Here is a 56,339-nt window from a genome sequence, read left to right on the forward strand (position 1 = left end):
GCTCAATTCTTGATGGGAGAGAGTGTCGATGGCTAAAGAAAAATTTGAACGTAACAAACCGCACGTCAACGTCGGCACCATCGGCCACGTCGACCATGGTAAGACAACGCTGACTGCAGCACTGACCAAGGTTTGCTCTGAAACTTGGGGTGGTTCTGCTCGTAACTTCGACCAGATCGATAACGCTCCGGAAGAAAAAGCGCGCGGTATTACCATTAACACTTCCCACGTTGAGTACGATTCGGCCACTCGCCATTACGCTCACGTTGACTGCCCTGGCCACGCTGACTATGTGAAGAACATGATCACCGGTGCTGCGCAGATGGACGGTGCGATCCTGGTTTGCTCGGCAGCTGACGGCCCCATGCCGCAGACTCGTGAGCACATCCTGCTGTCCCGTCAGGTAGGCGTTCCTTACATTGTCGTGTTCCTGAACAAGGCCGACATGGTTGACGACGCTGAGCTGCTCGAGCTGGTAGAAATGGAAGTTCGCGATCTGCTGAACACCTATGACTTCCCAGGTGACGACACTCCGATCGTTGTAGGTTCCGCGCTGATGGCGCTGGAAGGCAAAGACGACAACGAAATCGGTGTTTCTGCTGTGCGTAAGCTGGTTGAAACTCTGGATGCCTACATCCCTGAGCCGGTTCGTGCAATCGACCAGCCGTTCCTGATGCCGATCGAAGACGTATTCTCCATCTCTGGTCGCGGTACTGTAGTAACGGGCCGTGTTGAGCGTGGTATCGTCAAGGTGGGTGAGGAAGTTGAAATCGTAGGTATCAAAGCTACGACCAAAACTACCTGCACCGGCGTTGAAATGTTCCGTAAGCTGCTAGACGAAGGTCGTGCAGGTGAGAACGTTGGCGCCCTGCTGCGTGGTACCAAGCGTGAAGACGTTGAGCGTGGTCAGGTTCTGGCCAAGCCGGGCACCATCAAGCCGCACACCAAGTTCGAGTGCGAAGTGTACGTTCTGTCCAAGGAAGAAGGTGGTCGTCATACTCCGTTCTTCAAGGGCTACCGTCCTCAGTTCTACTTCCGTACTACTGATGTGACTGGTAACTGCGAACTGCCGGAAGGCGTTGAGATGGTAATGCCGGGCGACAACATCAAGATGGTTGTTACCCTGATCGCTCCGATCGCCATGGAAGAAGGTCTGCGTTTCGCTATTCGCGAAGGCGGCCGTACCGTAGGCGCCGGCGTGGTTGCCAAGATCGTCGAATAAGTTCTTGATCTTGGGTTGTTAGGCCGGCATAATAGCCGGCCTGATTTAAGTTACAGGCCAGTAGCTCAATTGGCAGAGCGGCGGTCTCCAAAACCGCAGGTTGGGGGTTCGATTCCCTCCTGGCCTGCCAGATTTAATCTGGCATTTCCTGACAGGATTTCAATTGATGAGCGTCAAGGCGGAAGCCAAAGAGTCACGCTTCGATGCGATGAAGTGGCTTGTGGTCGTCTTGCTGGTAGCAGTAGGTGTTGTTGCTAACCACTACTACTCAGCCCAGCCGATCCTGTATCGCGTTATCGGTTTGCTGGTTCTGGGTGCTGTAGCTGCTTTCGTTGCATTACAGACTGTCAAAGGGCAAGCGTTTTTCACGCTGCTCAAAGAGGCGCGCACCGAGATTCGTAAGGTTGTCTGGCCTAGTAGGCAAGAGACAACTCAGACCACATTGATTGTGGTTGCAGTAGTGCTGGTCATGGCGCTGCTGCTATGGGGATTAGATTCCCTGCTCGGATGGCTTGTTTCCATGATCGTAGGTTAAGGGTTCGCCGTGGCTAAGCGTTGGTACGTAGTGCATGCATACTCGGGTTACGAGAAGCATGTCATGCGCTCTTTGATTGAGCGCGTCAAGCTTGCCGGAATGGAAGATGAGTTCGGCGATATTCTGGTTCCCACTGAAGAAGTAGTGGAAATGCGTAATGGCCAGAAGCGCAAAAGCGAACGTAAATTCTTTCCAGGTTATGTGCTCGTTCAGATGGAAATGAACGAAGGTACTTGGCACCTCGTTAAAGATACCCCGCGGGTTATGGGTTTTATTGGTGGGACGGCTGATAAGCCAGCACCGATTACTGATCGTGAGGCAGAGGCGATTCTTCGTCGTGTTTCCGATAGTAGTGATAAGCCCAAGCCGAAAACACTGTTTGAGCCAGGTGAGACTGTTCGTGTTATCGATGGTCCGTTTGCTGACTTCAATGGTGTTGTCGAAGAAGTGAATTACGAAAAAAGCCGGATTCAAGTGGCTGTCCTGATTTTTGGACGTTCTACGCCGGTTGAGCTGGAATTCAGTCAGGTCGAAAAAGTCGTCTAACTGATGCCTGGTCCCATACCCCGCAGTTTAGGCTGCGGGGTTTTGTCGTCAGTGGGATAAGGTGAATCAAACCGGGGAGCCTTAAGGCGTTAGACCCGTCATTGGAGTAGCAAATGGCTAAGAAAATCCAAGCTTATATCAAGCTGCAAGTTAAAGCGGCCCAAGCTAACCCAAGCCCGCCAGTAGGTCCGGCGCTGGGTCAGCATGGCGTGAACATCATGGAATTCTGTAAGGCATTCAACGCCCGTACCCAAGGTATGGAACCAGGTCTGCCTACTCCGGTAATTATTACCGTTTACAGTGACCGTAGCTTCACGTTTGAGACCAAGAGTACTCCTGCTTCCGTTCTTCTGAAGAAGGCTGCGGGCATTCAGAGCGGTTCTAGCCGTCCTAACTCTCAGAAAGTAGGCACCGTAACGCGTGCTCAGCTTGAAGAGATTGCTAAGACCAAGAATGCTGATCTGACTGCTGCTGATATGGATGCAGCTGTACGTACTATCGCTGGCTCTGCGCGTAGCATGGGCCTCAATGTGGAGGGCGTGTAATGGCCAAGCTCACTAAGCGTCAAAAGGCTATTGCTGCCAAGATTGAAGCAGGCAAGCAGTACAGCTTTGAAGAGGCTGCTGCGCTTCTGTCTCAGTTGTCCACTGTCAAGTTCAAAGAGTCGGTAGACGTTTCAGTTAATCTGGGCGTTGATCCTCGTAAATCTGACCAGGTTGTTCGTGGTGCTACCGTTCTGCCAAACGGTACTGGCAAGAGCGTCCGTGTAGCCGTGTTTACTCAGGGCCCCAATGCTGAAGCAGCGCTGGCTGCTGGTGCAGAAAAAGTGGGTATGGACGACTTGGCTGCCGAGATGAAAGCTGGCGATCTGAGCTATGACGTCGTGATTGCTTCTCCAGATGCAATGCGCGTAGTAGGTCAGTTGGGTCAGATCCTTGGTCCTCGTGGTCTGATGCCTAACCCCAAAGTTGGCACTGTGACTCCGGACGTTGCTACTGCAGTCAAGAACGCAAAGGCCGGTCAGGTTCGTTTCCGTACCGACAAGAACGGCATCATCCATGCCTCCGTTGGCAAGGTTGATTTCGAACCCGTTAAGCTCAAGCAGAACGTTGAAGCGCTGCTGGCTGACCTGAAGAGACTCAAGCCGTCTACTTCCAAAGGTATTTATGTCAAGCGCGTGACTCTGAGCACCACTATGGGCCCAGGTCTGCAGATTGATCAGGCTTCCTTGGAAGCCTAAGTGATTCGAGCGAAGCACTGCTTCGCTCTCTTATTGGGGTCCCTGCCTGGCGGGGGCTGTCCAAGACCGTAGGTGACGAAAGTCTTAAATTAAGCCTACGCAGATGGTGCTCCCGATTCGGTTACCGAGTCAGACACCAAAACGACGTCCGGCTTAGGTTGGGCGATACGGTAACATCCAGGAGTAAAACCCGTGGCAATTAAACTCGAAGACAAGAAGGCTATCGTCGCTGAAGTCAACGAGGCTGCCCAAAGTGCCCTGTCTGCTGTCGTGGCTGATGCCCGTGGCGTGACAGTAGGTGCAATGACCGGACTCCGTAAAGAGGCCCGTGCGGCTGGTGTTTACGTGAAAGTTGTGCGTAACACACTGCTGCGTCGCGCTGTTGAAGGTACTTCGTTTGACGTACTGAACGACGCGTTCAAAGGCCCGACCCTGATTGCTTTTTCCACTGAACATCCGGGCGCTGCTGCTCGCATTTTCAAGGAATTCGCCAAGGGTCAGGACAAGTTCGAGATCAAGGCAGCCGCGTTTGAAGGCAAGCTGATCCCAGCTAACCAGATCGACGTACTGGCAACTCTGCCAACCTACGACGAAGCTGTGTCCCAGCTGATGAGCGTTATCCAGGGCGCAACCAGCAAGCTGGCTCGTACTCTGGCAGCTATTCGCGACCAGAAAGAATCTGCTGCAGCCTAAGGCTAAGCATCTACTTTCTCGCTTTTTTGTTTAATTCTAGTGGCTACGAAGCCCCTAAACGATACAGGAATTAGAGTCATGGCTCTGACCAACGAAGATATCATCAACGCCGTATCCGAAATGTCCGTCATGCAAGTGGTCGAACTGATCAAGGCGATGGAAGAGAAGTTCGGTGTAACTGCTGCTGCCGCTGTAGCTGCTGGCCCGGCTGCTGCCGCTCCTGCTGCTGAAGAGCAGACTGAATTCACTATCATGTTGACCGAGGCTGGCGACAAGAAAGTGAACGTCATTAAGGTCGTTCGTGAATTGACTGGTCTGGGCTTGAAAGAAGCCAAGGCAGTTGTTGACGGCGCTCCTGGCGTTGTTAAAGAGGGCGTTTCCAAAGAGGAAGCCGAGGCTGCCAAGAAGTCTCTGGAAGAAGCTGGCGCCAAGGTCGAGCTCAAGTAAGCTCAGACATTGCGTCTACAGCCTGAGCGTTAAAGTTCGGCTGATGGCTGGTGGCAATAGCCACCGGCCTTTTTCTGTTTCGATGCAGCCCGGTCGGGCTTGTGATCAAATAGAAATAAAGAAGGCCATCATAGGTGATGGCGCAAACGATAACGTTTGCAAGATTTTCCGGCTGCTCCCGTCGGAGAGGCCAAACAAGCAGGTGACCAAGCTGGGGAACGCTGATGGCTTACTCATACACTGAGAAAAAACGTATCCGCAAGGACTTTAGCAAGTTGCCGCACGTTATGGACGTGCCGTATCTATTGGCTATCCAGCTGGATTCGTATCGCGAATTCCTGCAGGCGGGCGCAGGCAAAGATCAGCTCCGCGATATCGGTCTGCACGCGGCCTTCAAGTCCGTTTTCCCGATTATCAGTTATTCCGGCAATGCTGCCTTGGAATATGTCGGTTATCGCCTTGGCGAGCCGGCGTTCGATGTTAAAGAATGTGTTTTGCGCGGCGTGACATTTGCTGTTCCGCTGCGGGTAAAAGTGCGCCTGATTATTTTTGATCGTGAGTCGTCCAACAAGGCGATCAAAGACATCAAGGAGCAAGAAGTTTACATGGGGGAAATTCCCCTGATGACAGAAAACGGCACCTTCATTATCAATGGTACCGAGCGTGTCATCGTTTCCCAGTTGCACCGTTCTCCTGGTGTCTTCTTCGATCACGACCGTGGTAAGACCCACAGCTCCGGTAAGCTGCTGTATTCCGCTCGTATTATTCCTTACCGTGGTTCTTGGTTAGACTTCGAGTTTGACCCCAAGGACAGCGTATTCGTTCGTATCGACCGTCGCCGCAAGCTACCTGCGACCGTTCTGCTGCGCGCGCTTGGTTACGGTACTGAAGAAGTGCTGGATATGTTCTACGATACCAACGTATTCCACATCAAGGGTGAAACCTTGAATCTGGAATTGGTGCCGCAGCGTCTGCGTGGCGAAATTGCCAGCTTTGATATTAAGGACAATGCAGGCAAGGTGATTGTAGAGCAGGGACGTCGTGTTACTGCGCGCCATATCAATCAGCTTGAAAAATCAGGTATTACCGAGCTGGAAGTGCCATTCGATTATGTTATTGGCCGTACTACTGCCAAGGCGATCGTGCATCCTGCTACTGGTGAAATTATTGCCGAGTGCAATACCGAGTTAACCCTCGATATGCTGGCAAAAATTGCAAAGGCAAATGTCGTCCGCATCGAAACGTTGTACACCAACGATATTGACTGTGGTCCCTTTGTTTCCGATACGCTGAAGATCGATTCCACAACCAATCAGCTCGAAGCATTGGTTGAAATCTATCGTATGATGCGTCCAGGCGAGCCTCCAACCAAGGAAGCTGCCGAGACACTATTTAACAACCTGTTCTTCAGCGCCGAGCGTTACGATCTATCTGCTGTTGGCCGTATGAAGTTCAACCGTCGTATCGGCCGTGACGAAATCGAAGGCCAGGGTGTACTGAGCCGCGAAGACATCGTTGACGTGCTCAGAACGCTGGTAGATATTCGGAACGGTAAAGGTATCGTCGATGATATCGATCACTTAGGTAACCGCCGTGTACGTTGCGTAGGTGAGATGGCTGAAAATCAGTTCCGTGTTGGCCTGGTGCGTGTTGAGCGCGCGGTCAAGGAACGTCTATCGATGGCCGAAAGTGAAGGACTGATGCCGCAAGACCTGATCAATGCAAAGCCGGTGGCTGCTGCGATCAAGGAGTTTTTCGGATCGAGCCAGTTGTCTCAGTTCATGGACCAGAACAACCCGCTTTCTGAGATCACGCACAAGCGTCGTGTCTCAGCACTCGGCCCGGGTGGTTTAACACGGGAGCGTGCGGGCTTTGAGGTTCGTGACGTTCACCCGACTCATTACGGTCGCGTATGTCCGATTGAGACACCAGAAGGCCCGAACATTGGTCTGATCAACTCGCTGGCAACCTATGCACGCACGAATCAGTATGGTTTTCTGGAGAGTCCTTATCGCGTAGTCAAGGATGCCGTGGCCTCTGATGAGATTGTGTTCCTGTCAGCGATCGAAGAAGCCAATCATGTCATCGCTCAGGCCTCTGCGGCTCTGGACGAAAATAACCGACTGGTCGATGAGCTTGTAGCGGTACGCCATCAGAACGAATTCACGGTTAAGAGCCCGGAAGACGTAACTCTGATGGATGTGTCACCCAAGCAGGTGGTTTCCGTTGCTGCTTCGCTGATTCCTTTCCTCGAGCACGATGATGCGAACCGTGCCCTTATGGGTTCGAACATGCAGCGTCAGGCTGTCCCGACTCTGCGCTCGGACAAGCCGCTAGTCGGAACAGGTATGGAGCGTAACGTAGCACGCGACTCTGGTGTTTGTGTTGTGGCACGTCGAGGCGGTGTGATCGACTCCGTTGACGCAAGCCGTATCGTGGTACGCGTTGCTAATGCCGAAGTTGAAACGGGCGAGGCGGGTGTAGATATCTACAACCTGACCAAATATACCCGCTCCAACCAGAACACCTGCATTAACCAGCGTCCGCTGGTAAATAAGGGTGACGTCATTGCGCGTGGCGACATTCTGGCTGATGGCCCGTCTACCGATATGGGTGAGCTGGCATTGGGTCAGAATATGCGCGTTGCATTTATGACCTGGAACGGCTTCAACTTCGAAGACTCGATCCTGTTGTCTGAGCGCGTTGTGCAGGAAGACCGCTTTACCACGATCCACATTCAGGAGCTGACCTGTGTGGCTCGTGATACAAAGCTCGGCCCAGAAGAAATCACTTCTGATATCCCGAACGTAGGTGAGGCAGCGCTTAACAAGCTTGATGAAGCCGGTATTGTTTACGTTGGTGCCGAGGTGCAGGCAGGTGACATTCTGGTCGGTAAGGTAACGCCGAAAGGCGAAACCCAGCTGACTCCAGAAGAAAAGTTGCTACGTGCCATCTTTGGTGAAAAGGCGTCCGATGTTAAGGATACTTCCCTGCGCGTACCAACGGGTACCAAGGGTACGGTCATTGATGTACAGGTCTTTACCCGTGATGGGGTAGAGCGTGACTCTCGTGCACTGGCAATCGAGAAGTCCCAGCTCGACGAGATTCGCAAGGACCTCAATGAGGAGTTCCGTATCGTTGAAGGTGCCACCTTCGAGCGTCTGCGTCAGGCACTTGTAGGTCAGGTTGCGGATGGCGGACCGAATGTCAAAAAGGGTTCTGTCATTACTGACGAGTACCTGGATGGTCTGGAGCGTGGCCAGTGGTTCAAGCTGCGTATGGCAGAAGATGCGCAAAACGAGCAGTTGGAAAAGGCTCAAGCCTATCTATCCGATCGCCGTCAGCTCTTGGACGACAAGTTCGAGGACAAGAAGCGCAAGCTGCAGCAAGGCGATGACCTGGCACCTGGCGTGCTTAAGATCGTGAAGGTTTACCTGGCAATCCGTCGCCGTATCCAGCCTGGTGACAAGATGGCAGGTCGTCACGGTAACAAGGGTGTGGTATCGGTCATCATGCCGGTTGAAGACATGCCTTACGATGAGACGGGTACTCCGGTTGACATCGTATTGAACCCGCTGGGTGTTCCGTCACGGATGAACGTTGGTCAGATTCTTGAAACGCACCTAGGCCTTGCTGCCAAGGGGTTGGGCGAGAAGATCAATCGCATGCTTGAAGAGCAACGCAAAGTAGCTGAGCTGCGTAGTTTCCTGCATGAGCTCTATAACGAGATCGGTGGCCGCCAGGAAAACCTGGATGAGCTGAGCGACGAAGAAGTGTTGCGTTTGGCTAAAAACCTGCGTGGTGGCGTGCCGATGGCTACGCCGGTCTTCGATGGTGCCAAGGAACGTGAAATCAAGGCTATGCTGAAGCTGGCTGATCTGCCCGAAAGTGGTCAGATGCGCCTGTTTGACGGCCGTACCGGTAATCAGTTCGAGCGTCCGGTTACTGTCGGCTACATGTATATGCTGAAGCTCAACCACCTGGTCGATGACAAGATGCATGCCCGTTCCACAGGATCGTATAGCCTGGTTACTCAGCAGCCGCTGGGTGGTAAGGCGCAGTTCGGTGGACAGCGTTTCGGAGAGATGGAGGTCTGGGCGCTGGAAGCTTATGGTGCCGCCTACACCCTTCAGGAAATGCTGACGGTCAAGTCGGACGATGTGAATGGCCGGACCAAGATGTACAAGAACATCGTGGACGGAGATCATCGTATGGAGGCCGGTATGCCGGAGTCCTTCAACGTACTGATCAAGGAAATTCGCTCGCTCGGTATCGATATCGAATTGGAAACCGAATAACACGCGACGCCAAGAAGGCATGGCCGTCAAGGCGGTCATGCCTGGTCCGTGAGGAGGAAAGGCCTTGAAAGACTTGCTGAATCTGTTGAAAAACCAGGGTCAACTCGAAGAGTTCGATGCCATTCGTATCGGTCTGGCCTCGCCCGAGATGATCCGTTCCTGGTCCTTTGGCGAAGTGAAGAAGCCCGAGACCATCAATTACCGTACGTTCAAGCCTGAGCGTGATGGTCTTTTCTGTGCCAAGATCTTTGGTCCAGTAAAGGACTACGAGTGCCTGTGCGGAAAGTACAAGCGCCTTAAGCACCGTGGCGTTATTTGTGAAAAGTGTGGTGTAGAAGTTGCGCTGGCTAAAGTGCGTCGTGAGCGCATGGGTCATATTGAGCTGGCGTCCCCAGTTGCACACATTTGGTTTCTAAAGTCACTGCCGTCCCGTATCGGCCTGCTGCTGGACATGACTCTGCGGGATATCGAGCGAGTGCTCTATTTCGAGAGCTACGTTGTCATCGATCCGGGCATGACCACGCTTGAAAAATATCAGCTGCTCAATGACGAGCAGTATTTTGAAGCTCTTGAAGAGTTCGGTGACGATTTTGATGCCCGCATGGGCGCTGAAGCGGTTTTCGAATTGCTGGGCGGTATTGATCTGGAGCACGAAATTGGCCGCCTGCGCGAAGAAATTCCGCAAACCAATTCTGAAACCAAGATCAAGAAGCTATCCAAGCGCTTGAAGCTGATGGAGGCCTTTCAGGGCTCCGGCAATAAGCCTGAATGGATGGTCATGACGGTGCTGCCCGTTCTGCCTCCAGATCTGCGTCCGCTAGTTCCGCTAGATGGCGGCCGTTTTGCAACGTCTGATCTAAACGATCTTTATCGTCGCGTTATCAACCGTAATAACCGACTGAAGCGCCTGCTTGATCTGTCTGCGCCCGATATTATCGTGCGTAACGAAAAGCGGATGCTGCAGGAGGCGGTTGACGCACTGCTGGATAATGGCCGTCGCGGTCGCGCAATCACGGGCTCTAACAAGCGTCCGCTGAAATCGCTGGCTGATATGATCAAGGGTAAGCAGGGCCGCTTCCGTCAAAACCTGCTGGGTAAGCGCGTGGATTATTCAGGCCGTTCGGTTATTACCGTAGGTCCGACCTTGCGTCTGCATCAGTGCGGTCTGCCCAAGAAAATGGCGTTGGAGCTATTCAAGCCATTCATCTTTGGCAAGCTGGAAGCTCGCGGTATGGCGACTACCATCAAGGCCGCCAAGAAAATGGTTGAGCGTGAGCTGCCTGAGGTCTGGGACGTTCTCGCCGAGGTCATTCGCGAACACCCTGTATTGCTGAACCGTGCTCCGACGTTGCACCGTTTGGGTATTCAGGCGTTCGAGCCTGTGCTCATTGAAGGCAAGGCGATTCAGTTGCACCCATTGGTGTGTGCGGCTTATAACGCTGACTTCGATGGTGACCAGATGGCTGTCCACGTGCCGCTGACACTGGAAGCTCAGCTGGAAGCTCGCGCATTGATGATGTCGACCAACAACATCCTGTCGCCTGCTAATGGTGAGCCGATTATCGTACCGTCGCAGGACGTGGTGCTGGGCCTCTATTACATGACGCGCGAGGCGGTGAACGCCAAGGGTGAAGGTCGTGTATTTGCTGACCTGCAGGAAGTCGATCGTGTATTCCGCGCTGGCGAAGCTGCGCTGCATGCCAAGATCAAAGTTCGTATCAATGAAAAGGTGAAGCAGAAGGACGGCTCTGTCGTTAGCAACACCCGTATCGTTGATACGACAGTAGGTCGTGCCTTGCTGTTCCAGGTCGTTCCTGCCGGTTTGCCGTTCGATGTCGTAAACCAGTCCATGAAGAAAAAGGCGATCTCCAAACTGATCAACCATTGCTATCGCGTGGTAGGTCTAAAGGATACCGTCATTTTTGCAGACCAACTCATGTACACCGGTTTCGCCTATTCGACCTTGTCGGGCGTTTCCATTGGCGTGAACGACTTCGTTATTCCTGACGAAAAGGCTCGTATCATTGATGCCGCTACGTCTGAAGTAAAAGAGATCGAAAGCCAGTATGCCTCTGGTCTGGTTACTCAGGGTGAGAAGTACAACAAGGTGATCGACCTTTGGTCGAAGGCTAACGACGAAGTATCCAAGGCGATGATGACCAATCTCTCGAAGGAGAAGGTGGTCGATCGTGAGGGTAGGGAAGTTGATCAGGAGTCATTTAACTCCATGTATATGATGGCTGACTCAGGTGCGCGGGGCTCCGCTGCACAGATTCGTCAGTTAGCCGGTATGCGTGGTTTGATGGCCAAGCCTGATGGCTCCATCATTGAGACGCCTATTACTGCGAACTTCCGTGAAGGTTTGAACGTACTCCAGTACTTCATTTCCACACACGGCGCACGTAAAGGCTTGGCGGATACCGCCTTGAAAACTGCGAACTCAGGTTACCTGACTCGCCGTCTGGTTGACGTTGCGCAAGACTTGGTTGTAACCGAAGTCGACTGTGGTACCGAGCATGGCCTGGTTATGACGCCGCACATCGAAGGTGGCGACGTGGTCGAGCCGTTGGGTGAGCGCGTCCTCGGTCGGACCATTGCACGTGATGTCTTCAAGCCCGGTGCGGATGACGAAGTCATTGTTCCTGCAGGCACTCTGGTAGATGAGCGTTGGGTTGAGTTCCTCGAGCTGAATAGCGTAGACGAGGTAGTGGTTCGCTCTCCAATTACCTGTGAAACACGTCATGGTATCTGTGCCAAGTGCTATGGCCGTGATCTGGCTCGCGGACATCAGGTCAATATCGGTGAGGCGGTTGGCGTTATTGCTGCTCAGTCGATTGGTGAGCCTGGTACACAGCTGACCATGCGTACGTTCCACATTGGTGGCGCGGCCAGCCGTACATCCGCAGCGGACAATGTTCAGGTGAAGAACGGCGGTACCATCCGTCTGCATAACCTGAAACACGTTGAACGCGCTGACGGTGCGTTGGTTGCTGTATCCCGTTCCGGTGAGCTGGCTATCGCGGATGACTTTGGTCGTGAACGTGAGCGCTATCGTCTGCCGTACGGTGCAGTAATCTCTGTCAAGGAAGGTGACAAGGTTGAGCCGGGTGCTGTGGTGGCCAAGTGGGATCCGCATACCCACCCGATCGTAACGGAGATGGACGGTACCGTAGCCTTTGTCGGCATGGAAGAAGGTATCACGATCAAGCGTCAGACCGATGAGTTGACAGGTTTGACCAATATCGAAGTATTGGATATCAAAGATCGTCCAAGCTCCGGTAAAGACATTCGTCCGGCTGTAAAGTTGATTGATGCAAATGGTCGCGACTTACTGTTGCCAGGTACTGACGTACCAGCCCAGTACTTCCTGCCGCCCAATGCATTGGTTAACCTGAACGATGGTGCCAAGGTTCATGTGGGTGACGTCATTGCACGTATCCCGCAGGAAACATCGAAGACCCGAGATATTACGGGTGGTCTGCCGCGTGTGGCTGACCTGTTCGAAGCGCGTCGTCCAAAAGAGCCGGCTATTCTTGCGGAAATCAGCGGTACGATTTCTTTTGGTAAGGAAACAAAAGGCAAGCGTCGTTTGGTAATTACGCCTACCGACGGTAGTGAGCCGTACGAAGAGCTAATTCCTAAGTGGCGTCACCTTAACGTCTTTGAGGGCGAGCAGGTGAGTCGCGGTGAGGTTATCTCCGATGGCCCAAGCAATCCGCATGACATCCTTCGGTTGTTAGGCGTAAGTGCGCTGGCGAAATACATCGTGAATGAGATTCAGGATGTATATCGTCTGCAAGGCGTGAAGATCAACGACAAGCACATTGAGACCATCCTGCGCCAGATGCTTCGCAAGGTGGAGGTGAGTGAAGTTGGTGATTCAAGCTTCATCAAGGGTGATCAGATGGAGTTGACTCAGGTGCTGGAAGAAAATGAGCGCCTGGTTGCAGAAGATAAGTTCATTTCCAAGTACGAGCGTGTGCTGCTGGGTATCACGAAGGCATCCTTGTCAACGGAATCCTTTATTTCGGCAGCTTCCTTCCAGGAGACAACGCGCGTTCTTACTGAGGCGGCGGTAACAGGTAAGCGTGACTTCCTGCGTGGCCTGAAGGAGAACGTTGTTGTGGGTCGTCTGATCCCGGCGGGTACTGGTCTGGCTTATCACAGCGAGCGCAAGCGTCAGCGGGAAATTGGCAAGCCTCAGCGTGTGAGTGCGAGCGAGGCGGAAGCTGCGCTGACCGAAGCGTTGAACTCAAGTGGTAGCTAAGCAGTAAATCAAACGAAGCCTTGGCCGAGTGGTCAGGGCTTCGTATTGACGGTACGGGAGAACCTCTTTAGACTTTCGTACCCCGAAAATTGGCAGGGCCCATGGTCCTGCCATTTCGTTTGTGTCGTAAGACAATCAGTGGAGCTATAGATGGCAACTATCAACCAGCTGGTGCGTAAGCCGCGCAAGCGTCTCGTCGAAAAGAGCGACGTGCCTGCGCTGCAGAACTGCCCGCAACGTCGTGGTGTTTGCACCCGCGTATATACAACTACCCCTAAGAAGCCTAACTCGGCACTGCGTAAAGTATGCCGTGTACGTTTGACAAACGGCTTCGAAGTGACTTCCTACATTGGTGGTGAAGGTCACAACCTGCAAGAGCACAGCGTGGTACTGATCCGTGGCGGTCGTGTAAAGGACCTTCCGGGTGTGCGCTACCACACTGTACGCGGCTCTCTGGACACCTCTGGTGTTAAAGACCGTAAGCAGGGTCGTTCTAAGTACGGCGCGAAGCGTCCGAAGTAATCTATTCTTTTTGTTCGAGTCGATAAGAGTAAGGTCAGGCGTAACCTGCTTGTTACAGTCCTGAGCTAACCTGAAGACCGTTTTGAGGGCTTATCAATGCCAAGACGTCGTGTAGCGGCCAAGCGCGAAATACTTGACGATCCAAAATACGGAAGCCAGATCCTGGCCAAGTTCATGAACCACGTAATGGAAAGCGGCAAGAAAGCCGTTGCTGAGCGTATCGTTTATGGTGCTCTGGACAAGGTCAAAGAGCGTTCCAAGAATGCCGACCCCCTGGAAGTTTTCGAAAAAGCGCTCGACGCCATCGCTCCGCTGGTCGAAGTGAAGTCCCGCCGTGTAGGCGGTGCTACCTACCAGGTGCCGGTCGAAGTTCGTCCGTCCCGTCGTAACGCTCTGGCCATGCGCTGGCTTGTGGACTCTGCGCGTAAGCGTGGTGAGAAGTCCATGGCTCTGCGCCTGGCGGGAGAGCTCATGGATGCATTCGAAGGCAAGGGCGCCGCAGTCAAGAAGCGCGAAGACGTGCATCGCATGGCAGAGGCCAACAAGGCCTTCTCGCACTACCGCTTCTAATCAAGCGAGGACCTTATCGTGGCTCGTACTACCTCAATTAATCGCTACCGTAATATCGGTATCTGCGCCCACGTGGACGCAGGTAAAACGACTACCACGGAGCGTATTCTGTTCTACACCGGCGTGAACCATAAGATGGGTGAGGTTCATGACGGCGCAGCTACCATGGACTGGATGGTTCAGGAGCAGGAGCGTGGTATTACCATTACTTCTGCTGCTACCACAGCGTTCTGGTCCGGCTCCACTAAGCAGTATGACAAGTACCGTGTAAACATCATTGATACCCCTGGTCACGTTGACTTCACTATTGAAGTTGAGCGTTCCTTGCGTGTGCTGGACGGTGCTGTTGTTGTTTTCTGCGGTACTTCGGGTGTTGAGCCTCAGTCTGAAACTGTATGGCGTCAGGCTAACAAGTACGGTGTTCCGCGTATTGTCTATGTCAACAAGATGGACCGCGCTGGTGCCAACTTCCTGCGTGTTGTTGAGCAGATCAAAAAGCGTCTAGGTCATACGCCTGTCCCGGTTCAGCTGGCTATTGGTGCTGAAGATAACTTTCAGGGTCAGATTGACCTTCTGAAGATGAAAGCGATCTTCTGGAACGATGATGACCAGGGCATGACCTATCGCGAGGAAGAAATTCCTGCAGAGCTTCAGGACTTGGCTGACGAGTGGCGCTCCAACATGGTTGAAGCAGCAGCTGAGGCTAACGAAGAGCTGATGAACAAGTACCTGGAAGAAGGTGAGCTGTCGATCGAAGAGATCAAGGCTGGCCTGCGTCAGCGTACTATCGCATGCGAAATCGTTCCGGCTGTGTGTGGTTCCTCCTTCAAGAACAAGGGCGTTCCACTGGTTCTTGATGCCGTGATTGACTTCCTGCCGGCTCCGACAGAAATTCCTGCGATCAAAGGTGTCCATCCGGATAACGAGGAGCAGGAAGATGAGCGTCATGCTAATGACGAAGAGCCCTTCTCTGCTCTAGCGTTTAAGATTGCCACCGACCCGTTTGTAGGTACGCTGACTTTTGCGCGCGTTTACTCTGGTGTTCTGAATTCCGGTGATTCGATTCTGAACTCTGTGAAGGGTAAGAAAGAGCGTGTGGGTCGTATGGTGCAGATGCACGCGAACACCCGTGAAGAGATCAAGGAAGTTCGTGCAGGTGACATTGCTGCTCTGATTGGTATGAAGGATGTTACTACGGGCGATACTCTTTGCTCGCTAGAAAAGCCGATTATCCTTGAGCGTATGGACTTCCCTGAGCCGGTAATTTCGGTTGCGGTTGAGCCGAAGACCAAGGCTGACCAGGAGAAAATGGGTATTGCATTGGGCAAGCTGGCCCAGGAAGACCCGTCTTTCCGAGTTAAGACCGACGAAGAGTCTGGTCAAACCATTATTTCCGGTATGGGTGAGCTGCACCTGGATATTCTGGTTGATCGTATGAAGCGCGAGTTTGGTGTTGAGGCTAACATCGGCAAGCCTCAGGTAGCCTACCGTGAAACTATCCGGAACAAGTGCGAAATCGAAGGTAAGTTCGTTCGCCAGTCCGGTGGTCGTGGTCAGTTCGGTCACTGCTGGATTCGTTTCGCCCCGGCTGATGAAGGTCAGGAAGGTCTCGAATTTACCAGTGAAGTAGTGGGTGGTGTGATTCCGAAAGAATACATCCCTGCTATTCAGAAGGGCATCGAAGAGCAGATGAAAAACGGTATCGTTGCCGGCTATCCGCTGCTTGGCCTGAAAGCAACTGTATTCGACGGCTCTTATCATGACGTCGACTCCAACGAAATGGCGTTCAAAATCGCTGCTTCGATGGCGACCAAGCAGTTGACCCAGAAGGGTGGTGCTGTTCTGCTTGAGCCAATCATGAAGGTCGAGGTGGTAACGCCTGAAGACTACATGGGCGACGTAATGGGTGACCTGAACCGTCGTCGCGGCCTGATCCAGGGTATGGAAGATACTGTATCCGGTAAGGTGATTCGTGCTGAAGTTCCGCTGGGCGAGATGTTTGGCTACGCTACTGATGTGCGTTCCATGTCTCAAGGTCGTGCTAGCTACTCCATGGAGTTCGCCAAGTACGCTGAAGCGCCATCGAACATCGCCGAAGCTATTATCAAGAAACAAGCTTAATAAACGCTTTCTAGTAGGGGTTTATACTCGTGGCTAAAGAAAAATTTGAACGTAACAAACCGCACGTCAACGTCGGCACCATCGGCCACGTCGACCATGGTAAGACAACGCTGACTGCAGCACTGACCAAGGTTTGCTCTGAAACTTGGGGTGGTTCTGCCCGTAACTTCGACCAGATCGATAACGCTCCGGAAGAAAAAGCGCGCGGTATTACCATTAACACTTCCCACGTTGAGTACGATTCGGCCACTCGCCACTACGCTCACGTTGACTGCCCTGGCCACGCTGACTATGTGAAGAACATGATCACCGGTGCTGCGCAGATGGACGGTGCGATCCTGGTTTGCTCGGCAGCTGACGGCCCCATGCCGCAGACTCGTGAGCACATCCTGCTGTCCCGTCAGGTAGGCGTTCCTTACATTGTCGTGTTCCTGAACAAGGCCGACATGGTTGACGACGCCGAGCTGCTCGAGCTGGTAGAAATGGAAGTTCGCGATCTGCTGAACACCTATGACTTCCCAGGTGACGACACTCCGATCGTTGTAGGTTCCGCGCTGATGGCGCTGGAAGGCAAAGACGACAACGAAATCGGTGTTTCTGCTGTGCGTAAGCTGGTTGAAACTTTGGATGCCTACATCCCTGAGCCAGTTCGTGCAATCGACCAGCCGTTCCTGATGCCGATCGAAGACGTATTCTCCATCTCTGGTCGCGGTACTGTAGTAACGGGTCGTGTTGAGCGTGGTATCGTCAAGGTGGGTGAGGAAGTTGAAATCGTAGGTATCAAAGCTACGACCAAAACTACCTGCACCGGCGTTGAAATGTTCCGTAAGCTGCTAGACGAAGGTCGTGCAGGTGAGAACGTTGGCGCCCTGCTGCGTGGTACCAAGCGTGAAGACGTTGAGCGTGGTCAGGTTCTGGCCAAGCCGGGCACCATCAAGCCGCACACCAAGTTCGAGTGCGAAGTGTACGTTCTGTCCAAGGAAGAAGGTGGTCGTCATACGCCGTTCTTCAAGGGCTACCGTCCTCAGTTCTACTTCCGTACTACGGATGTGACTGGTAACTGCGAGCTGCCGGAAGGCGTTGAGATGGTAATGCCGGGCGACAACATCAAGATGGTTGTTACCCTGATCGCTCCGATCGCCATGGAAGAAGGTCTGCGTTTCGCTATTCGCGAAGGCGGCCGTACTGTAGGCGCCGGCGTGGTTGCCAAGATCGTCGAATAATATCGACGTTCGTCGAGAGAAGGCCCTTCGGGGCCTTTTCTGCTTTGTCTATTATTGACACCCCTCTGGCGTCTCTATAGAATTGCGCCTCCTTTTATCGGGCATATTCTGCCTGAGGGGAAAGCTTGGAGTCTGAGGTCAAATGCAAAACCAACAAATCCGTATTCGGTTGAAGGCTTTTGATCATCGCCTGATTGATCAGTCCACCCAGGAAATCGTGGAAACCGCGAAACGTACTGGTGCTCAGGTGCGTGGTCCGATTCCTCTGCCTACCCGCAAGGAACGTTACACAGTGCTGATTTCTCCGCACGTCAACAAGGATGCACGTGACCAGTACGAGATTCGTACTCACAAGCGTGTGCTGGATATCGTCCAGCCAACGGATAAAACCGTTGATGCGCTGATGAAGCTCGACCTTGCTGCTGGTGTAGAAGTACAAATCAGCCTCGGCTAAAACCTTGGGGTTTTAGTCGTGTAACGCTCTGAAATGGGCGGCCATAGCGGGTGAAAGCCCCGTACACTCAAGAGGTTTATACAATGACTATTGGTGTAGTCGGTCGTAAGTGCGGCATGACCCGCGTTTTCACCGAGGAAGGTGTTTCCGTTCCGGTTACAGTCATCGAGATTGAGCCGAACCGTGTAACACAGATGAAAGTAGAAGAGACTGATGGCTATCGTGCTGTTCAAGTGACAGTGGGTGAGCGTCGTGCTTCTCGTGTTAGCAAGGCTCAGGCAGGTCACTTTGCCAAAGCGAGCGTTGCTGCTGGTCGTAGCGTTCTGGAGTTTCGTCTTGAAGAAGGCGAGTACAACGCTGGTGATCAGATCACGGTTGATATTTTCCAAGCTGGACAGCTGGTCGATGTGACTGGTCAGTCCAAAGGTAAAGGCTATGCCGGCACCATTAAGCGTTGGAACTTCCGTGGCCAAGATAATACTCACGGTAACTCCGTTTCTCACCGCGCACCTGGCTCTATCGGCCAGTGCCAGACTCCTGGTCGAGTGTTCAAGGGCAAGAAGATGTCCGGTCACCTGGGTGCTGAGCGTGTAACTGTGCAGTCCCTTGAAATTGTCCGTGTTGATGCTGAGCGCAACCTGCTTCTGGTCAAGGGTGCCATTCCTGGCGCGCCTGGCGGTGATGTGGTTGTTCGTCCTGCAGCCAAGGCTCGCGGTTAAGAGGGGAACGGAACATGCAACTAAATGTAAATGGCTCGCAGGCTATTGAGGTCTCTGAGCGCGCCTTTGGTGGCGAATTCAACGAAACGCTGGTCCATCAGGCGGTAGTCGCCTACATGGCTGGCGGTCGTCAGGGTACTCGCGCTCAAAAGACTCGCTCCGAAGTATCTGGCGGCGGCAAAAAGCCCTGGCGTCAAAAGGGTAGTGGTCGTGCTCGTGCAGGTACTATTCGTAGCCCTATCTGGCGTGGCGGTGGTACCACTTTTGCTGCTAAGCCGCAGAACCATGAGCAGAAGCTCAACAAGAAGATGTATCGCGCTGCGCTGCGCTCTATTCTGGCGGAGCTGGTACGTCTGGATCGTCTGGTCGTAGTGGACGAGTTTTCTATCGACGCCCCTAAGACTAAAGGGTTGGTAAACAAGCTTGACGGCCTTGGCCTGAAAGATGTCCTGATTGTGACTGATAACGTCGATCAGAACCTTTACTTGGCTGCCCGCAACCTGCCTTTCGTTGACGTTCGTGATGTACAGGGTTCCGACCCTGTTAGCCTGATCGCTTACGACAAGGTTTTGGTCACAGTGTCTGCCGTGAAGAAATTCGAGGAGCTGCTGGGATGAACCAGGAACGTGTATTCAAGGTACTGCTTGGTCCGCACATCTCCGAGAAGGCAACTGTGCTAGCGGAAAACCAAAAGCAGTTTATTTTCAAGGTTGCTACTGATGCAACCAAGCTGGAAATCAAGAAGGCGGTCGAGCAGTTGTTCGACGTTAAAGTGCGCAGCGTTAGCACCCTGAATGTAAAGGGTAAGACTAAGCGTACCGCACGTGGTCTGGGCAAGCGTAACGATTGGAAGAAGGCATATATTGCTCTCCAGCCGGGCCAAGACCTCGATTTCTCCAGCAATGCTGAGTAAGTAAGGGGGCATCATGGCAATCGTAAAATGCAAGCCGACCTCCGCTGGCCGCCGTTTCGTGGTCAAGGTTGTCAATGCTGATCTGCACAAGGGCGCCCCGTATGCTCCTCTTCTGGAGAAGCAGGGTAAGTCCGGTGGCCGTAATAACAACGGTCGTATCACCACTCGTCACAAGGGTGGCGGTCATAAGCAGCACTATCGTCTGGTTGATTTCCGTCGCGATAAGGATGGTATCCCGGCTGTTGTTGAGCGCGTTGAGTACGATCCAAACCGTACTGCTCACATCGCGCTGCTGAAGTACGCTGACGGCGAACGTCGTTACATCATCGCTCCGAAAGGTGTGACAGCAGGTGATCAGCTGATCTCTGGTGCTGGTGCTCCAATCAAAGCAGGTAACAGCTTGCCTCTGCGCAATATCCCGGTAGGTAGTACTGTTCACGGTATTGAGCTCAAGCCAGGCAAAGGCGCACAGATCGCCCGCTCAGCTGGTGCTTCCGCCCAGCTAGTTGCCCGTGAAGGCGCTTATGTAACGCTGCGTCTACGCTCCGGCGAGATGCGTAAGGTTCTAAGTGAATGTCGCGCAACGTTGGGTGAAGTATCCAATACCGAGCACAGTCTGCGTTCCCTGGGTAAAGCAGGTGCTAAGCGCTGGCGTGGTATTCGTCCAACCGTCCGCGGTGTGGCGATGAACCCTGTTGATCACCCGCATGGTGGTGGTGAGGGTCGTACCTCCGGTGGCCGTCATCCGGTGTCTCCATGGGGCTTCCCGACCAAGGGCGCGAAGACCCGTGCGAACAAGCGCACTGACAAGATGATCGTCCGTCGCCGCAAGTAACGAATTGAGGATACGACTGTGCCACGTTCTCTTAAGAAAGGTCCTTTTATCGATCTTCACCTACTGAAGAAGATCGAAGTTGCGGTAGAGAAGAACGATCGTAAGCCAATTAAGACTTGGTCGCGTCGTTCGATGATTCTTCCGCAGATGGTCGGCCTGACCATCGCTGTACACAACGGCCGCCAGCATGTCCCGGTGCTAGTCAACGAAGACATGGTTGGTCATAAACTCGGCGAGTTCGCTGCTACCCGCACTTATCGCGGTCATGCGGCTGACAAGAAAGCCAAGCGTTAAGGGGTAAGGAAAGATGGAAGTAGCCGCTAAGCTGTCGGGCGCTCGAATCTCCGCCCAGAAAGCCCGCTTGGTCGCCGACCAGATTCGCGGGAAGAAGGTGGGCGAGGCGCTCAACCTCCTGGCTTTCAGCAGTAAGAAAGCTGCCGAGATCATGAAAAAAGTGTTGGAGTCGGCTGTTGCCAATGCCGAGCACAACGAAGGCGCAGACGTGGATGACCTAAAAGTCTCTACGGTTTTCGTCAACGAAGGGCGTTCGCTGAAGCGCATCATGCCGCGCGCCAAAGGTCGTGCTGATCGCATCGTGAAGCGGTCTTGCCATATCACGGTCAAGGTTGCGGACAAGTAACGGAGTCGATCAGATGGGTCAGAAAGTACATCCCAATGGCATTCGCCTGGGCATCGTCAAGGAGCATACTTCCGTTTGGTATGCAGATAAGCGCACTTACGCTGATTATCTGCTCTCCGACCTGAAGGTTCGTGAGTACCTCCAAGACAAACTAAAAAGCGCGTCCGTAAGCCGTATCGATATTCATCGTCCGGCGCAAACTGCACGCATTACCATCCACACTGCTCGTCCCGGTATCGTTATCGGCAAGAAAGGTGAGGATGTAGAAAAGCTGCGTCAGGACCTGACCAAGCAAATGGGTGTGCCTGTGCACATCAACATCGAAGAGATCCGTAAGCCGGAACTCGACGGTGCGCTGGTTGCGCAAAGCGTGGCTCAGCAGCTCGAGCGTCGCGTTATGTTCCGTCGTGCGATGAAGCGCGCGGTGCAGAGTGCGATGCGTCTAGGTGCCAAAGGCATCAAGATTCAGGTGAGTGGTCGTCTTGGCGGGGCAGAAATTGCTCGTACCGAGTGGTATCGCGAAGGTCGTGTGCCGCTGCACACACTGCGTGCCGATATTGACTACGCAACTGCGGAAGCGCACACCACTTATGGTGTGATCGGTGTGAAGGTTTGGATCTTCAAGGGCGAGGTCATTGGTGGCCGCCAGGAAGAGCTTAAGCCTGTAGCTCCTGCTCCGCGTAAAAAAGCTGCTAAGTAAGGAGTACGCATCATGCTGCAACCTAAGCGTACAAAATTCCGCAAGCAGATGACTGGTCACAACCGTGGCTTGGCTCATCGCGGTAGTAAAGTAAGCTTTGGCGAATATGCGCTGAAAGCTGTTGGCCGTGGCCGTCTTACTGCTCGCCAGATCGAAGCAGCTCGTCGTGCCTTGACTCGTCACGTTAAGCGTGGCGGTAAAATCTGGATCCGTGTGTTCCCGGACAAGCCTGTTACCAAGAAGCCCCTTGAAGTGCGTATGGGTAAAGGTAAGGGTAGTGTTGAGTACTGGGTAGCCCAGATCCAGCCGGGCAAGGTCCTCTACGAGATCGAGGGTGTTTCTGAGGTTCTGGCTCGTGAAGCTTTTGCGCTCGCGGCTGCCAAGCTTCCCGTTGAAACCTCCTTTGTTAAGCGGACGGTGATGTAATGAAAGCGCAAGAATTACGTGAGAAATCCGTCGAGGAGCTGAACGAGCAGCTCCTCAGCCTGCTGCGTGACCAGTTTAATCTGCGTATGCAGAAGGCAACTGGCCAATTGGGGCAGTCTCACATGCTCTCGCAAGTGAAGCGCGACATTGCTCGTGTCAAGACTGTGCTGAACCAGCAAGCAGGTAAGTGATCATGGCTGAAGCTGAAAAGACCGTCCGTACACTGACCGGCCGAGTGGTCAGTGATAAAATGGACAAAACCATCACTGTATTGATCGAGCGTCGCGTTAAGCACCCGATCTACGGTAAATACGTCAAGCGTTCCACTAAGCTGCACGCCCACGACGAAAACAATCAGTGCCGCGCTGGTGACCTGGTCACCATTCGTGAAACCCGCCCTCTGGCAAAGACCAAGGCGTGGACGCTGGTTGATGTCGTTGAGCGCGCCGTACAAGTGTAAGGGTGAAGAGCCATGATTCAGACTCAATCCATGCTCGATGTGGCCGATAACAGCGGCGCTCGTCGTGTTATGTGCATCAAGGTGCTGGGTGGTTCGCATCGCCGCTACGCAGGTATTGGCGACATCATCAAGGTCACCGTAAAAGAAGCCATTCCTCGTGGAAAGGTGAAGAAAGGCCAGGTGATGACGGCTGTTGTGGTACGTACTAAGCACGGTGTGCGCCGTACTGACGGCTCCATCATTCGCTTCGACGGTAACGCGGCTGTTCTGTTGAACAACAAGCAGGAGCCTATCGGTACCCGTATCTTCGGGCCGGTGACACGTGAACTTCGCTCTGAGAAGTTCATGAAGATCGTCTCCCTTGCCCCCGAAGTGCTGTAAGGAGTAGCCGTCATGCAAAAGATTCGTCGTGACGATGAAGTAATCGTCATCGCAGGCAAGGACAAGGGCAAGCGCGGTAAGGTGCTCAAGGTTCTGGCTGATGACCGTTTGGTTGTTGGTGGTGTTAACCTTGTCAAGCGTCACACCAAGCCTAACCCCATGCTGGGCGCGCAAGGTGGCATTGTTGAGAAGGAAGCTCCTCTGCATGTCTCCAACGTTGCTATCTTCAACCCTGAAACTAACAAGGCTGACCGCGTAGGTTTCAAGGTAGAGGACGGTAAAAAAATTCGTATCTTTAAGTCGAACCAGAAAGCGGTTCAGGCTTAAGGTTGCTAGGTAGATCACCATGGCACGATTGAAAGAAGTTTATCGGAAGGACATCGCGCCCAAGCTGAAAGAACAGCTTCAGCTGGCTAACGTGATGGAAGTTCCGCGTATCACTAAAATCACTCTGAATATGGGTGTTGGTGAGGCGGTAGGCGATAAGAAGATTATCGACAATGCGCTGGCTGACCTTGAGAAAATTGCTGGTCAGAAGCCGGTTGTAACCTATGCGCGTAAGTCGATCGCTGGTTTTAAGATCCGTGATGGTTGGCCGATTGGCGTCAAGGTAACTCTGCGTAGCGATCGCATGTACGAGTTCCTGGATCGTCTGCTGGCTATCTCTTTGCCGCGCGTTCGTGACTTCCGTGGTCTGAATGCCAAGTCCTTTGATGGTCGCGGTAACTACAGCATGGGTGTTAAAGAGCAAATCATCTTCCCGGAAATCGATTACGATAAAATCGATGCGCTCCGCGGTATGGATATTACTCTGACTACAACTGCTCGTACGGATGAGGAAGGTCGTGCACTGCTTCGTGCATTTAACTTCCCGTTCCGTAACTGATAGGAGCTACGTATGGCTAAGCAAAGCATGAAGAACCGTGAGCTGAAGCGTCAGCAAACGGTTGCTAAGTTTGCAGCTAAGCGCGCTGAGTTAAAGGCAGCTATTGCCAATCCCAACACTTCTCCGGAAGATCGTTGGGCTGCACAGGTTGCACTTCAAAAGCAGCCTCGCGACGCTAGCGCCAGTCGTCTGCGTAATCGCTGCCGTTTGACTGGTCGTCCGCACGGTGTATACCGTAAGTTCGGTCTGTCGCGTATTATGTTGCGCGAAGCTGCAATGCGTGGTGATGTTCCTGGTCTGGTTAAAGCCAGCTGGTAATTTCATAGCAATTTGCAGTAAGTATGCGAATCAAGCCCCTTTTGGGGCTTGATTCGTTTTTGTATGCCTACTAGAATATCCGGCTCGCCCGAGTCGGCATGTTTTCGGCTGGGCAGTTTCAGAGCTATAGGCTCATTTATGCATTTAGGAGCTACAAGCCCATGAGTATGCAGGACCCGTTAGCAGATATGCTAACTCGTATCCGTAATGCCCAGATGGCTGAAAAGTCCGTCGTAAGCATGCCTTCCTCCAAGCTGAAGGTGGCGGTAGCTAAAGTCCTTAAGGACGAAGGTTACATCGCGGGTTTTCAGGTCAGCACGGAAGTTAAGCCGCTGCTGTCCATCGAGCTGAAGTACTTCGAAGGTAAGCCTGTAATCGAAGAGCTTAAGCGTTCCAGCCGTCCTGGCCTTCGCCAGTACAAATCTGTTGACCAGTTGCCGAAAGTGCGCGGCGGTTTGGGTGTATCGATCGTGTCCACCAACAAGGGTGTGATGACTGATCGTGCAGCCCGTGCTGCTGGTGTTGGCGGCGAAGTGCTCTGCACTGTTTTCTAAGGGGAAAAAGCATGTCTCGCGTTGCTAAAAACCCCGTTAAGCTTCCTGCCGGTGTTGAAATTAACCTGGCTGGTCAACAGCTTTCTATTAAGGGTTCCAAAGGCTCTCTTGAGCTTAAGGTTCATCCTTCTGTTGAAGTCTCTCAAGAGTCCGGTGAGCTTCGTTTCGCCGCTCGTAATGGTGATCAGCAGACTCGTGCCATGGCTGGTACTACCCGTGCGCTGGTCAACAATATGGTCATTGGCGTGAGCCAAGGCTTTGAGCGCAAGCTTCAGCTGGTTGGTGTTGGTTATAAAGCTCAGGCCAAGGGCCAGGTTCTTTCGCTTTCCCTGGGTTTCTCTCATCCGGTCGACTATGAATTGCCGCAAGGCATTACTGCTGAGACCCCGAGCCAGACTGATATCCTGATTAAGGGTATTGATAAGCAGCTCGTTGGACAGGTGGCAGCAGAGATTCGTGATTTCCGTCCGCCAGAGCCCTATAAGGGCAAAGGTGTACGTTATTCCGATGAAGTCGTTCGCCGTAAAGAAGCCAAGAAAAAGTAGGGCATAGCAAATGAGCGTAAAGAAAGAAACTCGACTGCGTCGCGCTCGCAAGGCACGCCTGAGAATGCGCGAGCTGGAAACTGTACGCCTGTGCGTCTACCGTTCCTCTCAGCACATCTATGCCCAGGTCATCGCGGCCGACGGCAGCAAGGTTCTGGCCAGTGCGTCTACGCTGGACAAAGACCTGCGCGAAGGCGCAACCAGCAACATCGAAGCGGCGCAAAAGGTCGGCAAGCTGGTAGCAGAGCGTGCCAAAGCGGCTGGCGTTACTCAAGTAGCGTTTGATCGTTCTGGCTTCAAGTATCATGGTCGCGTTAAGGCGCTGGCCGATGCCGCTCGTGAAGGCGGGCTGGAGTTCTAAGTCATGGCAAACAACGATCAAAAGCGCGACGAAGGTTACATCGAGAAGCTCGTTCAAGTTAACCGTGTTGCTAAAACCGTTAAAGGTGGCCGTATCTTCGCTTTCACTGCACTAACCGTGGTGGGTGATGGTAAGGGTCGTGTTGGTTTTGGCCGTGGTAAGGCGCGCGAAGTTCCTGCAGCTATTCAAAAGGCTATGGAAGCTGCGCGCCGTAACATGATTCAGGTTGATCTGAACGGCAACACACTTCAATACCCAGTGAAGTCTGCTCATGGCGCATCCAAAGTTTTCATGCAGCCTGCTTCTGAAGGTACGGGTATCATTGCCGGCGGTGCCATGCGTGCCGTTCTAGAGGTGGCTGGCGTTCAGAACGTTCTGGCTAAGTGCTATGGCTCTACTAATCCAGTAAACGTTGTCTATGCAACGTTTGAGGGTTTGAAGCACATGCAGTCGCCTGAGTCGGTCGCGGCCAAGCGTGGCAAGAGCGTCGAGGAGATTCTCTGATCATGGCTACTTCAACTGTTAAAGTTACGCTGATCAAAAGCGTGAATGGCCGTTTGGCTAATCACAAAGCCTGCGTCAAGGGTCTCGGCCTGCGTCGCATCGGTCATACCGTTGAAGTTCTGGATACTCCAGAAAACCGCGGCATGATTAATAAGGCTTACTATTTACTGCGTGTGGAGGGTTAAGTTATGAAACTTAACGATCTACGTTCCGCTCCTGGTGCACGTCGTGAAAAGCTGCGTCCAGGTCGTGGTATCGGTAGCGGTCTTGGTAAGACTGGCGGCCGTGGCCACAAGGGTGCTACTTCCCGTTCCGGCGGTAAGGTTGCTCCTGGTTTCGAGGGTGGTCAACAGCCCCTTCACCGTCGTCTGCCGAAGTTTGGTTTCGTATCGCTGAAAGCCCTTGATCGCGCTGAGGTTCGTACTTCAGAGCTGGCAAAGGTAGAAGGCGGCGTGATCACTTTGCAAGCGCTGAAAGATGCCAATGTTATCAATCGTAGCGTTGTGCGCGTTAAGGTCGTTCTCTCTGGCGAAATCGGTCACGCTATTACCTTGAAGGGCATTCCTGCCACTAAGGGCGCTCGCGCGGCTATCGAAGCAGCTGGCGGTAAGATCGAGGAATAAATGGCTAAGCAAGGTTCTCTCTCTGCGCTCAACAATGGCGGTTTGTCGGAACTGTGGGCGCGCTTGCGCTTCCTGTTTCTGGCAATCATCGTTTATCGAATTGGTGCGCATATTCCAGTTCCAGGTATAAATCCTGATCAATTGGCTGCACTGTTTCGGCAGAACGAGGGGACCATTCTTAGCCTGTTCAACATGTTCTCTGGCGGTGCGCTGGAGCGGATGAGTATATTTGCACTTGGGATCATGCCGTATATCTCGGCGTCGATCATCATGCAGCTTCTCACTGCTATTAGCCCACAGCTAGAGCAGTTGAAAAAAGAAGGCGAGTCTGGTCGCCGCAAGATCAGTCAGTACACTCGTTACGGTACGCTCGTGCTTGCGCTGGTTCAGGCTACGGGTATGTCTGTAGGACTGGCGAGTCAAGGTGTAGCCTTTTCAGCAGGGTTCAGCTTCTATTTTGTTGCTGTAACCACGTTTGTTGCAGGCGCACTTTTTATGATGTGGCTGGGTGAGCAGATAACCGAGCGAGGTGTTGGTAATGGAATTTCCATGCTGATCTTCTCGGGTATCGTTGCTGGCTTACCGCGAGCGATTGGTCAATCCTTCGAGTCTGCTCGTCAAGGCGATATTAATATCTTCGCTCTGATAGCGGTGGGCCTTGTTGCTGTTGCTATCATTGCGTTCGTGGTCTTCATCGAGCGCGGCCAGCGTCGTATCGCTGTTCATTATGCTAAGCGCCAGCAAGGCCGCAAGGTGTTTGCAGCGCAAAATAGTCATTTGCCACTGAAAGTAAATATGGCGGGTGTCATACCTGCTATCTTTGCAAGTAGCATTTTGCTATTCCCGGCCTCGCTAGGCTCGTGGTTCGGTCAGTCTCAAGGGCTCGGTTGGCTTCAGGATGTGGCTCAGGCCATTGCTCCAGGACAGCCGCTTAATATCTTGCTGTTTAGTGCAGGGATCATATTCTTCTGCTTCTTCTATACAGCCTTGATGTTTAACCCCAAAGACGTTGCCGAGAACCTAAAGAAGTCTGGTGCGTTTATTCCAGGAATCCGTCCTGGTGAGCAGTCTGCACGCTATATAGATGGTGTGTTGACGCGTTTGACCATGTTCGGCGCCCTGTATATGACGGCGGTCTGCTTGTTGCCCCAGTTTCTGGTGGTTGCAGCCAACGTGCCGTTTTACCTCGGCGGGACTTCGCTGCTGATCGTAGTTGTGGTGGTCATGGACTTTATGTCCCAGGTCCAATCGCATCTTGTATCCCACCAGTATGAGTCTCTGATGAAGAAAGCCAACCTGAAGGGCTACGGCGGCGGAATGCTCCGCTGATCAGTGCCCGTAAGGTTAAGGAGTTGGTGATGAAAGTTCGTGCATCGGTCAAGAAGCTGTGCCGTAACTGCAAAATCATCCGTCGCGACGGCGTCGTTCGGGTGATCTGCAGCGCGGAGCCGCGTCACAAGCAGCGCCAAGGCTGAGTGTGAATACACGCGTATAACCCGACAGCTAGTGTGCTGTCGGGTTGATCATTTTTTATTACAGCGTTAATATCTCGCGCCCTTTTCTTGGCTTCCAGGGCGTGGGTTGCTGTCACATGGAGTTTTTCTAGAATGGCCCGTATTGCAGGCGTTAACATTCCGGATAACAAGCATACTGTTATCTCGCTGACCTATATCTATGGTATTGGTCGCACTACTGCTCAGAATATCTGTGCGGCCACAGGCATCAGCCCGTCCGCCAAAATCAAGGATCTGAGCGACGAGCAGATCGATCAGCTGCGTAATGAAGTCGCTAAGCTCGTCACTGAAGGTGACCTGCGTCGCGAACTCAACATGAACATCAAGCGCTTGATGGACCTAGGTTGCTACCGTGGCCTTCGCCATCGTCGCGGTCTGCCGGTTCGTGGTCAGCGTACCAAGACCAACGCGCGTACCCGTAAGGGCCCGCGTAAGCCGATCCGCAAGTAATCGCATCCGCGAATCGACAGGAATTTAGTCATGGCAAAACCTGCTGCTCGTCCTCGTAAGAAAGTCAAAAAGACAGTGGTTGATGGCATCGCCCACATCCATGCGTCTTTCAATAACACCATCGTAACCATTACTGATCGTCAAGGTAATGCGTTGTCCTGGGCTACTTCTGGTGGTTCCGGTTTCCGTGGCTCCCGTAAGAGCACTCCGTTCGCTGCCCAGGTTGCAGCTGAGCGTGCCGGACAGGCAGCTCTTGAGTACGGTCTCAAGAACCTTGACGTAAACGTCAAAGGCCCAGGCCCGGGCCGTGAGTCTGCAGTGCGTGCATTGAACGCCTGTGGTTACAAGATCGCCAGCATTACCGACGTGACGCCCATCCCGCATAATGGATGCCGTCCGCCGAAGAAGCGTCGCGTGTAATAGGAGACAGTAAGAAATGGCTCGTTACATTGGTCCCAAGTGCAAACTGTCCCGCCGTGAAGGCACCGATCTCTTCCTGAAGAGCGGTGTGCGCGCGATTGAATCCAAGTGCAATATTGAAACTGCTCCTGGAGCTCACGGTCAGCGTCGTGGTCGTCTATCCGACTATGGTCTGCAGTTACGTGAGAAGCAAAAAGTTCGTCGTATCTACGGCGTCCTGGAGCGACAGTTTGCTGGTTATTACAAAGAAGCTGCTCGTCGCAAAGGTGCAACAGGCGAAAACCTGCTGCAGCTGCTAGAAACTCGTTTGGATAACGTTGTTTACCGTATGGGTTTCGGCGCTACTCGTGCAGAGTCTCGCCAGCTGGTTTCTCACAAGTCCATTACTGTTAATGGTCAGACTGTAAACATCCCGTCCTACCAAGTTAAGCCTGGTGATGTGGTAGCAGTACGCGAGAAGGCAAAGAATCAACTGCGTATCGCCCAAGCTCTCGAGCTTTGCGCCCAGCGCGGTCGTGTTGAGTGGGTAGAAGTCGACTCCGAGAAGAAGTCTGGTACGTTCAAGAGCGTTCCGGCTCGTGGCGACCTTTCCGCCGACATCAACGAAAACCTGATTGTCGAGCTCTACTCCAAGTAAGGGCTAGAAAATAGGTGCATCCATGCAGAGTTCGGTAAATGAGTTCCTGACCCCCCGGCACATTGATGTGCAGGCGGTCAGTCCAACCCGCGCCAAAATCACGCTCGAGCCTCTCGAGCGCGGTTTTGGTCATACCTTGGGCAACGCGCTTCGTCGCATCTTGTTGTCCTCCATGCCTGGCTGCGCGGTGGTCGAAGCCGAAATTGATGGCGTACTACACGAGTACAGCGCAATCGAAGGCGTGCAGGAAGACGTTATTGAAATCCTGCTTAACCTTAAAGGTCTGGCTATCAAGCTTCATGGTCGTGACGAGGTGACTCTGACCCTTTCCAAGAAAGGTCAAGGTCCCGTTCTGGCTTCCGATATTCAGCTTGAGCATGACGTTGAAATCGTCAACGGCGATCATGTCATTGCTCATCTGGCTGATAACGGTTCGCTGAACATGCGGCTTAAGATTGCTCGTGGCCGTGGCTATGAGCCGGCTGATGCTCGCCAGAGTGAAGAAGACGAGACGCGTGCCATTGGTCGCCTGCAGCTCGATTCCTCTTTTAGCCCGGTTCGCCGTGTGGCCTATGTGGTCGAAAACGCTCGTGTTGAGCAGCGTACTAACCTGGATAAGCTGGTTCTTGATCTTGAGACCAATGGTACTCTAGATCCTGAGGAAGCTATCCGTCGTGCTGCAACCATCTTGCAACAGCAATTGGCTGCTTTCGTTGATCTCAAAGGTGACAGTGAGCCTGTTGTCGTTGAGCAGGAAGACGAAATTGATCCGATTCTGCTGCGTCCGGTTGATGACCTTGAACTGACCGTCCGTTCGGCTAACTGCTTGAAAGCTGAGAATATCTACTATATCGGTGATCTGATTCAGCGTACCGAAGTAGAGCTGCTCAAGACGCCTAACCTAGGTAAGAAGTCGCTTACCGAGATTAAGGATGTCCTAGCTTCACGTGGTTTGTCGCTTGGCATGCGCCTGGACAACTGGCCCCCGGCAAGTCTTAAGAAGGACGATAAGGCTACAGCCTGATCGTTATTAGTCACCGAACGTTAGTTTGGTAAGGAATTTAACCATGCGTCATCGTAAAAGTGGTCGTCACCTGAACCGCACGAGCGCACACCGCAAGGCTATGTTCCAGAACATGGCTGTGTCGCTGTTCGAGCATGAACTGATCAAAACTACTCTTCCGAAAGCCAAGGAACTGCGTCGCGTTGCCGAGCCGCTGATCACTCTGGCCAAAGAAGATAGCGTTGCCAACCGTCGTCTGGCTTTCGACCGTACTCGTTCGAAAGCTGCTGTCGGCAAGCTGTTTAACGATCTGGGCAAGCGTTATGCAAATCGTCCAGGTGGTTACCTGCGTATTCTCAAGTGCGGCTTCCGTGCTGGTGATAACGCTCCTATGGCCTATGTTGAGCTGGTTGACCGTCCTATTGGCGGCACAGTTGAGGCTGACTCTGCTGAATAAACAGTGAGTGTTATCAAAAGCCGGGCCTAGTGTCCGGCTTTTTTATGCTTAAAGTAGTTGGGTTTTCTATCACAAGGCTAGATCTAATAAATTAGATCTACCGTCCCGCTTTTAACATACTTCTCTGCAAGACGCGCTGAAGCGCAATTCCAAGGGAGAAGTTTTTCATGAGCCAGAACAATACGCTCACTACTGCTAGCGGCATTCCAGTTGCCGACAATCAAAACTCTCGCTCTGCCGGTGAACGTGGCCCGTTGCTGTTAGATGATTTTCATCTTGTTGAAAAGCTGGCTCACTTCAACCGTGAAGTGATTCCTGAGCGTCGTGTACATGCAAAAGGTTCTGGGGCTTACGGTACTTTTACCGTTACTCAAAATATTACCCATCTATCCTCTGCTCGGCTTTTTGAAAGCGTAGGTAAGCAGACGCCGGTATTCTTGCGCTTTTCTACTGTTGGCGGTGAGCGTGGCTCGGCAGATACCGAACGTGATCCTCGTGGTTTTGCCTTGAAGTTTTACACGGAAGAGGGCAACTGGGATATCGTTGGTAACAACACGCCTGTTTTCTTCCTGCGTGATCCACTGAAGTTTCCCGATTTCATTCATACCCAGAAGCGCAACCCGCAGACTAACCTAAAGAGCCCGCAAATGATGTGGGACTTCTGGTCGCATTCTCCGGAGTCACTGCACCAGGTAACCATTCTGTTCTCTGATCGTGGTATTCCTGACGGCTATCGCTTCATGCATGGCTTTGGGAGCCACACGTTTAGCGTTATCAATGAAGCGGGTGAGCGGCGCTTCGTGAAGTGGCATTTTAAGAGCAAGCAGGGCATCAAGAACCTATCTCCGGCGGAAGCTACGAGGTTGGCCGGTACTGATCCAGATTATGCTCAGCGTGATCTGTTCGATGCAATCGAGCGGGGTGACTTTCCGAAATGGCGCGTTTGCATTCAGGTGATGGACGAAGCTGAAGCGTTTAGCCGTACAGAGAATCCGTTCGATGTCACCAAGGTATGGTCGCAAAAAGAGTTTCCGTTGATTGAGGTGGGTGACCTGGAGCTTAACCGTAATCCACTTAATTATTTTGCAGAGGTTGAACAGGCAGCTTTTGCTCCTAGTAACGTAGTGCCAGGGGTTGGTCTGTCGCCTGATCGAATGTTGCAGGGGCGCGTGTTCGCTTATGCTGATGCTCAGCGTTATCGTGTCGGAACCAACTATCAGCAGCTGCCTGTAAATGTTCCGCGTTCGCCTTACCAGAACTACCAACGTGATGGTGCCATGCGTTTTGATGGTAATGGTGGGGCAGCGCCCAACTATGAGCCAAACAGCTTTAGCAATGCACCCAAGCAGGCCCCTCAGTACCGTGAGCCTGCAATGACATTGAGTGGTGCAGCGGATCGTTATGATCATCGCCTGGACGAGGATTATTATTCTCAAGCAGGAGCGTTGTTCCGCCTGATGTCCGATGCGCAAAAGGCATTGTTGATCGATAACATCACTGGTGCTATGCGTTCTGTTACGCGTGACGTTCAATGCCGCCAGATTGCTCATTTCCTTAAGGCGGATCGCGCTTATGGTGAGGGGATCGCCAGTGGTTTGGGTGTGTCCTTAAGCGAAGTGGAATAAGTATCGTCAGTTCAGAAGGCCCCTCCTACGAGGGGCTTTTTTATTGTCTGCAAATAAATGTACAGATAGAGGAAACACCTGACGCCCGCGGTGTGTCGCAATAAAAGAACCACACTGGGATTGATCTCATGCGTATACATCATCTTAACTGCGGTTGTATGTGTCCGTGGGGCGGTGCGCTTTTTGATGGATTCAGCAAAGGCCTGACAGGACATCTTGTTTGTCATTGTCTGTTGATTGAGACAGACAACGATGGCCTTGTATTGGTTGATACAGGGTTTGGTGCCCGTGATGTTCATGCACCGCACAAGCGTCTTAGCGGATTTTTTATTGGGTTCAACAATATACAGTTTGAGATGCGTTATACCGCTATCGAGCAAATTCGGCAGGTTGGATTCCAGGCCAGCGATGTACGCCATATTGTGCTTACCCATCTGGACTTCGACCATGCGGGTGGTCTGGAGGATTTTCCAGACGCCACGGTTCATGTGCTAGAACGTGAGATAAGTATGGCCCGTTTGCCTCATGGCTATATAGGCAAGCGACGCTACCGTTTTCATCAATGGGACCAGGTAAGGCGCTGGGAACTATATGAGCCTCAAGGCGAGGCATGGTATGGCTTTTCTGCAGTTCGGGATTTGAAAGGTCTGCCTCCAGAAATTCTCATGATTCCATTGGCAGGCCATACTTGGGGGCATGCGGGGATTGCCATTCAGACACCGACAGGTTGGTTGCTTCACGCTGGCGATGCTTACTTTTATCGTGAAGAAGTCGGGCAGCCGAAGCGTTCCTGTACGCCAGGTTTGCGTTTTTATCAAACGATGATGGAAGTTAACCGAGAGCTACGTCTGCGTAATCAGCAGCGGCTGCGTGAGCTTTCGTTGACACATAAGAGTGAGGTGGAGCTTTTTTGTAGTCATGATGCAAAGGAGCTGGAGCGCTGCCAGCAAAGTAGACCGACAGAGCTCCAAGTTGTAGATGCAACGCCTACTAACCTATAAAGGTTAGTAGGGGGCATCACGCCCGGTCACGCTCCAGCAATGGTTGCAGAAACCGTCCGGTATGCGAGGCTGGATTCTCGGCTACGTCTTCTGGTGTACCTGTTGCGATGATCTGACCGCCCTTCGAGCCGCCTTCAGGTCCTAGGTCCACCAGCCAGTCTGCCGTCTTGATAACATCCAGGTTATGCTCGATCACTACGACGGTATTGCCGTGGTCACGTAGGCGGTGAAGTACGTCAAGCAATTGCTGGATATCCGCAAAGTGAAGACCGGTTGTGGGTTCGTCAAGGATATAGAGTGTCTTGCCTGTATCACGCTTGGATAGCTCCCGAGCCAGTTTGACGCGCTGTGCTTCTCCACCAGAGAGCGTGGTTGCGCTTTGGCCCAGGCGGATATAGGACAGGCCGACATCCATCAGGGTTTGAAGCTTACGCGCCAGGGCAGGCACTGCATCAAAGAACTCACGCGCTTCTTCGATGGTCATGTCCAACACCTCTGTGATGGTCTTACCCTTGTATTTGACCTCAAGTGTTTCACGGTTGTAGCGCTTACCTTTACAGACATCGCATGACACATAAATGTCGGGCAAGAAGTGCATCTCTACCTTGATAACGCCGTCACCCTGACACGCCTCACAGCGGCCACCTTTCACGTTAAAGGAGAAGCGGCCCGGCCCGTATCCTCTGGAGCGCGCCTCTGGCACACCCGCGAACAGCTCACGTATGGGTGTGAAAATGCCCGTATAAGTCGCCGGGTTTGATCGAGGAGTGCGTCCAATAGGGCTTTGGTCGATATCGACAACTTTGTCGATATGCTGCAGGCCATCGAACGAATCATAGGGTGCTACTTCCAGCGTAGTGGCGCCGTTGAGTGCGGTAGCTGTAATAGGGAACAGGGTATTATTGATGAGGGTTGACTTGCCTGAGCCTGAAACACCTGTAATGCATGTGAACAAGCCTACTGGAATACGCAGCTCAACGTTCTGTAGGTTATTGCCGCGGGCACCTTTAATGACCAGTTCTTTCTTCTTGTCACGCTTGGTGCGCTCGGCAGGCACGACGATTTTCTTTCGTCCTGAAAGATACATCCCCGTTACGGACTCTGGGTGTGCCATGACTTCTGCCGGTGTACCTTGGGCAATGATCTGGCCGCCGTGTACGCCTGCCCCTGGGCCAATATCTACAACATAATCGGCAAGGCGGATTGCATCCTCATCGTGCTCTACGACGATGACAGTATTGCCCAGGTTACGCAGGTGCGTAAGTGTTCCTAACAGGCGTTCGTTGTCCCGTTGATGCAGGCCAATAGAAGGCTCATCAAGAATGTACATGACCCCGACAAGGCCTGCGCCAATCTGGCTGGCGAGGCGAATACGCTGAGCCTCGCCCCCGGAAAGTGTGTCGGCGCTGCGGTCCAGGGTGAGGTAGTCCAGTCCTACATTGACCAGGAACTGCAAGCGCTCGCGGATTTCCTTGAGAATCTTGTCTGCGATCTGGCCTTTATGTCCGGCCAGGGTCAGGTCCGCAAAGTAGCTGGTTGCATCTCCTACCGGTAAGCGCGTCACGGCAGGTAGCGTTTTGTCCCCGACCCATACGTGACGTGACTCACGGCGCAGACGTGTACCATTACATTCCGAACACGGCTGTGTGCTCAGGTATTTGGCCAACTCGTCCCGTACGCTTTGTGATTCGGTTTCACGATAGCGTCGCTCCAGATTCGGCAGAATGCCTTCGAATGGGTGAGAGCGCTTGACAATGTCTCCGCGATCGTTGAGATAGCGAAACTCTACGCCCTCACGACCAGAGCCGTTGAGCACCGCTTTCTGATGGTTGGCGCTGAGGTTCTTAAAGGGTTCTTCAAGGCTGAAGCCGTAATGGGCTGCGAGTGAACCCAGCATTTGGAAGTAATAGACGTTGCGGCGATCCCACCCGCGTACGGCCCCTTCTGCCAGGGAAAGCTCGCTATTTACAACCCGGCGTGCATCGAAAAACTGCCTAACGCCTAGGCCGTCACAGGTAGGGCAGGCACCGGCCGGGTTGTTGAACGAGAATAGCTTGGGCTCAAGCTCGCCGATGGAAAATCCGCAAATCGGGCAGGAGAAGCGAGCTGAAAAGAGCACTTCTTCACCGTCCTCGCCCTCCAAGGGAGCGATTACAGCAATATCATCGGCCAGTTTAAGCGCTGTCTCAAACGATTCTGCCAAGCGCTGCTGGATGTCGCCGCGTACTTTAAAGCGATCGACCACGATTTCGATGGTGTGCTTTTTTTGCTTGTCTAGCTTGGGCAGGTCGTCTAATTCGTACAGGCGACCATCTACCCGGGCACGAACAAAGCCCTGCGCACGCATCTCTTCGAAGATAGCCTGATGCTCACCCTTGCGCTCACGGATGACAGGAGCCAGCAACATAAGGCGGCGACCTTCTGGCATGCTGACGACCTGATCGACCATCTGACTGACGGTCTGTGCTTCCAGAGGCACGTCGTGATCGGGACACCGTGGCGTGCCTACACGCGCGTAAAGCAGGCGCAGGTAATCGTAGATTTCGGTGATAGTCCCTACCGTTGAGCGAGGGTTGTGCGAGGTAGACTTCTGCTCAATGGAAATCGCAGGTGATAAGCCTTCTATGCTATCGACCTCAGGCTTTTCCATCATTGACAGGAATTGGCGAGCGTAAGCCGATAATGATTCGACGTAGCGGCGCTGCCCTTCGGCATAAAGCGTATCGAATGCCAGAGACGATTTGCCCGAGCCGGACAAGCCTGTAATGACGATGAGCTGATCGCGGGGTAGGGTAAGGTCGAAATTTTTTAGATTGTGGGTTCGCGCCCCACGGATAAGGATCTTATCCACGTATGTTATGGCCTCGCTTGGCGGGCATCTGAGAACCCGCAATTGTACGACGTCGGCCGGGTGCGCGTCGAAACGTCGCGCCTGTGCCGGACAGGTCAAGACTGGTAAAATTGTGAGTGCTCTTCAGCAGTAATTGCCGCGTTGCCAAATTGGCAACGGTACAGCCAAGGGACAGCATGTCTGGGGTATAAGTCGGCATGCTTGGGCTTCGTCCCGCTTTCCTATATGTGGTCATTCTTTCGCTATTTTTAAAGTTATCCGGCACGATGAATTTTGAGGTGCCGACAAGAGGAGTATTCATGCACGATAAGCTCAGCGACCGCATGAGCGCTTTAGAGCGCCGCGCGGCGGTCGGACTGGCCCTTGTGTTTGCCTTTCGCATGCTTGGTATGTTCATGGTGTTACCGGTGCTGGCCACCTATGGTCAGGAGCTGGCAGATGCGACGCCAGCCCTCATCGGTTTGGCAATCGGTGCTTATGGTTTGACCCAGGCTATACTGCAAATTCCCTTCGGTACGCTTTCTGATCGTATTGGTCGGCGGCCGGTTATCATTGCCGGCCTGCTGGTGTTTGCTGCAGGTGCTGCAGTGGCTGCTAATGCGCACAGCATATGGGGTGTTATTCTGGGTCGTGTCATTCAAGGGGGCGGAGCTATTTCTGCCGCCGTGATGGCACTGCTGTCCGATCTGACTCGCGAACAGCATCGTACGAAGGCCATGGCTACCATTGGAATGAGTATTGGCGTGTCCTTTGCGGTTGCAATGGTGTCCGGTCCTCTGCTGACGCGCTCGTTTGGTTTGTCAGGTCTCTTCTGGGCGACTTCTGCGCTGGCGCTGATTGGACTCCTGTTGATTCTTTTCCTCGTGCCCAAGGGGTCGCGCGTCATGCAACATCGCGAGTCCAGTGTTGCCAAACAGGCATTAGGCAAAACGTTGCGCAACAAGGACCTTTTGCGCCTGGACCTTGGCATTGGCGTATTGCATGCCGTGCTGATGTCCAGCTTTGTAGCGCTGCCATTGGCGCTGGCTGAGCATGCCGGGTTGCCCAAGGAGCAGCACTGGTGGGTTTATCTGACTGCCTTGGTCGTAGGGTTCTTTGCCATGGTGCCCTTTATCATCTATGGCGAAAAGAAGCGGCAGATGAAGCGGGTGCTCGTGGGCGCTATTGCGGTACTGGCTTTGTGTGAGCTGTTTTTCTTTGCCTTTGATGAAAGTCTGACGGCACTGGTAATTGGCATCGTTGTGTTCTTTGCTGCCTTTAATCTGTTGGAAGCTTCACTGCCCTCGCTAGTAAGCAAGGTGGCCCCTGCTGGAGGAAAGGGGACGGCAATGGGCATCTATTCCACCAGTCAGTTTCTAGGTTCGGCGGCCGGTGGCATTCTGGGCGGCTGGCTGTTCCAGCATGGGGGGTTGAATACCGTTTTTCTAGGGTGTGCGGCGCTTTGTGTCGTTTGGCTGCTAATAGCTGTTACGATGCGCGAACCCCCTTATGTCACCAGTCTGCGCATGCCGTTGGCACCATCCGTTGCCCAGGATGCGGCATTGACTGATAGGCTAATGGCTTTGCCCGGCGTTACCGACGCGGTAGTCGTAGCGGAAGAAGCTGCGGTCTACGTTAAAATAGATACCAAACAGGTCAATCGTGAGGCCTTGGAGCGGTTGGTAAATCCCGCGCCGGCAGCTTATTGATTGATAAAGATTTCAGGAGAAGTAAATGGCTCGTGGTGTTAATAAAGTAATCCTGGTCGGGAACGTCGGCGGCGACCCGGAAACTCGTTATATGCCCAATGGCAATGCAGTGACCAATGTCACGCTGGCAACCAGTGATAGCTGGAAAGACAAGCAGACCGGCCAGCAGCAAGAGCGTACCGAGTGGCACCGCGTGGTTTTCTTTGGCAAGTTGGCTGAAATTGCTGGGGAATACCTGCGTAAAGGCTCACAGGTCTATGTGGAAGGTAGCTTGCGCACCCGTAAGTGGCAGGGCCAGGACGGACAGGACCGCTATACCACCGAGATCGTGGTAGATATCAACGGTACCATGCAGCTCCTGGGCGGCCGTGGTGGCGCGTCTGCTGGTGGTGGCGATGAATACAATCAGACTCAACAGGCGCCTCGGGCACCTCGTCCCCAGCAAGCTGCGGCGCCTCAGCGTGAAAACCGTCCGGCACCTGCGCCACAGCAGCCGGCACCAGACTACGATAGCTTTGATGACGATATCCCGTTCTGATACGTATTGAGCTGGTTCTGAACGAAAAGCCCGACTTGAAAGAGTTGGGCTTTTTTATTTTTACCGCTCAAGACGTGTGCTTCAGTTATTCCTGTTCGAGCCGATCTTTGGAGCTGCTTGTCCTTGTATTGGTGGATTGGCCTGGAAACAATAAAAACACTTTCATCTGTAGGATGTCTTTTCCTCTTTGCCCAGCGTCTATTAGTAACAGCCTCGCTGAAGAGGCACAACGGAGCTAACGAAGCCTCACCATGACTTTATTCGGCAAACCTCTGCGTCATTTGTGGGCCCATGATAAGGCCAGCTACAGTGTTCGTGTGTTTGTCGCCCTGACAGGGGCTATGGCCGTATGCTGGTATCTAGGGGATCTACGCTCCATTTCTCCTGTCTTTCTCGGAATTATTGCCAGTGCCCTGGCCGAGACCGATGACAATTGGCTGGGACGACTGAAGTCCCTGCTGGTAACGCTGGTCTGCTTTACTATCGCTGCGTTTTCTGTGGAGATACTGTTCCCTTATCCTTGGGTCTTTGTCTGCGGGCTGGCGCTGGCTACATTCTTGTTGACGTTGCTGGGCGCGCTTGGCGAGCGGTATGGCTCAATAGCCCAAGCAACAGTGATCTTGTCCATCTATGGAATGATCGGCGTGGATCAGCGGCTTGGAGGCGAGGTGCCGATCTGGCATGAGCCCGCGCTTTTGTTGGCGGGCGCCACGTGGTACGGCTTTCTATCGGTGCTATGGTGTGCCTTGTTTGCACATCAGCCGGTGCGGCAGCACCTAGCAGCTTTGTATTATGAACTGGGTCTCTTTCTACGCTACAAGGCTGATCTGCTTGAGCCGGTGCGTCAGGTAGATCTCCATGAGCGCCGTTTGAAACTGGCGCAGCAGAATGGGCGTGTTGTCGATGCACTGAACAAGGCCAAGGCCACTATTCTGATTCGCTTTGGCCGCTCAGGTAGACCAGGCGTACGTTCGGGGTTCTATTTCAAGCTCTATTTCATGGCTCAGGATATTCACGAGCGGGCCAGCTCTTCCCATTATCCTTATAGCGCATTGACCGAGGCGTTTTTCCATAGCGATGTGCTGTTTCGTTGCCAGCGGTTATTGAGTCTGCAGGCAAAGGCTTGTGCCTTGCTAGGGGAGGCTACTCGATTGCGGCAGCCCTTTGAGTATGGCCAGCAGAGTCATCAGGCTATGGCTGACCTGCACGCATCGATCGAACACCTCAAACAGCAGAACAACCCCCGTTGGCGTGGACTGTTACGTTCTCTGGATTCGTTATCCACCAATCTGACGACTCTGGAGCGCCAGCTTTCCAATGCCAGCCAGCCTGATGTCAATATAGGAGAGTTGGATACCAGCCTGCTTGATCCAACGCCGCGCTCCCTCAAGGACATGTTGCAACGCATACGACTGCAACTTACGCCAACATCGCTTCTGTTTCGCCATGGGCTGAGAATGGCTATTGCTCTGGCTGCCGGCTATGGCATCTTGCATTTGATTCACCCGAACTACGGCTATTGGATATTGCTCACGACTGTTTTCGTATGCCGTCCAAATTATGGCGCTACGCGGGTACGTCTGGTTCAGCGAATAGTGGGTACCGTCATAGGTCTATTGTTGGGAAATGCCTTGCTACAGCTTTTTGGCAGTACCGAGGCTCAGCTGTCGTTGGCGGTTATCGCAGGTACGGTCTTTTTCGTGACCCGGACCGATCGATATACCATCGCCACAGCGGCTATCACGGTCATGGTGCTGTTCTGCTTCAACCAGGTGGGCGATGGTTTCGGACTGATCTGGCCGCGTCTGATCGATACCCTTATCGGTTGCCTAATTGCGGTATTGGCTGTCTTCTTTATCTTGCCCGACTGGCAGGGAAGACGCTTGCATCAGGTGATGGCCAACACACTGCTGACCAGCAATAACTACCTGCGTAGCGTCATCGACCAGTATCGCCACGGCAAGCGGGATGATCTGAATTACCGGGTGGCGCGGCGTAACGTACACAACGCAGACGCGACGTTATCGGCAGCACTGGCTAACATGTTGCGAGAGCCTGGGCATTTTCGCCGTAATTTAGAGGCAGGGTTTCGCTTTCTGGCGTTATCCAATACCTTGTTGGGTTATCTCTCAGCATTAGGGGCTCACCGTATACAGCTGGCTGAGCATCCCGTAGATGTCCTGATTGAAAAAGCCATGGACCGCTTGAGCGCAGGGCTGCTTGAAATAGCCCAAGCGCTCAATGAGCGGCGTTCTCTGGTGCCTACGGCAGAAGAAGAAAATGCCTTGGCTGATGAGCTGGAACAGTTTCCGGATGATCTTGACGATGGGCATCGTCTGGTACTGACCCAATTGGCCTTGATCAGCCGTCTGCTACCCAACCTCAAGAGCGCAGCGGCCTATGTGCTACGTGCGCCAAAAGAAAATACCGAAGATGAGACAACCGTTGAGGCTGTCCCATCCTGACGCGGATGACGAAAGCTTCCGCTATGCTGCACAATGATGACACTGTCGGCGTGCCTGTTTTCAGGCACGCCATTTATGATTAGATTTTGGAAGATACCCGAACTCCATGCGCATGCGCCTCATGCTGTTGGGCGGCGGTAATGCCCTGGGTCAGGCGCTGATCCGTCTGGGTGCTGAAGAAGATATTCACTTTCTTGCACCTCGTCCGCCAGCGCAGGGCTGGAACGCCAGCCACCTGACTCAGTTGCTTGATGACACCCGTCCCGATGTAATTATCAACCTGGCCTATTATTTCGACTGGTTTCAGGCCGAGCACGTCGATGATGACCAGCTCTCTCGGCAGGCCAGCGCTATCGAGCGGCTGGCTGAACTCTGCCAACATTACTCAATTGCCTTGATACAGCCCTCCAGCTACCGTGTTTTCGATGGGAGTAGAGCGAGTGCGTATAGCGAGAAAGATGAGCCCAATCCTCTTGGTGTGCGCGGACAGGCGCTATTGACTATAGAGCAAACAGTACGTGCCTTGTGCCCCCAGCATGTTCTGTTGCGATTGGGATGGCTTCTGGATGAAAGCCCGCAAGGTGAACTGGACCGTTTCCTGTCGCGGGCTGAGGTAGGGCAATTGATGCCGCTTGCTGATGACCGTCGTGGAAGCCCAACCCCTGTCGATGACGCCGGGCGGGTTATCCTAGCCGTCATCAAGCAACTGGATTGCAGTGCTCCTCTGTGGGGGACCTATCATTACGGCGGTATTGAGGCTGTTACTCAATTGACGCTGGGACAGGCGATTATTGCCGAGGCCCTGACTCTGCACGGGATGCCAGAGCCGAACCTTGAGCCAAGAGCTCATGGCGCGACTCGCGATGCTTCTGAAGAGCCGCAAAATGCAGTGTTAGCTTGCAGAAAGATTTTGAACACGTTTGGCGTCAAGCCGCGTAACTGGCGTAGCGGAATGTCCGCTTTGCTGGACCGTTATTATCGGCAAACAGGAAGTCGCCATGACTGAGCAACCTATTCTCATAACGGGCGGAGCCGGGTTCATCGGTTCTCATCTGGTTGATGTGCTACTAGCCAAAGGCAAACGTGTCCGGGTACTGGACGATTTCTCTACCGGTAAACGGGACAATCTCCCAGCAGATAATGCTTGGTTAGAAATCATTCAAGGGGACGTGGCCGATACCGATACGGTTCACCAAGCGATGACAGGTTGCTGTGCTGTTGTGCATTTGGCGGCTGTCGCCTCGGTTCAGGCGTCGGTAGACAACCCGGTTAGTACGCATCAGAGCAATTTTATAGGCACGTTGAATGTCTGCGAAGCCATGCGCAAGCATCATGTTCGCCGTGTGGTTTTTGCTTCAAGTGCTGCGGTATATGGGCCGAACGGAGAAGGGCAGGCCATTGCCGAGGAAACGCCCAAGGCGCCGCTTACGCCCTATGCAGCTGATAAGCTGGCTGGCGAGTATTACTTTGATTTCTACCGCCGTGAGCACGCTCTGGAGCCGGTCGTCTTCCGATTCTTCAATATATATGGCCCTCGGCAGGATCCGTCTTCACCATACTCGGGGGTCATCAGTATCTTTACAAATCGAGCACGTCAGGGAGAGCCAATAACCGTTTACGGCGATGGCGAGCAGACCCGCGATTTTGTATATGTGGGCGATCTGGTAGGGCTTATTGTCCAAGGTCTTGAAAGCGCTGAACCCGTGGTTGGGCCTGTCAACGTAGGACACGGCCAAGTCGTTAGCCTGAATCAATTGTTACAGGAAGTTGGCGACTTAGTAGGCGGTCTTCCCAAGATCACACATGCAGCAACACGCGCAGGTGATATCCGTCATTCAAAAGCAGATAACTCGCGTCTCAAGGCATATTTCACTTTTGATCACGTTACGTCTATGCGTGAGGGGCTGAGCCTGTTGTTAAAGACAGACAGCTAACCATGGCGGCCCATAAAAAAGCCCCGTCAACCGGGGCTTTTTTATTTGAAATAGATAATGGAATCTATTCGTTCTGTGTATCAATAGGGGCTGGCGTAGGGACTGGAGTCGACTGTGTTCTATCGATTTCCTGCTGGATCTGCTCTTCAACTGAGCCAGGTGCTGGCGGTTGATCAACCGGCTGCTGAGGTTGTTGTTGAGCGGGCTGGTCCGCTGGGCTGGAGGTCTCTGGAGCAGCGGTTTGACCGTCTGTGCCCATGATTTCCTGCTCCCGGGTAACACCCGGTTTGAAGTCGCCGGCGAGGCCTACAAGATGATCGCTGTCATCGAAAACCAGGCTCACACGCTCCTGCTGGCGCTGACCGCCACCCGGCTGCATGCTATAGAGGTAATCCCAGCGATTAGCGTGAAAAGTATCGGTAATCAGGGGGCTCCCCATGATAAACCTTACTTGTCGTCGGGTCATTCCTGGGCGAAGCTGGTCTATCATGTCCTGCGTGACAACGTTGCCCTGCTGGATATCAATTTTGTAGACCCCCGGAAAAGAACATCCGGCGAGCGTGGCGAGGCTCAGAAAGGTAAGCCCGGTCAGCGTTAGCTTGAGGTTTTGCATCGGGGGAAGACTTCCACTATCTTGCTAGGCAATGAACTCTGATCATACCTGCATTCCGAAGTGCTGCGAAGCGTTCGAAGCCGAGAAAGAACATGGTTGAAAATAACGAGCTCCGTAAAGCCGGGCTAAAAGTGACTCTTCCAAGGGTCAAGATCCTGCAAATGCTGGATTCCGCCGGTCAGCGCCATATGAGTGCTGAAGATGTATACAAGGCGTTAATGGAGGCCGGCGAGGATGTCGGGCTCGCTACTGTTTATCGTGTATTGACCCAGTTTGAAGCCGCTGGACTGGTGGATCGCCACAATTTCGATGGTGGCCATGCTGTGTTTGAGCTGGCAGATACGGGACATCACGATCACATGGTGTGTGTAGACTCAGGCGAGGTCATCGAGTTCACAGATGCCTCAATCGAAAAGCGTCAGCGTGAGATTGTTGAAGAGCACGGCTATGAGCTGGTCGATCACAATCTTGTGCTGTACGTCAAAAAAAGAAAATAAGCCTTGCTGCGCAATAAAAAACAGCGGCCTTTGCCGCTGTTTTTGTTTCGTCTTAACGCTGTTATTTCGCTGTAACCATCTTTTTGGCATGCGCAAGGGATTCGCGCGTCAGGTCGATGCCCCCTAGCATGCGGGCCACTTCCTCAATGCGGCGCTGTTTGTCGAGTATCGCAACCGCCGTCCGTGTTTCACTGACGCCACGCTCCTTGTGAACAAAGAGGTGGTGATGTCCCTGAGCCGCTACTTGTGGCAGGTGAGTAACGGTTAAAACCTGTCCATCTTCGCCGAGGCGTCGTAGTAATTGACCTACAATTTCAGCGGTAGGCCCGCCGATCCCTACATCCACTTCGTCGAATACAAGCGTAGGGACGCGTGACGTCTGGGCTGTGATGACCTGAATGGCCAAGCTGATACGAGACAGCTCGCCTCCTGACGCTACCTTGGCCAGAGTTTTCAACGGCTGACCAGGGTTTGCGCTTACGCGAAACTCCACCGTTTCTTGACCGTAAGGTTGCAGGTCGTCTGAGGGTTCAGGCTGTAGCGTAATAGAGAAACGACCACCAGGCATGCCGAGGCGCTGCATCTCTGTCTCTACGGCTGCCGCCAACTCGGGCGCACGGGTTTGTCGCCGTTCGCTCAGTTCATTGGCCTTTTCTTGATAATGACGTGCATACGCTGCCAGCTCTTCCTGGAGGCGCTCAACCGCTGCATCATCAGCATTAAGCGACTCGAGCTCACTCTGAAGCTGTGTCTGCAAGTGAACAAGTTCTTCGGGCTGTACGCGATGTTTACGCGCCATGGTGTAGATGGCATCCAGGCGCTCCTGTACTACCTGTTGGCGCTCTGGATCGGCCTCGAAGTTATCGATAAAGCGGTTGAGTTCGGACACGGCTTCTTCGATCTGTATCTGCGCCGAACCAATCAGGTTTGTCGCTTCCTCCAGCGGTTTGGGCGCATGACTGAATCCGCCCAGGCGGTGAGTGCTTGTGTTCAGGGCCGACAGGACGTTGCCGCCTTCACCCTCACTGCATAGGTCGATGACCTGACGACAGGCAACAAGAAGCTGCTCTGCGCTGGCTAGTGTCTTCTGCTCCTGTTCAAGTGCTTCGATTTCCCCTTCGCTCAAAGCGAGATTTGCCAGCTCTTCAAGCTGGTAACTCAGCAACTGATAGCGAGCTCGTTGTTCTTCACTGCTACTCGACAGTCGCTCAAGGGTTTGCTTGGTCTGGCGCCACCGCTGTGAAGCCAGCTGTACCTGGCGTGCCAGCTCTTTTGCCTCGGCAAATTCATCCAGCAAGCGGCGATGGGTATCCGTTTTCAGCAGTGACTGATGTTCATGCTGGCTATGGATGTCGATGAGCAGGCTGCCCAATGCCTTAAGGTCCCCTTGAGGGCAGGGCGACCCGTTGATGTAGGCCCGCGAGCGACCTTCGGCTGTAATAACACGGCGCAAAATACACAACCCATCATTATCAAGGTCTCGCTCGGCCAGCCAGCTTTGCGCCTCGGGGATGCGTTTCAGATCAAAGGTGGCCAGGATGTCCGCCTTGTCAGCGCCAGGGCGTACTACGCCGCTATCTGCCCTGTCGCCCATGGTAAGGCCGAGCGCATCGAGCATGATCGATTTGCCGGCGCCCGTTTCGCCGGTAATCACTGTCATGCCACGCTCAAGTTCAAGATCGAGATGTTCAACAATCGCGTAATTACGGACGGACAGATGCACCAACATGTGGGTGGGCTCCGAAATCTGTTGATCTGGTTATTTATTCAGTGGTGTTCATTTATACAGTTTTTCTTTTCGTTCTGGCAATAAGCTCAACCCTTGAAGCTTTAAATGCCGGCCCCATATAGCGGGCAGAACCGCAGGCTTTGCAGCGCTTTATATGGTGCCTCGCCTGCCAACTGATTCGACAGGAGGACGACATGGCTGACGAACAAAATCCAGATATTCAAAAGCCTGAAACCAATCAAGACGCCCAGGCTTCTCAGGGAGATGACCTGGCTGCTCGCGTAGCGTCATTGGAAGAGCAGCTAGCGGCTGCACAAGATCAGATGCTGCGTAGCGCAGCTGAGTTGCAGAACGTCCGTCGCCGCGCTGAGCAGGATGTCGAGAAAGCGCACAAGTTTGCCTTGGAAAAGTTCGCGGGCGACCTATTGGCTGTGATCGATAGCCTTGAGCGTGGTCTTGAGATGTCGGATGCCAACAACGAGGCGCTGCGCCCTATGCGTGAAGGCATGGAGCTGACGCTCAAGGTTTTCCAGGACACGCTCAAGCGTTACCAGGTAGAGGTTATTGATCCGCATGGTGCGCCCTTTAATCCAGAGCATCACCAGGCTATGGCAATGGAGGAAAGTGCCAATGTCGAGCCGGGCAGTGTGCTGAAAGTTTTCCAGAAGGGCTATTCCATCAATGGGCGCCTGTTGCGTCCGGCCATGGTGGTTGTCAGCAAGGCGCCTTCGAGTCAGCAGCCGACAATTAACGAAAAGGCTTGAAATAATCTGCTCGATCCCCATTTGGTGAAACAACCGAGCAAAAAAGATCCGCAGACGGATCGCACGGAATCAAGATTTCTGGAGAGTGAACATGGGTAAGATCATTGGTATCGACCTGGGGACGACCAACTCCTGCGTGGCCATCCTCGAAAACGGCAATGTAAAGGTGCTTGAGAACGCTGAAGGCGCTCGCACCACGCCGTCCATTATTGCCTACACCAACGATGGCGAAACACTGGTAGGTCAGCCTGCTAAGCGTCAGGCGGTGACTAACCCGCAAAACACGCTGTACGCCGTCAAGCGTCTGATCGGCCGCCGCTTCGAAGAGAATGTGGTACAGAAAGATATCCAGATGGTGCCTTACAGCATCGTCAAGGCAGACAATGGTGATGCGTGGGTAGAAGTGAAGGGCCAGAAGATGGCTCCTCCGCAGATTTCTGCCGAAGTGCTGAAGAAGATGAAGAAAACCGCCGAGGATTACCTGGGCGAGACAGTAAGCGAAGCGGTAATTACCGTTCCGGCCTACTTCAATGATAGCCAGCGTCAGGCTACCAAGGATGCCGGTCGTATCGCAGGCTTGGATGTTAAGCGAATCATCAACGAGCCGACGGCTGCTGCGCTGGCGTATGGCCTGGACAAGGCCAAGGGCGACCACACCGTTATCGTGTACGATCTGGGTGGCGGTACCTTCGACGTGTCCGTGATTGAAATCGCGGAAGTGGATGGGGAACACCAGTTCGAAGTACTGGCGACCAATGGTGATACCTTCCTGGGTGGTGAAGACTTCGATATTCGTCTGATCGACTATCTGGTAGACGAATTCAAAAAAGAAAGCGGCATCAACCTCAAGGGTGATCCGCTAGCTATGCAGCGTCTGAAAGAAGCTGCTGAGAAAGCCAAGATCGAGCTTTCTTCGGCTCAACAGACTGATGTGAACCTGCCGTACATTACCGCAGACGCAACAGGTCCCAAGCACCTGAACGTGAAGATCTCCCGTGCCAAGCTGGAGTCGCTGGTTGAGGACTTGGTCGAGCGCACCATCGAGCCCTGCCGTACGGCACTGAAGGATGCCGGTATCGATGTGTCCAGCATCGATGAGGTGATCCTGGTTGGTGGTCAGACGCGTATGCCTCTGGTTCAGAAGCGTGTAGCTGAGTTCTTTGGCAAAGAAGCACGTAAAGATGTCAATCCTGACGAAGCGGTAGCTATCGGCGCTGCGATTCAGGGTGCCGTACTGGCAGGTGACGTTAAAGATGTTCTGCTGCTGGACGTAAGTCCGCTGACGCTGGGCATCGAAACCATGGGCGGCGTGATGACTCCGCTGATCGAGAAAAACACTACGATTCCAACCAAAAAGTCGCAGGTGTTCTCGACGGCAGATGATAACCAGAGCGCTGTGACTATTCATGTGCTGCAGGGTGAGCGTAAGCAGGCTGCACAGAACAAGTCCCTGGGTAAGTTTGACCTGGCTGAGATTCCGCCAGCACCCCGTGGCGTACCGCAGATCGAGGTCACATTCGATATTGATGCCAACGGCATTCTGCATGTGTCTGCCAAGGACAAGGCCACTGGTAAGCAGCAGTCCATTGTCATCAAGGCGTCTTCTGGTCTTTCCGAAGAAGAGATCCAGCAGATGGTTCGTGATGCCGAGGCCAATGCTGATGAGGACCGTAAGTTCGAAGAGCTGGTAACTGCACGTAACCAGGGCGATGCGCTGGCGCACGGCACGCGCAAGATGCTTACCGAAGCGGGTGACAAGGCGAGCGCTGACGAAAAAGCGGCCATCGAAAAAGCGCTTGGTGAGCTTGAAGCAGCGGTGAAGGGTGATGACAAAGAGGCCATCGAGGCCAAGATGAACGCTTTGTCTCAGGCTTCTGCTCCGTTGGCTCAGAAGATGTATGCTGAGCAGCCTGCTCCAAATGCAGAAGGCGCAGCCAAGGCAGATACCAACAGCGACAAGCCTGCCGGCGATGACGTTGTGGATGCCGAGTTCGAAGAGGTCAAGGACAATAAGTAAGCCTCGCGCTTGCTTGAGCCCCGGCAGGTCACTTGACCTGCCTGATCCGCTGCGCGGGAGCCTGCCTCCCGCGTTGGCGTGTCTGGAGGGTTGAAAAATGAAGGTGCAGGAAACTTATGGCCAAGCGTGATTATTACGAGATTCTTGGTGTCGAGCGTGGCGCTAGTGATGCTGACCTGAAAAAGGCTTACAGGCGCCTTGCGATGAAATATCACCCGGACCGTAATCCGGGCGATAAGGCCGCTGAGGAAAAATTCAAAGAGGCCAATGAGGCCTATGAAGTGCTGTCTGATGCGGGTAAGCGCTCTGCATACGACCAATATGGGCATGCAGGGGTTGATCCCAGCATGGGGGCTGGTGGCTTCGGCGCCGGAGCAGCAGGCGCCAGCTTCTCCGACATATTTGGCGATGTGTTTAGTGATTTCTTTGGTAACGCTCGTGGAGGCGGACGTGGTGGTCCGCAGCGTGGCGCAGACCTGCGTTATACGCTGGATCTAGACCTTGAAGAGGCTGTACGTGGCACTAATGTCACGATCCGTGTCCCAACACTGGTCGGGTGTAAGACCTGTGATGGCAGCGGTGCAAAGTCCGGCACGTCGCCAACTACCTGTACGACCTGTGGTGGTATTGGTCAGGTTCGCATGCAGCAAGGCTTCTTTTCGGTTCAACAGACCTGTCCGCGGTGTCATGGCACTGGCAAGATCATTCCTGAGCCATGCCAGACCTGTCATGGTCAGGGGCGTATCGAAGAGCAGAAGACGCTGTCGGTCAAGGTTCCGGCAGGTGTTGATACCGGTGACCGCATCCGCCTTTCTGGCGAGGGCGAGGCGGGAACAATGGGTGGCCCGGCCGGCGATCTATACGTGGTTGTGAACGTTCGTGAGCATGCCATCTTCCAACGTGACGGTAAGCATCTCTATTGTGAAGTGCCGATCAGCTTTGCCGATGCGGCGCTGGGAGGCGAACTAGAGGTGCCAACGCTCGACGGCCGCGTGAAGCTCAAGATTCCAGAAGCCACCCAGACAGGCAAAATGTTCCGCTTGCGCGGTAAGGGTGTTGTGCCTGTGCGCGGGGGTGGTGCGGGTGATCTGATGTGCCGTGTGGTGGTCGAGACGCCTGTTAATCTGGACAAGCGCCAGCGTGAGCTGCTCGAAGAGTTCCGTAATACACTTCAAGGCAATAGCTCGCACTCGCCGCGTGCCAGTGGGTGGTTCGATGGTATGAAGCGGTTTTTCGACGATCTATAAGCTAGGCGGGCACAGGCCTGGCGGCGTGTCGGCCTGTTGCTAGCGGCATGGAGCATAACAATGCGACGTATAGCAGTAATGGGCGCCGCCGGGCGCATGGGTAAGACGCTGGTTGAAGCCGTGCAGCAAACCAGTGGCGCGGCGGGACTGACGGCAGCGGTGGATCGTCCTGACAGTACCTTGGTTGGAGCGGATGCCGGTGAGTTGGCTGGCATTGGTCGTATCGGTGTGCCTTTATCTGGCGATCTGGCGCGGGTTGCCGATGAGTTCGATGTGCTGATTGATTTTACTCATCCAACCGTAACGCTACAGAATCTGACTTATTGCCGTCAGGCAGGCAAAGCCATGGTCATTGGGACCACCGGCTTTACTGCAGAGCAGAAACTTATGCTCATGGAGGCGAGTAAACAGGTTCCGATCGTGTTTGCAGCCAATTTCAGTGTAGGCGTCAACCTGTGTTTGAAGCTTCTTGACACGGCTGCTCGTGTGCTTGGAGATGAAGTTGACATTGAAGTCATTGAGGCTCACCACCGGCATAAAGTTGATGCTCCTTCCGGTACAGCGTTGCGTATGGGCGAAGTCGTTGCGCAGGCCTTGGGCCGAGATCTGAATGAGGTGGCTGTATACGGTCGTGAAGGTCAAACCGGAGCACGTGACCGCAAGACAATTGGTTTTGCTACTGTGCGGGCGGGCGATGTGGTTGGAGACCATACGGTATTGTTTGCTGCCGAGGGCGAGCGAGTCGAGATTACCCACAAGGCGTCAAGTCGCATGACCTTTGCAAAGGGTGCGGTCCGCGCGGCGCTGTGGCTGGAGGGGAAAGAGCCTGGCCTTTACGATATGCAGGATGTTTTAGGGCTGCGTTGAGTTATCTTTTCGCTAGGCACTTATGGGATGCGCTTAGAGGTGCTTTAGATTATCTAGTTTCGTTTTGGCATCTAAGGCGATGAGCTGCATCAATAAGTATGGATTTTCTCAAGTAATTTCCGTATCATGCAGCTTTAGTGTGTCCACTAAAGCCAGCGCAGCATGATCTAATAAAAAAGCGGGATGCGGTTCATACCACATCCCGCTTTTTTACAACCTGCGTTTGCCTCTTCAGACTAGATTTTGGGAGGTCTCTTGACTAAGCCAGCCATTCTCGCACTTGCCGATGGCACGATTTTCCACGGAGAATCCATCGGTGCCGACGGTCTTACAGTCGGTGAGGTGGTGTTTAATACCGCTATGACCGGCTATCAGGAAATCCTCACCGATCCTTCCTATGCCAAGCAACTCGTAACCCTTACTTATCCTCACATTGGCAACACCGGTACGACACCTGAAGACAGTGAGGCCAATCAGGTATGGGCCTCCGGCCTGATTATTCGTGATCTTCCCCTGGTAGCCAGCAACTGGCGTAACAAGCAGTCACTTCCTGACTATCTTCGTGCCAATCAGACCGTAGCCATTGCTGGAATTGATACCCGCAAGCTGACCCGGATTCTGCGTGAAAAGGGCGCTCAAAACGGCTGCATTCTTGCAGGTGATGACATCACTGAGGCGCAGGCGCTTGAAGCAGCCCGTGCGTTCCCAGGCCTCAAGGGAATGGATCTTGCCAAAGAGGTGAGCGTCAAGCAGTCCTACGAATGGCGCCGCTCTGTTTGGGGGCTGGAGACAGATAGTGCTCCAGAGATTCCGGCTGACCAGTTGCCTTACCATGTGGTTGCGTTTGACTACGGTGTCAAATACAACATCCTCAGGATGTTGGTTGCTCGCGGCTGCCGAATTACTGTTCTGCCCGCGCAAACCCCAGCCAGCGAAGCCTTGGCGTTAAATCCTGATGGTATATTCCTAGCCAATGGTCCGGGAGATCCTGAGCCTTGTGATTATGCAATCCAGGCTATTCAGGAAGTGCTCGAAACAGACATTCCCGTTTTCGGTATCTGCTTGGGGCATCAGCTTTTAGCGTTGGCCTCTGGTGCGCGTACAGTGAAAATGCCTAACGGGCACCATGGTGCAAACCACCCGGTGCAGGACCTCGATACGGGTGTTGTGATGATCACCAGTCAAAACCACGGCTTTGCTGTAGATGAAGCGACATTGCCGGGCAACGTTCGTGCAACTCACAAGTCGCTGTTCGACGGTACCCTCCAGGGCATCGAGCGTACTGATAAGGTCGCGTTCAGCTTCCAGGGTCATCCGGAAGCAAGTCCGGGGCCGCATGATGTGGCGCCACTGTTTGATCGCTTCATCAATGCCATGGCGGGGCGGCGTTAATAAATGGCCTGGTCGGAGTTGGGTATCACTGACCTTTGGACATATATAGCGGGTGTGATTTTCGTCGTATTGCTGCCCGGTCCCAACTCCCTCTTTGTGCTGGCGTCCTCTGCAAGAAGAGGCGTGGCAGCCGGTTATCGTGCTGCCTTTGGCGTCTTCTTTGGGGATGCGTTGCTTATGACGCTATCCGCGTTGGGAGTAGCCTCACTCCTGAAAGCCGAGCCCCTGTTTTTCATGGGACTCAAGTACCTGGGCGCAGCTTATCTACTGTATCTAGGTGTAGGAATATTACGTGGCGCTTGGCGTCAGTGGCGTTATCCCCTGTCGCCCATTGAGCAGCAGACTCAAGAAGAGGGCATCGACAAGCCTTTTAGAAAGGCACTTCTATTGAGTTTGTCGAATCCAAAGGCCATTTTGTTCTTTGTGTCTTTCTTCATACAGTTTGTCGATCCCGGGTACGCTCATCCAGGGTTGGCATTCGGGGTGCTCGGGCTGATTCTTGAAGTGATTAGCGCGATATACCTCAGTTTTCTGATTTTTACCGGTGTGCGTTTGGCGGCCTGGTTCCGCCAGCGGCAGCGGCTCGCCGCCAGTGCCAATACTGGTGTAGGCGCATTATTCGTTGGCTTTGGTGTGAAGCTGGCGACCGCAACTCTGACTTGATTACTGCAACGAGAATCCCATGCCCAAGCGTACAGACATAAAGAGCATCCTGATCCTCGGTGCCGGCCCTATCGTTATCGGCCAGGCCTGCGAATTCGATTACTCCGGTGCACAGGCCTGTAAGGCCCTGAAAGAAGAAGGTTTCCGCGTCATTCTGGTGAACTCCAATCCGGCCACCATTATGACTGACCCATCCATGGCTGATGCGACCTACATCGAGCCTATCAAGTGGGCGACGGTAGCTAAAATCATTGAGAAAGAGCGCCCTGACGCGCTGCTGCCTACCATGGGTGGCCAGACAGCGTTGAACTGTGCGCTGGACCTTGAGCGTCATGGCGTCCTGGAAAAGTTTGGCGTCGAAATGATCGGTGCCAATGCTGATACGATTGATAAGGCAGAGGACCGCTCCCGTTTCGACAAGGCCATGCGTGCCATCGGCCTGGCCTGTCCGCGCTCGGGTATTGCCCACAGCATGGAAGAGGCGTACGGCGTGCTGGAGCAGGTTGGTTTCCCTTGCATCATCCGCCCATCCTTCACTATGGGTGGCAGTGGTGGCGGTATTGCCTATAACCGTGAAGAATTCGAAGAGATTTGCTCTCGCGGTCTGGACCTTTCACCAACCAACGAGCTTTTGATCGATGAGTCTCTGATCGGTTGGAAAGAATACGAAATGGAAGTTGTCCGCGACAAAAAGGACAACTGCATCATCGTCTGCTCCATCGAAAACTTCGATCCTATGGGGGTGCATACGGGCGACTCCATCACCGTTGCGCCTGCGCAGACGCTAACCGATAAGGAATACCAGATCATGCGTAACGCCTCCCTGGCGGTGCTGCGTGAAATTGGTGTAGAAACCGGTGGCTCCAACGTGCAGTTCGGTATCTGCCCTGATACAGGTCGCATGGTTGTCATCGAGATGAACCCACGTGTCAGCCGCTCTTCAGCGCTGGCATCCAAGGCCACTGGTTTCCCGATTGCCAAAATTGCAGCCAAACTCGCAGTTGGCTACACGCTGGACGAGCTGCAGAACGACATTACCGGTGGGCGCACCCCGGCATCGTTCGAGCCGGCTATCGATTATGTCGTAACCAAGATACCGCGCTTTGCCTTTGAGAAATTCCCTAAGGCTGATGCTCGCCTGACTACCCAGATGAAGTCAGTGGGTGAGGTAATGGCGATCGGTCGTACCTTCCAGGAATCGGTCCAAAAAGCATTGCGTGGCCTGGAGGTTGGCGTAAATGGATTTGATCCCAAGCTCAATCCAGAAGATCCTGAAGCCGATAGCATTCTCAAGCGCGAACTTACAGTGCCTGGCGCAGAGCGTATCTGGTACGTCGGAGATGCGTTCCGTCGTGGTCTGAGCGTTGAGCGTGTGTTTGAGCTGACCAAGATCGATCCGTGGTTCCTGGTGCAGATCGAGGACCTGATCAAGGATGAAGAAAAGGTCAAAACCCTGGGGTTGGCGGATGTCGATCGTAATCTCATGTGGAAGCTCAAGCGCAAGGGCTTCTCGGACGCACGTCTGGCCAAGCTGCTCGGTGTGACGGAAAAAAGCCTGCGTCGCCATCGCTACAAGCTGGAAGTGCTCCCGGTCTACAAGCGTGTCGATACCTGCGCCGCAGAGTTCGCGACCGACACTGCGTACATGTACTCCACGTATGAGGAGGAGTGTGAGGCCAACCCATCCAGCCGTGACAAGATCATGGTGATTGGGGGTGGCCCCAACCGTATCGGACAAGGTATCGAGTTCGACTACTGCTGTGTTCATGCGGCTCTGGCTATGCGTGAAGATGGTTACGAAACCATCATGATCAACTGCAACCCCGAAACCGTGTCGACGGATTACGACACGTCTGACCGCCTGTATTTTGAGCCGGTTACGCTTGAGGACGTGTTGGAAATCGTGCGTGTCGAGCAGCCTAAGGGTGTAATCGTTCAGTTCGGTGGCCAGACACCGTTGAAGCTGGCTCGCGCGCTGGAGGAGGCCGGGGTTCCGATTATCGGTACCAGTCCCGATGCAATCGATCGTGCTGAGGATCGTGAGCGCTTCCAGCAGATGATCGAGCGTTTGAATCTGCGCCAGCCGCCGAATGCTACTGCTCGCAGCGAAGAAGAAGCGATTGCTGGTGCCAAGCGTATCGGTTATCCGTTGGTGGTTCGCCCTTCATATGTGTTGGGTGGCCGTGCCATGGAAATCGTTTACGAAGAAGAAGAGCTCAAGCGCTACATGCGCGAAGCGGTGCAGGTGTCCAATGATAGCCCAGTGTTGCTGGATCACTTCCTGAACTGCGCGATAGAAGTAGACGTGGATGCAGTATGTGACGGCAAGGACGTAGTCATTGGCGCTATCATGCAGCACATCGAGCAGGCGGGTATCCACTCGGGTGATTCGGCGTGCTCATTGCCTCCGTACTCCCTGCCGGCACACATACAGGATGAAATGCGTGAGCAGATCCGGAAAATGGCGCTGGAGCTTGGCGTGGTCGGACTGATGAACGTGCAGTTGGCCCTTCAGGGGAACGATGTTTATGTGCTGGAAGTAAACCCGCGTGCCTCCCGTACAGTGCCATTCGTTTCCAAGTGCATTGGCGAGTCACTGGCCAAGGTAGCGGCACGTGTAATGGCGGGTAAAACCCTGGAAGAGATCGGGTTTACCAAGGAGATCATTCCGCCTTATTACAGTGTTAAGGAGGCAGTGTTCCCCTTCGCCAAATTCCCTGGCGTCGATCCGCTTCTCGGCCCAGAAATGAAATCTACCGGAGAGGTCATGGGCGTAGGCGACAGCTTCGCCGAGGCATTCTCGAAAGCCCAGTTGGGTGCGAGTGAGATCCTTCCCAATAGTGGTTGTGCCTTTATCAGTGTTCGGGATGACGATAAGCCTTTTGTCGCTGAAGTGGCTAAAGAGCTGGTTGAGCTGGGCTTTGAGGTTGTTGCTACGGCTGGTACGGCCCGTGTCATTGAGGA

The 56,339-nt window shown here is 53.5% G+C and carries 59 protein-coding genes and 1 tRNA gene (1 of these 60 only partly in view); 57 read left to right on the forward strand and 3 right to left on the reverse strand.

Annotated elements, in window-relative coordinates; genetic code table 11:
• Positions 1-28 precede the first annotated feature (28 nt).
• From tuf (AC4LF3_RS01930) to AC4LF3_RS02145, 44 genes are all read left to right on the forward strand, one after another.
• On the forward strand, positions 29-1,222 hold the full coding sequence (gene tuf / locus AC4LF3_RS01930) for an elongation factor Tu (protein WP_010796738.1): 1,194 nt from the start codon (positions 29-31) through the stop codon (positions 1,220-1,222).
• Between the two features lie 54 nt (positions 1,223-1,276).
• Positions 1,277-1,352: transfer RNA gene (locus AC4LF3_RS01935), tRNA-Trp, on the forward strand.
• A gap of 36 nt (positions 1,353-1,388) precedes the next feature.
• Positions 1,389-1,757, forward strand: a complete 369-nt coding sequence (secE, locus tag AC4LF3_RS01940) for a preprotein translocase subunit SecE (RefSeq protein ID WP_019366107.1) — start codon at positions 1,389-1,391, stop codon at positions 1,755-1,757.
• A gap of 9 nt (positions 1,758-1,766) precedes the next feature.
• Complete coding sequence (gene nusG, locus AC4LF3_RS01945; protein WP_074830397.1) at positions 1,767-2,303, forward strand: transcription termination/antitermination protein NusG; 537 nt, start codon at positions 1,767-1,769, stop codon at positions 2,301-2,303.
• 113 nt (positions 2,304-2,416) lie between these two features.
• Positions 2,417-2,848, forward strand: coding sequence for a 50S ribosomal protein L11 (rplK, locus tag AC4LF3_RS01950; RefSeq protein ID WP_010796741.1), 432 nt, complete (start codon positions 2,417-2,419; stop codon positions 2,846-2,848).
• The gene (rplA, locus tag AC4LF3_RS01955) at positions 2,848-3,543 is read left to right on the forward strand and encodes a 50S ribosomal protein L1 (RefSeq protein ID WP_010796742.1); all 696 of its coding nucleotides are present in this window, start codon (positions 2,848-2,850) and stop codon (positions 3,541-3,543) included. Before rplK ends, rplA begins: the two co-directional genes overlap by 1 nt.
• Before the next feature lie 192 nt (positions 3,544-3,735).
• Positions 3,736-4,236: a 50S ribosomal protein L10 gene (rplJ, locus tag AC4LF3_RS01960; protein WP_010796743.1), complete on the forward strand. Its 501-nt coding sequence runs from the start codon at positions 3,736-3,738 to the stop codon at positions 4,234-4,236.
• Positions 4,237-4,314: 78 nt separating this feature from the next.
• Entirely contained in the window at positions 4,315-4,683 is a 369-nt protein-coding gene (gene rplL, locus AC4LF3_RS01965) for a 50S ribosomal protein L7/L12 (protein ID WP_010796744.1), read from the forward strand.
• A gap of 224 nt (positions 4,684-4,907) precedes the next feature.
• Complete coding sequence (gene rpoB, locus AC4LF3_RS01970; protein ID WP_122043688.1) at positions 4,908-8,981, forward strand: DNA-directed RNA polymerase subunit beta; 4,074 nt, start codon at positions 4,908-4,910, stop codon at positions 8,979-8,981.
• 64 nt (positions 8,982-9,045) lie between these two features.
• Positions 9,046-13,248: a DNA-directed RNA polymerase subunit beta' gene (gene rpoC / locus AC4LF3_RS01975; protein ID WP_491834687.1), complete on the forward strand. Its 4,203-nt coding sequence runs from the start codon at positions 9,046-9,048 to the stop codon at positions 13,246-13,248.
• A 150-nt stretch (positions 13,249-13,398) separates the two neighbouring features.
• Positions 13,399-13,770, forward strand: coding sequence for a 30S ribosomal protein S12 (gene rpsL, locus AC4LF3_RS01980; RefSeq protein WP_010796747.1), 372 nt, complete (start codon positions 13,399-13,401; stop codon positions 13,768-13,770).
• 96 nt (positions 13,771-13,866) lie between these two features.
• Positions 13,867-14,340 carry a 30S ribosomal protein S7 gene (gene rpsG, locus AC4LF3_RS01985; RefSeq protein WP_010796748.1) on the forward strand — a complete coding sequence of 158 codons (474 nt, stop codon included), beginning with the start codon at positions 13,867-13,869 and terminating at the stop codon, positions 14,338-14,340.
• A gap of 18 nt (positions 14,341-14,358) precedes the next feature.
• The gene (gene fusA, locus AC4LF3_RS01990) at positions 14,359-16,461 is read left to right on the forward strand and encodes an elongation factor G (protein ID WP_219652509.1); all 2,103 of its coding nucleotides are present in this window, start codon (positions 14,359-14,361) and stop codon (positions 16,459-16,461) included.
• Positions 16,462-16,490: 29 nt separating this feature from the next.
• Positions 16,491-17,684: an elongation factor Tu gene (tuf, locus tag AC4LF3_RS01995; RefSeq protein ID WP_010796738.1), complete on the forward strand. Its 1,194-nt coding sequence runs from the start codon at positions 16,491-16,493 to the stop codon at positions 17,682-17,684.
• Positions 17,685-17,826: 142 nt separating this feature from the next.
• Complete coding sequence (gene rpsJ, locus AC4LF3_RS02000; RefSeq protein WP_003243886.1) at positions 17,827-18,138, forward strand: 30S ribosomal protein S10; 312 nt, start codon at positions 17,827-17,829, stop codon at positions 18,136-18,138.
• A gap of 83 nt (positions 18,139-18,221) precedes the next feature.
• Positions 18,222-18,857: a 50S ribosomal protein L3 gene (gene rplC / locus AC4LF3_RS02005; protein WP_010796750.1), complete on the forward strand. Its 636-nt coding sequence runs from the start codon at positions 18,222-18,224 to the stop codon at positions 18,855-18,857.
• Between the two features lie 14 nt (positions 18,858-18,871).
• On the forward strand, positions 18,872-19,474 hold the full coding sequence (rplD, locus tag AC4LF3_RS02010) for a 50S ribosomal protein L4 (RefSeq protein ID WP_010796751.1): 603 nt from the start codon (positions 18,872-18,874) through the stop codon (positions 19,472-19,474).
• Positions 19,471-19,770, forward strand: coding sequence for a 50S ribosomal protein L23 (rplW, locus tag AC4LF3_RS02015; protein ID WP_010796752.1), 300 nt, complete (start codon positions 19,471-19,473; stop codon positions 19,768-19,770). Before rplD ends, rplW begins: the two co-directional genes overlap by 4 nt.
• Positions 19,771-19,783: 13 nt before the next feature.
• Positions 19,784-20,605 carry a 50S ribosomal protein L2 gene (gene rplB / locus AC4LF3_RS02020; RefSeq protein WP_010796753.1) on the forward strand — a complete coding sequence of 274 codons (822 nt, stop codon included), beginning with the start codon at positions 19,784-19,786 and terminating at the stop codon, positions 20,603-20,605.
• An 18-nt stretch (positions 20,606-20,623) separates the two neighbouring features.
• Entirely contained in the window at positions 20,624-20,899 is a 276-nt protein-coding gene (rpsS, locus tag AC4LF3_RS02025; RefSeq protein ID WP_010796754.1) for a 30S ribosomal protein S19, read from the forward strand.
• Between the two features lie 13 nt (positions 20,900-20,912).
• Entirely contained in the window at positions 20,913-21,245 is a 333-nt protein-coding gene (gene rplV, locus AC4LF3_RS02030) for a 50S ribosomal protein L22 (protein WP_003103908.1), read from the forward strand.
• A 13-nt stretch (positions 21,246-21,258) separates the two neighbouring features.
• On the forward strand, positions 21,259-21,945 hold the full coding sequence (gene rpsC, locus AC4LF3_RS02035) for a 30S ribosomal protein S3 (protein ID WP_010796755.1): 687 nt from the start codon (positions 21,259-21,261) through the stop codon (positions 21,943-21,945).
• Between the two features lie 12 nt (positions 21,946-21,957).
• Positions 21,958-22,371: a 50S ribosomal protein L16 gene (gene rplP / locus AC4LF3_RS02040; protein ID WP_010796756.1), complete on the forward strand. Its 414-nt coding sequence runs from the start codon at positions 21,958-21,960 to the stop codon at positions 22,369-22,371.
• On the forward strand, positions 22,371-22,562 hold the full coding sequence (gene rpmC, locus AC4LF3_RS02045) for a 50S ribosomal protein L29 (protein WP_010796757.1): 192 nt from the start codon (positions 22,371-22,373) through the stop codon (positions 22,560-22,562). Before rplP ends, rpmC begins: the two co-directional genes overlap by 1 nt.
• A gap of 2 nt (positions 22,563-22,564) precedes the next feature.
• Positions 22,565-22,831: a 30S ribosomal protein S17 gene (gene rpsQ, locus AC4LF3_RS02050; RefSeq protein ID WP_010796758.1), complete on the forward strand. Its 267-nt coding sequence runs from the start codon at positions 22,565-22,567 to the stop codon at positions 22,829-22,831.
• Positions 22,832-22,843: 12 nt separating this feature from the next.
• Positions 22,844-23,212: a 50S ribosomal protein L14 gene (gene rplN / locus AC4LF3_RS02055; RefSeq protein WP_007161241.1), complete on the forward strand. Its 369-nt coding sequence runs from the start codon at positions 22,844-22,846 to the stop codon at positions 23,210-23,212.
• A gap of 12 nt (positions 23,213-23,224) precedes the next feature.
• Positions 23,225-23,539 carry a 50S ribosomal protein L24 gene (rplX, locus tag AC4LF3_RS02060; protein ID WP_010796759.1) on the forward strand — a complete coding sequence of 105 codons (315 nt, stop codon included), beginning with the start codon at positions 23,225-23,227 and terminating at the stop codon, positions 23,537-23,539.
• A gap of 19 nt (positions 23,540-23,558) precedes the next feature.
• Positions 23,559-24,098 carry a 50S ribosomal protein L5 gene (gene rplE / locus AC4LF3_RS02065; RefSeq protein WP_010796760.1) on the forward strand — a complete coding sequence of 180 codons (540 nt, stop codon included), beginning with the start codon at positions 23,559-23,561 and terminating at the stop codon, positions 24,096-24,098.
• Between the two features lie 12 nt (positions 24,099-24,110).
• The gene (gene rpsN / locus AC4LF3_RS02070; protein ID WP_010796761.1) at positions 24,111-24,416 is read left to right on the forward strand and encodes a 30S ribosomal protein S14; all 306 of its coding nucleotides are present in this window, start codon (positions 24,111-24,113) and stop codon (positions 24,414-24,416) included.
• 161 nt (positions 24,417-24,577) lie between these two features.
• Positions 24,578-24,970, forward strand: coding sequence for a 30S ribosomal protein S8 (gene rpsH, locus AC4LF3_RS02075; RefSeq protein WP_010796762.1), 393 nt, complete (start codon positions 24,578-24,580; stop codon positions 24,968-24,970).
• Positions 24,971-24,981: 11 nt separating this feature from the next.
• Positions 24,982-25,515, forward strand: coding sequence for a 50S ribosomal protein L6 (gene rplF, locus AC4LF3_RS02080; RefSeq protein ID WP_010796763.1), 534 nt, complete (start codon positions 24,982-24,984; stop codon positions 25,513-25,515).
• 10 nt (positions 25,516-25,525) lie between these two features.
• Positions 25,526-25,876, forward strand: coding sequence for a 50S ribosomal protein L18 (gene rplR / locus AC4LF3_RS02085; RefSeq protein ID WP_010796764.1), 351 nt, complete (start codon positions 25,526-25,528; stop codon positions 25,874-25,876).
• 3 nt (positions 25,877-25,879) lie between these two features.
• Positions 25,880-26,380, forward strand: coding sequence for a 30S ribosomal protein S5 (gene rpsE, locus AC4LF3_RS02090; RefSeq protein WP_010796765.1), 501 nt, complete (start codon positions 25,880-25,882; stop codon positions 26,378-26,380).
• A 2-nt stretch (positions 26,381-26,382) separates the two neighbouring features.
• Entirely contained in the window at positions 26,383-26,565 is a 183-nt protein-coding gene (gene rpmD, locus AC4LF3_RS02095; RefSeq protein ID WP_010796766.1) for a 50S ribosomal protein L30, read from the forward strand.
• A 3-nt stretch (positions 26,566-26,568) separates the two neighbouring features.
• Complete coding sequence (gene rplO, locus AC4LF3_RS02100; protein WP_010796767.1) at positions 26,569-27,003, forward strand: 50S ribosomal protein L15; 435 nt, start codon at positions 26,569-26,571, stop codon at positions 27,001-27,003.
• Positions 27,004-28,332: a preprotein translocase subunit SecY gene (gene secY / locus AC4LF3_RS02105; protein WP_010796768.1), complete on the forward strand. Its 1,329-nt coding sequence runs from the start codon at positions 27,004-27,006 to the stop codon at positions 28,330-28,332. It begins immediately after the preceding gene.
• A 29-nt stretch (positions 28,333-28,361) separates the two neighbouring features.
• Positions 28,362-28,478, forward strand: a complete 117-nt coding sequence (rpmJ, locus tag AC4LF3_RS02110) for a 50S ribosomal protein L36 (protein ID WP_003281814.1) — start codon at positions 28,362-28,364, stop codon at positions 28,476-28,478.
• 132 nt (positions 28,479-28,610) lie between these two features.
• Entirely contained in the window at positions 28,611-28,967 is a 357-nt protein-coding gene (gene rpsM / locus AC4LF3_RS02115; protein WP_010796769.1) for a 30S ribosomal protein S13, read from the forward strand.
• Between the two features lie 30 nt (positions 28,968-28,997).
• Entirely contained in the window at positions 28,998-29,387 is a 390-nt protein-coding gene (gene rpsK, locus AC4LF3_RS02120; RefSeq protein ID WP_003093689.1) for a 30S ribosomal protein S11, read from the forward strand.
• Positions 29,388-29,403: 16 nt separating this feature from the next.
• A complete protein-coding gene (rpsD, locus tag AC4LF3_RS02125) occupies positions 29,404-30,024 on the forward strand; it encodes a 30S ribosomal protein S4 (protein WP_010796770.1) in 621 nt (206 codons plus the stop codon).
• Positions 30,025-30,046: 22 nt separating this feature from the next.
• Entirely contained in the window at positions 30,047-31,048 is a 1,002-nt protein-coding gene (locus tag AC4LF3_RS02130; protein WP_010796771.1) for a DNA-directed RNA polymerase subunit alpha, read from the forward strand.
• A gap of 43 nt (positions 31,049-31,091) precedes the next feature.
• Positions 31,092-31,484: a 50S ribosomal protein L17 gene (gene rplQ / locus AC4LF3_RS02135; RefSeq protein WP_074829509.1), complete on the forward strand. Its 393-nt coding sequence runs from the start codon at positions 31,092-31,094 to the stop codon at positions 31,482-31,484.
• Between the two features lie 167 nt (positions 31,485-31,651).
• Entirely contained in the window at positions 31,652-33,109 is a 1,458-nt protein-coding gene (locus AC4LF3_RS02140) for a catalase (protein WP_286788096.1), read from the forward strand.
• A 128-nt stretch (positions 33,110-33,237) separates the two neighbouring features.
• Positions 33,238-34,110, forward strand: coding sequence for an MBL fold metallo-hydrolase (locus AC4LF3_RS02145; RefSeq protein ID WP_491834688.1), 873 nt, complete (start codon positions 33,238-33,240; stop codon positions 34,108-34,110).
• A gap of 16 nt (positions 34,111-34,126) precedes the next feature.
• On the opposite strand, the gene uvrA is transcribed toward AC4LF3_RS02145, so the two are convergent.
• The gene (gene uvrA / locus AC4LF3_RS02150; protein WP_019366100.1) at positions 34,127-36,961 is read right to left on the reverse strand and encodes an excinuclease ABC subunit UvrA; all 2,835 of its coding nucleotides are present in this window, start codon (positions 36,959-36,961) and stop codon (positions 34,127-34,129) included.
• Positions 36,962-37,260: 299 nt separating this feature from the next.
• On the opposite strand from uvrA, the gene AC4LF3_RS02155 reads away from it, so the two are divergent.
• The 5 genes from AC4LF3_RS02155 to AC4LF3_RS02175 all read left to right on the forward strand — a co-directional run bounded on the left by AC4LF3_RS02155 (position 37,261) and on the right by AC4LF3_RS02175 (position 43,586).
• Positions 37,261-38,649, forward strand: a complete 1,389-nt coding sequence (locus AC4LF3_RS02155) for an MFS transporter (protein ID WP_491834689.1) — start codon at positions 37,261-37,263, stop codon at positions 38,647-38,649.
• A 25-nt stretch (positions 38,650-38,674) separates the two neighbouring features.
• A complete protein-coding gene (gene ssb, locus AC4LF3_RS02160; RefSeq protein ID WP_019366098.1) occupies positions 38,675-39,187 on the forward strand; it encodes a single-stranded DNA-binding protein in 513 nt (170 codons plus the stop codon).
• 251 nt (positions 39,188-39,438) lie between these two features.
• Positions 39,439-41,652, forward strand: a complete 2,214-nt coding sequence (gene yccS, locus AC4LF3_RS02165) for a YccS family putative transporter (RefSeq protein WP_491834690.1) — start codon at positions 39,439-39,441, stop codon at positions 41,650-41,652.
• 106 nt (positions 41,653-41,758) lie between these two features.
• Positions 41,759-42,658, forward strand: a complete 900-nt coding sequence (locus AC4LF3_RS02170; protein WP_491834691.1) for a sugar nucleotide-binding protein — start codon at positions 41,759-41,761, stop codon at positions 42,656-42,658.
• Positions 42,651-43,586 carry an NAD-dependent epimerase/dehydratase family protein gene (locus AC4LF3_RS02175; protein WP_491834692.1) on the forward strand — a complete coding sequence of 312 codons (936 nt, stop codon included), beginning with the start codon at positions 42,651-42,653 and terminating at the stop codon, positions 43,584-43,586. The genes AC4LF3_RS02170 and AC4LF3_RS02175 overlap by 8 nt, the downstream gene beginning before the upstream one ends.
• Positions 43,587-43,650: 64 nt before the next feature.
• Here the strand turns inward: AC4LF3_RS02175 and AC4LF3_RS02180 are convergent, their stop codons facing one another.
• Complete coding sequence (locus tag AC4LF3_RS02180) at positions 43,651-44,199, reverse strand: outer membrane protein assembly factor BamE (RefSeq protein ID WP_010796790.1); 549 nt, start codon at positions 44,197-44,199, stop codon at positions 43,651-43,653.
• A 92-nt stretch (positions 44,200-44,291) separates the two neighbouring features.
• On the opposite strand from AC4LF3_RS02180, the gene fur reads away from it, so the two are divergent.
• Complete coding sequence (fur, locus tag AC4LF3_RS02185) at positions 44,292-44,696, forward strand: ferric iron uptake transcriptional regulator (protein ID WP_010796791.1); 405 nt, start codon at positions 44,292-44,294, stop codon at positions 44,694-44,696.
• A 61-nt stretch (positions 44,697-44,757) separates the two neighbouring features.
• On the opposite strand, the gene recN is transcribed toward fur, so the two are convergent.
• A complete protein-coding gene (gene recN / locus AC4LF3_RS02190; protein WP_010796792.1) occupies positions 44,758-46,425 on the reverse strand; it encodes a DNA repair protein RecN in 1,668 nt (555 codons plus the stop codon).
• A 194-nt stretch (positions 46,426-46,619) separates the two neighbouring features.
• On the opposite strand from recN, the gene grpE reads away from it, so the two are divergent.
• The 7 genes from grpE to carB form a co-directional block, all read left to right on the forward strand.
• Positions 46,620-47,189 (forward strand): nucleotide exchange factor GrpE, encoded by a 570-nt coding sequence (grpE, locus tag AC4LF3_RS02195; protein WP_010796793.1) that lies wholly within the window; start codon positions 46,620-46,622, stop codon positions 47,187-47,189.
• A gap of 91 nt (positions 47,190-47,280) precedes the next feature.
• The gene (dnaK, locus tag AC4LF3_RS02200) at positions 47,281-49,206 is read left to right on the forward strand and encodes a molecular chaperone DnaK (RefSeq protein WP_010796794.1); all 1,926 of its coding nucleotides are present in this window, start codon (positions 47,281-47,283) and stop codon (positions 49,204-49,206) included.
• A gap of 116 nt (positions 49,207-49,322) precedes the next feature.
• Positions 49,323-50,453: a molecular chaperone DnaJ gene (dnaJ, locus tag AC4LF3_RS02205; RefSeq protein WP_491834693.1), complete on the forward strand. Its 1,131-nt coding sequence runs from the start codon at positions 49,323-49,325 to the stop codon at positions 50,451-50,453.
• 60 nt (positions 50,454-50,513) lie between these two features.
• Positions 50,514-51,320 carry a 4-hydroxy-tetrahydrodipicolinate reductase gene (gene dapB / locus AC4LF3_RS02210; RefSeq protein WP_010796796.1) on the forward strand — a complete coding sequence of 269 codons (807 nt, stop codon included), beginning with the start codon at positions 50,514-50,516 and terminating at the stop codon, positions 51,318-51,320.
• 255 nt (positions 51,321-51,575) lie between these two features.
• Positions 51,576-52,712, forward strand: a complete 1,137-nt coding sequence (gene carA, locus AC4LF3_RS02215; protein ID WP_074829484.1) for a glutamine-hydrolyzing carbamoyl-phosphate synthase small subunit — start codon at positions 51,576-51,578, stop codon at positions 52,710-52,712.
• 3 nt (positions 52,713-52,715) lie between these two features.
• Positions 52,716-53,375, forward strand: a complete 660-nt coding sequence (leuE, locus tag AC4LF3_RS02220) for a leucine efflux protein LeuE (RefSeq protein ID WP_010796798.1) — start codon at positions 52,716-52,718, stop codon at positions 53,373-53,375.
• Positions 53,376-53,394: 19 nt separating this feature from the next.
• Positions 53,395-56,339, forward strand: partial view of a carbamoyl-phosphate synthase large subunit gene (carB, locus tag AC4LF3_RS02225; protein ID WP_010796799.1) — the 5' portion only. 277 nt of this gene lie beyond the right edge of the window; 2,945 of the gene's 3,222 nt are visible here — the first part of the coding sequence; its start codon is at positions 53,395-53,397; its stop codon lies beyond the right edge, outside the window.

Source organism: Pseudomonas sp. C2.3V (assembly GCF_058536325.1).

Coding starts and splice junctions, on each gene's coding strand:
- tuf (WP_010796738.1), top strand. CDS start 29: ATGGCTAAAGAAAAATTTGAACGTAACAAACCGCACGTCAACGTCGGC.
- secE (WP_019366107.1), top strand. CDS start 1,389: ATGAGCGTCAAGGCGGAAGCCAAAGAGTCACGCTTCGATGCGATGAAG.
- rplK (WP_010796741.1), top strand. CDS start 2,417: ATGGCTAAGAAAATCCAAGCTTATATCAAGCTGCAAGTTAAAGCGGCC.
- rplA (WP_010796742.1), top strand. CDS start 2,848: ATGGCCAAGCTCACTAAGCGTCAAAAGGCTATTGCTGCCAAGATTGAA.
- rplL (WP_010796744.1), top strand. CDS start 4,315: ATGGCTCTGACCAACGAAGATATCATCAACGCCGTATCCGAAATGTCC.
- rpoB (WP_122043688.1), top strand. CDS start 4,908: ATGGCTTACTCATACACTGAGAAAAAACGTATCCGCAAGGACTTTAGC.
- rpsL (WP_010796747.1), top strand. CDS start 13,399: ATGGCAACTATCAACCAGCTGGTGCGTAAGCCGCGCAAGCGTCTCGTC.
- rpsG (WP_010796748.1), top strand. CDS start 13,867: ATGCCAAGACGTCGTGTAGCGGCCAAGCGCGAAATACTTGACGATCCA.
- rpsJ (WP_003243886.1), top strand. CDS start 17,827: ATGCAAAACCAACAAATCCGTATTCGGTTGAAGGCTTTTGATCATCGC.
- rplC (WP_010796750.1), top strand. CDS start 18,222: ATGACTATTGGTGTAGTCGGTCGTAAGTGCGGCATGACCCGCGTTTTC.
- rplD (WP_010796751.1), top strand. CDS start 18,872: ATGCAACTAAATGTAAATGGCTCGCAGGCTATTGAGGTCTCTGAGCGC.
- rplW (WP_010796752.1), top strand. CDS start 19,471: ATGAACCAGGAACGTGTATTCAAGGTACTGCTTGGTCCGCACATCTCC.
- rplB (WP_010796753.1), top strand. CDS start 19,784: ATGGCAATCGTAAAATGCAAGCCGACCTCCGCTGGCCGCCGTTTCGTG.
- rplV (WP_003103908.1), top strand. CDS start 20,913: ATGGAAGTAGCCGCTAAGCTGTCGGGCGCTCGAATCTCCGCCCAGAAA.
- rpsC (WP_010796755.1), top strand. CDS start 21,259: ATGGGTCAGAAAGTACATCCCAATGGCATTCGCCTGGGCATCGTCAAG.
- rplP (WP_010796756.1), top strand. CDS start 21,958: ATGCTGCAACCTAAGCGTACAAAATTCCGCAAGCAGATGACTGGTCAC.
- rpmC (WP_010796757.1), top strand. CDS start 22,371: ATGAAAGCGCAAGAATTACGTGAGAAATCCGTCGAGGAGCTGAACGAG.
- rpsQ (WP_010796758.1), top strand. CDS start 22,565: ATGGCTGAAGCTGAAAAGACCGTCCGTACACTGACCGGCCGAGTGGTC.
- rplN (WP_007161241.1), top strand. CDS start 22,844: ATGATTCAGACTCAATCCATGCTCGATGTGGCCGATAACAGCGGCGCT.
- rplX (WP_010796759.1), top strand. CDS start 23,225: ATGCAAAAGATTCGTCGTGACGATGAAGTAATCGTCATCGCAGGCAAG.
- rplE (WP_010796760.1), top strand. CDS start 23,559: ATGGCACGATTGAAAGAAGTTTATCGGAAGGACATCGCGCCCAAGCTG.
- rpsN (WP_010796761.1), top strand. CDS start 24,111: ATGGCTAAGCAAAGCATGAAGAACCGTGAGCTGAAGCGTCAGCAAACG.
- rpsH (WP_010796762.1), top strand. CDS start 24,578: ATGAGTATGCAGGACCCGTTAGCAGATATGCTAACTCGTATCCGTAAT.
- rplF (WP_010796763.1), top strand. CDS start 24,982: ATGTCTCGCGTTGCTAAAAACCCCGTTAAGCTTCCTGCCGGTGTTGAA.
- rplR (WP_010796764.1), top strand. CDS start 25,526: ATGAGCGTAAAGAAAGAAACTCGACTGCGTCGCGCTCGCAAGGCACGC.
- rpsE (WP_010796765.1), top strand. CDS start 25,880: ATGGCAAACAACGATCAAAAGCGCGACGAAGGTTACATCGAGAAGCTC.
- rpmD (WP_010796766.1), top strand. CDS start 26,383: ATGGCTACTTCAACTGTTAAAGTTACGCTGATCAAAAGCGTGAATGGC.
- rplO (WP_010796767.1), top strand. CDS start 26,569: ATGAAACTTAACGATCTACGTTCCGCTCCTGGTGCACGTCGTGAAAAG.
- secY (WP_010796768.1), top strand. CDS start 27,004: ATGGCTAAGCAAGGTTCTCTCTCTGCGCTCAACAATGGCGGTTTGTCG.
- rpmJ (WP_003281814.1), top strand. CDS start 28,362: ATGAAAGTTCGTGCATCGGTCAAGAAGCTGTGCCGTAACTGCAAAATC.
- rpsM (WP_010796769.1), top strand. CDS start 28,611: ATGGCCCGTATTGCAGGCGTTAACATTCCGGATAACAAGCATACTGTT.
- rpsK (WP_003093689.1), top strand. CDS start 28,998: ATGGCAAAACCTGCTGCTCGTCCTCGTAAGAAAGTCAAAAAGACAGTG.
- rpsD (WP_010796770.1), top strand. CDS start 29,404: ATGGCTCGTTACATTGGTCCCAAGTGCAAACTGTCCCGCCGTGAAGGC.
- AC4LF3_RS02130 (WP_010796771.1), top strand. CDS start 30,047: ATGCAGAGTTCGGTAAATGAGTTCCTGACCCCCCGGCACATTGATGTG.
- rplQ (WP_074829509.1), top strand. CDS start 31,092: ATGCGTCATCGTAAAAGTGGTCGTCACCTGAACCGCACGAGCGCACAC.
- AC4LF3_RS02140 (WP_286788096.1), top strand. CDS start 31,652: ATGAGCCAGAACAATACGCTCACTACTGCTAGCGGCATTCCAGTTGCC.
- AC4LF3_RS02145 (WP_491834688.1), top strand. CDS start 33,238: ATGCGTATACATCATCTTAACTGCGGTTGTATGTGTCCGTGGGGCGGT.
- AC4LF3_RS02155 (WP_491834689.1), top strand. CDS start 37,261: ATGCACGATAAGCTCAGCGACCGCATGAGCGCTTTAGAGCGCCGCGCG.
- ssb (WP_019366098.1), top strand. CDS start 38,675: ATGGCTCGTGGTGTTAATAAAGTAATCCTGGTCGGGAACGTCGGCGGC.
- yccS (WP_491834690.1), top strand. CDS start 39,439: ATGACTTTATTCGGCAAACCTCTGCGTCATTTGTGGGCCCATGATAAG.
- AC4LF3_RS02170 (WP_491834691.1), top strand. CDS start 41,759: ATGCGCATGCGCCTCATGCTGTTGGGCGGCGGTAATGCCCTGGGTCAG.
- AC4LF3_RS02175 (WP_491834692.1), top strand. CDS start 42,651: ATGACTGAGCAACCTATTCTCATAACGGGCGGAGCCGGGTTCATCGGT.
- AC4LF3_RS02180 (WP_010796790.1), bottom strand. CDS start 44,199: ATGCAAAACCTCAAGCTAACGCTGACCGGGCTTACCTTTCTGAGCCTC.
- fur (WP_010796791.1), top strand. CDS start 44,292: ATGGTTGAAAATAACGAGCTCCGTAAAGCCGGGCTAAAAGTGACTCTT.
- recN (WP_010796792.1), bottom strand. CDS start 46,425: ATGTTGGTGCATCTGTCCGTCCGTAATTACGCGATTGTTGAACATCTC.
- grpE (WP_010796793.1), top strand. CDS start 46,620: ATGGCTGACGAACAAAATCCAGATATTCAAAAGCCTGAAACCAATCAA.
- dnaK (WP_010796794.1), top strand. CDS start 47,281: ATGGGTAAGATCATTGGTATCGACCTGGGGACGACCAACTCCTGCGTG.
- dnaJ (WP_491834693.1), top strand. CDS start 49,323: ATGGCCAAGCGTGATTATTACGAGATTCTTGGTGTCGAGCGTGGCGCT.
- dapB (WP_010796796.1), top strand. CDS start 50,514: ATGCGACGTATAGCAGTAATGGGCGCCGCCGGGCGCATGGGTAAGACG.
- leuE (WP_010796798.1), top strand. CDS start 52,716: ATGGCCTGGTCGGAGTTGGGTATCACTGACCTTTGGACATATATAGCG.